The following is a 57,032-nucleotide window of genomic DNA, read 5'->3' as shown; positions in this document are numbered from 1 at the left end:
GCAGGCGGCCCGCGCTCCGCCGGGGTACGGGGGCCAGCGGCCGACGGGCCGCCCGCCGCCTCCGACGGAAACGCGACGACGGGCCGGTCCCCTGGTGTGGGGGCCGGCCCGTCGTGGTGTGTGGGTGGGTGTGGGTCAGGCGGAGTAGCCGCGGGTGGCGGTCCAGTCGGCGAGGGCTTCGGTGGTGATCCAGTAGGAGGACTGGTCGGGGTTGGCGGAGTCGGCGATCTTGACGGTGTTGCCGTTGTCGCGGTAGCCGACGACGCTGATGTAGTGGCCGCCTTCGAAGGCGTGGGGGGTGCCGTCGGTGTCGGTGGCGGTGCCGGCGATGTTGGCGACGATGGCGCGGCTGTTGTCGATGGCGGTGACGACGTCGCGGCGCATCTGGTCGGTCTGCTTGTCGTCGGCCGTCGGGGTGGAGACCTCGGTGGTGCGGTAGGCGTCCTTGCCCAGCTTGGCGTTGAGGGCCTTGGTGATCAGGTGGGCGGAGTCGGTGCCGTTCTCGGTGGTGCCCATCTCGCGGGCGAGGTCGTCCTGGGACAGGTCGCGGTCCATGGTGGACAGGGCGTTGCGGGCTGCGGCGGGGCCGCAGTAGTAGAAGTTGGGCTGTGCCTGGTAGCGGACGCGCAGTTCCCGTTCGCTGCGGCCGTTGCCCCGGTTGCTGCGCTCGTCGCGACGGTCGTCACGGTCGCTGCGGCGGTCGTCGCGGTTGTCGCGGTTGTCGCGGCGGTCGTTGTCGCGGTCGGTGGTGACGGAGATGGCCGTCGTGGGTGTGGCTGCCGAGGCGGGGTCGGCGAAGGCGGTGGCGGGGGCGGCGAGGGCGCCTGCGGTGAGGGTGGCGCCGGCGATGGTCAGGGCGGCCTTACGGATCAGCGTGGTCATGGGGGTGTCCTGCCTTTCCGTTGCGGGGGCGCGTGGCGTGGGGGACGGCCACGGCGGGGGAGGTTTTTCGAGCGCGTGGGGTGCGGGGGTCCGTCGCGTGGCACGGGGGTGGCACGGGCGGGAAGTGTGGGGGGCGGACCCGGGGCTCGGCCCTTGTGGGTGCGCCAGCCATGTACAACGCCACCGACCTGGCTCGCATTCCGGATCCGGTGGGTCCGGCCCGGGGGTGCGGGGCGGTGGTGCTCGGGGGGTGAGCCATGTCCAACGCCCCCGACCCGGCCCGCATTCCAGGCTGTCGGGCACCTCGTCGCGAGGCGATCGGTGGTACTCGGGGGTGAGCCGGGTCCAACGCCACCAACCCCCAAACCGATTCCCGGCGGCAGGCCGCACCGGCAGAGCGCACGCGGGCAGGCCGCACCGGACGCCACGGGCCGATGCCCGCGCGGGCATCCGGACGCCGGGGATGCCTAGGGCGAAACCGGACAGGCGTCGCTGCCGGCGTCGCTGCCGGCGTCGCTGCGGGCGGCGCGGACGGACCGGTCGCATGCCCGCTCGCCGTCGCTCGGCGGGTTTCCCCCGACCCACGCGCCGAGGTCGGATTCCGGCCGCTATCCTAGGGGTCCTAGCATTCAGCCGATATGTCGAAGGATTGCCGTGCCACGACAGGGTTTGACGACCGAACGCGTCGCGGCGGCCGCAGCCGACCTGGCCGACTCGCTGGGGTTGGAGCGGCTCACGGTCGCGGCCGTCGCCCGCCACTTCGGGGTCGCCGACGCCAGCATCTACGGACACGTCCGCAGCCGGGAGGCGTTGCTGCACCAGGTCGCGGTGCGGGCCGCGGCGACGTTCGCCGACCGTCTCGGGCTCGCGGTGGCCGGCTGCTCCGGACGCCGGGCACTGATCGGCTTCGCCGACGCATACCGGGCGTTCGCGGTGACCCACCCCGGGCAGTACGCCGCGACCCAGCTCCAACTCCCGCCCGACGTGGGCAGGAACTCGGCCGGGCACCTGCGCCTGATCGAGCTGAGCTGCGCGACGCTGCGTGGGTACGGGCTCGACGAGCCCGTCCTGACCGATGCGATCCGGTTCGTGCGGAGCACGCTCCACGGGTTCGCGACGCTCGAGACGGCCGAGGGGTTCGGGCATCCCCGCGACCTCGACGCGTCCTGGCGCTGCGTCATCGACGCCGTCCACACGGCACTCGACAACTGGCCCACGACCGAGGGGAAGCAACCATGAACAGCAACGACCAGGAGATCCGGTCGGCGGACGGCACCCGGCTGGTGGTCCGGCGGACGGGCGTGGGCGACCCCGTCGTCCTTCTGCACGGCTCGGGCGGCGGCCTGCACTCCTGGGCTCCGGTCGCCGAGCGGCTCGCGGGGGCGTACGAGCTGTGGATGCCGGCCCGGCGCGGGTACGGCCCCAGCGATGTCTCGCCCGGCCGTAAGTCGTTCAAGGACGACGTCGCCGACCTGATCGCCGTGATCGAGGCGGTGGGGCAGCCGGTGCACCTGGTCGGCGGCTCCTACGGCGCGACGCTGGCGCTGCACACCGCGGCAGCCGAGCCGGGCCGGCTGCGCTCGTTGGCCGTCTTCGAGCCGCCGCTCTACGCGGCCGGGGAGTCGATCGGGCCGCTGCTCGACCGCTACCGGGCGGCCTTCGAGCGGGACGACGCGGGCGAGATGTTCGCCGTGCTCAACGAGGTCACCCGGGTGCCACCCTCGATCGTCGCGGCGTTCGTGGCCGCGGCGGGCGACCGACGGCCCGACCCGGCCGAGGCCCGGCGCTCGGCGATCGGCTGGCTGCACGACCTGGAGGCGCTGGCCGACGACGGCACCGACCCGGCCCGCTGGTCGTCGATCACCGTCCCGACGCTGCTGATGCAGGGCGCCGACACCTGGGAGCCGATGCCGACCACGATGGATGCCCTGGCCGCGGCTCTTCCCGCCGTCCGCCGGGTCATCTGGCCGGGCCAGTCGCACTTCGCGACGACCAGTGCCCCCGACCTGGCGGCCGACGCGCTGCGCGCGTTCTTCGCCGAGGTGCGCCCCGGTCGGCGAGGTGGCTGAGGGGCCGGTGGCGAGTGCGTGCGGGCGTACCGCCGAAGCAGGGCGGTCGCATGTCACCATTCCGGGCATGGAGATGTGGCACAACCCGTCCTGCTCGAAGTGCGCCGGTGCGCGCCAGAGTCTGGACGCCGCCCGGGTGCCCTACCGGCTGCGGGCGTACCTGGAGCAGCCGCCGAGCGCGGAGGAGTTGGCCGAGGTGCTGCGCCGGCTGGACGCCCGGCCGTGGGACGTCTGCCGGCTCGGCGAGCGCGCCGCCGTCGAGCGGGGCATGGCCGACTGGCCGCGCGACGAGGCGTCCGTACCGCGCTGGATCGAGGCGATGGTGGCCGCGCCGGAGCTGATCCAGCGTCCGATCCTGCTGCTCGACGACGGTGGGGCGGTGGTCGGCCGTACCCCGGAGGCGCTGACCGAGGCGGTCCGGCGCGCCGCCACGACGGACTGACGGACCCGGACCGGCGGACAGCCGGCCGGGGCCCGCCTCAGCTCTCCGCGTCGGTCGGCGGGGTCGTGGCCGCCTCCGCGTGCCGGTCACGCAGCCGGGCCCGGATCTCCTCCGGGGTGTACGCCCGGCGTCGCCGTTCCGCGCGGGCGACGACCACCCCGGTCGCCGCGACCCCCACCACACCGGCCAGCCCGAGGAGCTTCCACCACTGCATCCGTTGCCGCATGGGCCTAGGGTAGTGCCACATGAGCATCAGCCTGGACGAGGCGGTCGAGCTGACCCGCACCGGCGACGTGTGGGTGTTCCGGGGACGCAGCGTGCCGGACCGGGCCATCCAACTCACCACCAACAGTCCGGTCAACCACGTCGGCATGGCGGTGGTGCTGGACGACCTGCCGCCGCTGATGTGGCACGCGGAGCTGGGGCGCTCCCTGCCGGACCTGTGGACCGGCACCCACCAGCGGGGCGTGCAGCTGCACGACCTGCGGGACGCGGTCTGCGTCTGGGCCAACCGGTACGGCCAGCGGGGCTGGCTGCGGCAGCTCGAACCACCCGTCGACGCGGCGATGGAGGACGCCGTGCTGCGCACCGTCGCCCGGCTCGACGGCACGCCCTTCCCGTCCACCGCGCAGCTGGCCTGGCGTTGGCTGCGCGGCCGGGTGCCGGCGATCCCCCGCCCGGCGCTGCCCGGCCGGCGTGGTCCCGCGCCCGTGCCCGCCGGCCCACCGGACCCGCCTCTGGGCGTCACGGACCGGTCCCTGGAGACCGCGTACTGCGCGGAGGTGGTCGCCGTGACCTACGAGGCGATGGGGCTGCTCCCGCCGGGGCGGCGGCCGAACTGGTACGACCCGGGCCGGTTCTGGAGCGGCGACGACCTCGGCCTCGAGGCCGGTGCCACGCTCGGCGCCGAGATCGAGGTGCGGATCCCGCCCCGCTGAGGTTTGCTCGGACATCCGGGCGGCAACTCCTGACGCCGTGACAGCCTCCACCGACCTCGGCACGCTCACCGACTTCTTCGACCGGTACGGCGTGGCGCTGACCACCGGCGACGTCTCCGCCATCGCCGGTTGCTACGCCCTGCCCGGCCTGGTGGTGGCCGACACCTACAGCTTCTCGTTCAGCTCGCCGGCCGCGGTGGCACTGTCCTTCGTGGGCGCCGCCCCCGACTACCGGGAGCGTGAGCTGGTCGCCGCGAACGCGGTGATCCTCCAGGTGGAACCGGTCTCCCCGCTGTTGACCCTGGTGGCGGTGCAGTGGGAGTTCCTGGACAGCCTGGGGCGGGCGGTACCCGGCGAGCGGTACCGCTACCTGCTCCGCGCCACCGATGACGGACTGGTGATCTGCACGGTCGTCCGGGCCGGTTGACCCGTCGGCGGCCGGACCGGTCGGACGGCCCAACCGTCGGACCGGGTGACCCCGGCCGGGAGCGGCGGCCGACCGCGCTGGTTAGGCTTCCCGGTCGGGAACCGACGAGCGGGGACGGTCGGGAACCGACGAGGGAGGACCATGGCCGGCAGGCGTCGTGCGCGTAACGGGTCCACTGCGGGCCTGCTCTCGCCCTGGGCCGTGGTCTCGGTCGGTGTGCTGGTGATGGTCGTCCTGCTGGGTGTGGCCCTCGGGACGGTCGTCAGCAGCCGGCCGTCGGCCGCCCCCGGGCCGCCCCCGGAGCCCGGGCCGCTGCCGGCGCTCTCCGCGTCCTCCTTCGCCGCGTCGCGCAGCGCGGCCCCGACGGCAAGCCGGACGGTGCGTCCCTCCCGGACCCCGTCGGCGAGCCCGAGCCGCACGGTGTCCCCGACCCCGTCGCGCAGCCCGAGCCCGACCGCCGCGTCGAGCGGCCCGGCGGTGAACCAGCAGCCCTCGCCGGCGCAGGTGACCGGGACCTACCGGCCGGTGGAGACCTACGACGGGGCGTTCATCGGCGAGGTGCGGTTGACCAACCTCTCCACCGCGCCGCGATCCTGGACGGTGCGGGTGGAGGTGCCCGGTGCCCGCCTGGTGTCGGCCTGGACGGAGGGGACGGCGCAGGCCGGGAGCAGTGGCTCCCGGGGCACGTTCACCTTCACCAGTGGGGCGGACCTGGCCCCCGGCGCCTCCGCGTCGCTGCGGTTCCACCTCAGGGACACCGGTACCGCCACGCGTCCCACGAGCTGCACGGTGGACGGCGCTCCCTGCGGTCGCTGACCCTCCCGCGACGCGGGGTCTCCCGCTCCGTGGGCCCGTCGGTCCGCCCCTTCTCCGGCTCCGGTCCGAGCCCGCGCGGTCAGCCGCTGGACCGCTGTGTCGGCCGTGGACGGGCGTGGCTCTGCAAGGTGTCCGCAATATTTCGACTTGGTTTGCAAGGTATTGCAGAACGTTTCGGCAAGGACTAGCGTGCGGGCCAATCTACGACCACGGAAAGGCCGTCGATGAAACCCCCGCCAACATCCCGCAAGGCCCGGTTCGGCCTGCTCTCCCTGCTCGCCCTGGCTCTCGTCGGCACCCCCGTCGTCGTCGACCAGCTCGGGGCCGACGCCACCGCGCGTCCCGACCCCCTCGCCGCGGCCGGCGCGCCACAGTGGCGCAGCGAGCCCTCCGCCGAGGCGATGCTCCGCGCCGGTGCCGACGAGGCCCGCGCCGAGCAGTTCTACTTCGTCCTGCCGGACCGGTTCGCCAACGGCGATCCGCGCAACGACCGTGGCGGCCTGACCGGGGACCGGCTGAACACCGGCCTCGACCCGGCCGACAAGGGCTTCTACCACGGCGGCGACCTCAAGGGCCTGATCGACAAGCTTGAGTACGTCCAGGGGCTCGGCACCACCGCCATCTGGCTGGCCCCGATCTTCAAGAACCGTCCCGTGCAGGGCACCGGCGACGACGTCTCCGCCGGCTACCACGGCTACTGGATCACCGACTTCACCCAGGTCGACCCACACTTCGGCACCAACGAGGAGCTGCGGAGGCTGGTCCGTCTCGCCCACCAGCGGGGAATCCGGGTCTACCTGGACATCATCGTGAACCACACCGCCGACGTCATCAAGTACGCCGAGGACAAGTACGCGTACGTCGACAAGAAGACCAGCCCGTACACGGACGCGCGGGGGCGTGCCTTCGAGGACCGCAACTACGCCGACGGGACCCGTGACTTCCCGACGGTGAACGCGGACGCGGGCCCGTACACCCCGACCTTCGCCAGCGGGGCGGACCGGACCGTCAAGGTCCCGGCCTGGCTGAACGACGTGACCATGTACCACAACCGGGGCGACTCCACCTTCGCCGGCGAGAACAGCGAGTACGGTGACTTCTACGGCCTCGACGACCTGTGGACCGAGCGTCCCGAGGTGGTGCGCGGGCTGACCAAGGTCTACGGCGACTGGATCGCCGGCACCGGGGTGGACGGGTTCCGGCTGGACACCGTCAAGCACGTCAACCTCGACTTCTGGCCGCAGTTCAGCCGGGGCGTGGAGAGCGCCGCCGAGCAGGCCGGCAAGAAGGACTTCTTCATGTTCGGTGAGGTCTACAGCGCCGACCCGGAGATCACCTCCGGCTACGTCCGGCAGGGCGGCCTGCCGGCCACCCTGGACTTCGCCTTCCAGGAGGCGGCCCGGGGCTACACCGCCGGCAACGGCTCGGCGAAGGCCCTCGCCGACGTGTACGCCCGCGACGACCTCTACTCCTCCCGGGACACCGACGCCGACCGGCTGCCCACCTTTCTCGGCAACCACGACATGGGCCGGATCGGCTCGTTCATCGCGAGCGGCGGCACCGACCCGAGCACGCACCTGCGCCGCGACCAGCTCGCCCACCAGCTGATGTTCCTCACCCGGGGACAGCCGGTGGTCTACTCCGGTGACGAGCAGGGCTTCACCGGCCCCGGCGGCGACAAGGACGCCCGGCAGGACATGTTCGCCTCGAAGACCCCCGACTACCTCGACGACGACCTGCTCGGCACCGACCGCACGCACGCCGCCGACCAGTACGACCGCGACCACCCGCTCTACCGCACCATCGCGGAGCTGGGCGCGCTGCGGAAGGCGCACCCGGCACTGCGCGACGGCATCCAGGTCACCCGGCACGCCGCCGACGGCCCGGGGGTCTTCGCGTTCTCCCGGATCGACCCGAAGCAGCGCGTCGAGTACGTCGTCGCGGTCAACAACGCGGCCACCGCGCAGACCGTCACCGTGGACACCTGGTCGGCGAACGCCACCTTCACCGGCGTCCACGGTGCCACCGGCACCACCACCGCCACCGGGGACGGCAAGCTGACCCTCACCGTGCCGCCGCTGTCGGCGGTGGTGCACCGGGCCGGCACGCCGATCCCGCAGCCGGCCGCCGCCCCGGGCATCACCATCACCGCACCGGCCGACGACGCCCCCGTGGTCACCCGCGCCGCGGTCACCGCCGAGGTCACCGGGGACCCGCTCGCCACCGTCGCGGTGGCCGCCCGGGTCGACGGCGGGAAGTGGACGCTGCTGGGCACCGCCGAGCAGGCCCCGTACACGCTGCACCACGACCTGACCGGGCTGCCCGGCGGCACGCGGATCGAGTACAAGGCCGTGGTCCGCGACGGCAGGGGCCGTACCGCGAGCACCCGCTCCACCGCCACCGTGGGCACCCCCGACCAGGGCGCCTCCCGGGACTGGGCGATCGTGCACTACCAGCGCCCCGACGGTGACTACGCCGACTGGGGGCTCTACGCCTGGGGCGACATCGACCCGGCGTACGTCACCGAGTGGCCCAAAGGGCAGCCGTTCGCCGGGCAGGACGCCTACGGCCGGTTCGCCTGGGTGAAGCTCAAGCCGGGCGCGAAGTCCGTCGGCTTCCTGGTGGTCGACTCCGACGGGAACAAGGACGTCGCCCAGGACCGGACCATCGACGTCACCCGGACCGGGGAGATCTGGATCAAACAGGGCGACCCCACCGTGCACTCCAGCTACTCCGACGCCACCGGGCAGCCCGCCCCGCCGGTCGAGGAGGGCGTCGCGGTCCTCCACTACCGTCGCGCCGACGGCAGGTACGACGGTTGGGGCCTGCACCTCTGGGACGGCGCGGCCAACCCGACCGACTGGGCGTCGCCGCTCGCCCCGACGAAGGTCGACGCGTTCGGCGCGGTGTTCCGGGTGCCCCTGGCGGCCGGGGCCACCGGGCTGAGCTACATCATCCACTCCGGAGACGAGAAGGACCTCCCGCAGGACCAGCGGCTCGACTTCGCCAGCGCCGGACGGGAGGTGTGGCTGCTCGCCGCCACCCCGGGCCGGCTGCTCCCGGCGACCACCAGCGGCACCGCGAAGGACGTCGACATCACGAAGCAGAAGGCGCACTGGATCGACCGGTCCACCGTCGCCTGGTCGACCGGCCCGACCGACGGGAAGACGTACGCCCTGGTCACCGCTGCGGCCGGCGGCGTGACCGTGGTCGACGGTGAGCTGTCCGGGACGTACACCTCGCTGCCGCTGACCGCGGCGCGCAACGGGCTCACCGAGGCCCAGCGGGCGAAGTTCCCGCACCTGTGGGCCCACCGGGCGTTCACCCTCGCCGACCGTGACCTCGCGAAGGTGCCGGCCGCGCTGCGCGGCCAGCTCCTGGTGACCGAACGGGACCACGAGGGCACCCTGCTCGGCGCGACCGGCGTGCAGATCCCCGGCGTCCTCGACGACGTCTACGCCCGCGCCACGGGGGCGTTGCTCGGCCCGACCTTCGACGGCACCCGCCCGTCCCTGGCGGTCTGGGCACCCACCGCCCACACCGTCGCGCTCGAACTGTTCGACTCGCCGACCGCGCAGCCCACCACGGTGGCGATGCGTCGGGACGACCGCACCGGCGTCTGGTCGGTGCGCGGGGTGCGGGAGTGGACCGGGAAGTACTACCGCTACCAGGTCCGGACCTGGCAGCCGGCGGCACAGAAACTGGTCACCGCGTCGGTCACCGACCCGTACTCGGTGGCGCTGGCGCCGAACTCCACGCACAGCCAGATCGTCGACCTGACCGACCCGGCGCTCGCCCCGGCCGGGTGGGCGAAGCTGCGCAAGCCGGCGGCGGTGCCGTCGTCGAGGGTGCAGATCACCGAACTGTCGGTGCGGGACTTCTCGATCGCCGACACCACCGTGCCGGCCGAGCGGCGCGGCACCTTCCTCGCCTTCACCGATCCGGCCACCGCCGGCATGACCCACCTGCGCCGACTCGGTGCCGCCGGGGTCACCCACCTGCACCTGCTCCCCGCGTTCGACTTCGCCACCATCCCCGAACGGCGCGGCGAGCAGAAGCAGCCCGCCTGCGACCTGGCGAAGCTGCCGCCGGACTCCGACCAGCAGCAGAAGTGCGTCGCGGCGGTCGCCGACACCGACGGCTACAACTGGGGGTACGACCCGCTGCACTACACCGTCCCGGAGGGCGGGTACGCCGTCGACCCGACCGGGGCGAAGCGGACCACCGAGTTCCGGCAGATGGTCGCCGGGGCCAACGCCGCCGGCCTGCGGGTGGTGATGGACGTGGTCTACAACCACACCTCGGCCGCCGGCACCGACCCGAAGTCGGTGCTCGACCAGGTGGTGCCCGGCTACTACCACCGGCTGCTGGACGACGGCACGGTCGCCAACTCCACCTGCTGCGCCAACACCGCCCCCGAGCACGCCATGATGGGCAGGCTCGTGGTCGACTCCGTGGTCACCTGGGCGAGGGCCTACAAGGTGGACGGCTTCCGTTTCGACCTGATGGGTCACCACCCGAAGGCGAACATGCTCGCCGTCCGGGCGGCGCTGGACAAGCTGACCGTCGCCCGGGACGGGGTGGACGGGAAGTCGATCCTGCTCTACGGCGAGGGCTGGAACTTCGGCGAGGTGGCGAACGACGCCCGGTTCGTCCAGGCGACCCAGGCCAACATGGCCGGCACCGGCATCGGCACCTTCAACGACCGGCTCCGCGACGCGGTGCGCGGCGGTGGCCCGTTCGACGCCAATCCGCGCGTGCAGGGCTTCGCCTCCGGACTGTTCACCGACCCGAACGGCGACCCGGTCAACGGCACCGCCGAGCAGCAGCGCGCCCGGCTGCTGCACGCCCACGACCAGATCAAGGTCGGCCTGGTCGGCAACCTCGCCGGCTACCGGTTCACCGACACGCAGGGCCGGACGGTGACCGGCGCGCAGGTCGACTACAACGGCTCGCCCGCCGGCTACACCGCCGCGCCGGGGGAGGCGGTCACCTACGTCGACGCGCACGACAACGAGATCCTGTACGACGCGCTGGCGTACAAGCTGCCGCAGGACACCGGCATGACGGACCGGGCCCGGATGCAGGTGCTCGCCCTCTCCACCGTGGTCCTCGGGCAGGGGAGCGGCTTCGTCACCACCGGCACCGAGCGGCTGCGGTCGAAGTCGCTGGACCGCAACTCGTACAACTCCGGTGACTGGTTCAACCAGATCCGGTGGGACTGCGCCCAGGGCAACGGGTTCGGCGCCGGCCTGCCCCCGGCGCAGGACAACCAGGACAAGTGGTCGTACGCCAAGCCGCTGCTGGCGGACGCGACGCTGGTGCCGGACTGCGCGGCGGTGAACCTGACCGACGCCCGGTACGCCGAGCTGCTGCGGGTGCGGGCCTCCTCGCCGGTGTTCGGGCTGACCGACGCCAGTGAGGTGCAGAAGCGGGTCGCCTTCCCGCTCTCCGGCCCACGGGAGACCCCCGGTGTGCTCACCATGACGCTGGACGGTCGCGGCCTGGACCGGCAGTGGACGTCGGTGACGGTGGTCTTCAACACCACCCCGGAGGCGGCGAAGCAGCAGGTCACCGGTCTGCGTGGGGCGGACGTGTCGCTGCACCCGGTGCTGCGGACCTCGGCGGATCCGGTGCTGCGCACCGCGGCGTTCGACCCGGCCGACGGGACGTTCACCGTCCCGGCCCGCAGTGTGGCGGTCTTCGTCGAGAAGTGAGACGACGTGAACCGGCCCCCTCCCGCGTCTCGCGGAAGGGGGCCGGTTCCGGTTTCGCCCCGTCGTGCCGCCGGTGCCGGCCGTACGGCGGGACCGCCTCAGCCGAAGCAGTTCGGCACGGGAGAGCCCGCGCAGTTGTTCGGACGGTTGGCGGTGATCGCCGACTCCTCGTCCACCTCCACGCCGTTCGGGAAGGTGAAGATCCCGCCGCCGGTGAGCCGGGCGAAGTTGTGGGTGACCTTCGACGAGTCCAGCGTCACCCGGCCGAAGATGTTGAAGATGCCGCCGCCGACACCGAACGGCCCGACGGCCTCGTTGCCGGTGATGTGGCTGTGCCGGATGGTGACGACGCTCAGCGTGTTGAAGATGCCGCCGCCGAAGAACCCGGCCTTGTTCTCCTTGACCGCGACGTTGTCCAGCGTGACCGCGCTGTCGAACGCCACGGCCAGGCCGCCGCCGACACCGGCGGTGCTGTTCTTGTCGACCGTGGTGTGGCTCAGGGTCACCTGGGCGTCGATCGCGGCCACGCCGCCACCGGCCAGCAGCGCCGAGTTGCCGCCGAACTGCGTGTAGTGGGCGTTGGTGGTGCCCCCGATGTCGAGCAGGCCGCCGCCGAAGCCGAGCGTCTCGTTCTCAGTGATCTTGGTCTTCTCGAGCAGGATGGTCCCGGCGTCGATGTCCTCGTCGAAGATGCGCGGTGCGCCGTTGGCGATGCCGGCACCGCCGATGATCGCGCTGTTGTCCGTGACCTTCGAGTCGGTGACCTTCAGCAGGCCGGCGTTGAGGATGCCGCCGCCGAAGAAGAAGGCGCTGTTGTGGGCGACGGTGCTGTGGCTGAGCTTCGTGGTCCCGAAGTTGGCCAGGCCACCACCGTTGCCACCCGAGTGGTTGTGGACGATCGCGGTGTCCACGATGTCGGCGCTGCCGCCCGGCTGCACCAGGATGCCGGCGCCGTCGGCGACGCCCGGCTCCTCCACCAGCGGCCGGGCCACACCGGCGCGCGGGGTGGCCTTGACCACGGCCTTCTTCGTGGTCCTGACCTTGTCCGCGCCGACGGCCGCCTTCTCGACCGGCTTCCCGGCGGCGGCCGCCCTGGTCATCTCGACCGAGTTCGAGTACAGCGACCAGACCGCCTCGGGTGTCGGAGCGGTCAGGTACTGCGAGGTCTGCCCACCCTTGATGGTCAGGCCCTTCAGGGTGAGGTGACCGCCGGCGCCGACGTTGAGGATCCGGAAGTAGTCGGCCGTGGCCTCGCGGCTGATCGTGGTGTGGTCACCCTTGAGGGTGATGTCCTCCGTGATCACCGGCAGACCGTTGCCGTCCTCGTTGCGGGACAGGTCGTAGGTGCACCCCTTGGCGAGCTTCAGCACCCCACCGTCGCTGCTGTTGGCGTAGACGATCGCCTGGATCAGCTTGTCGGTGTCGCAGGGCACCTCCTTCCCGCGTTCGTGGTCCCGCCCGGACTCCTTCTTGTCGCCCTTGCCCTTCTTGTCGTCCTTGCCGTTCCCGCCCTCCGGGCTCTCCTTGCCGCCCTTGCCGGGCTGGCCCTGGTCGCCCCCGGTGATGGCCTGCTGCGCGGCGGACCAGCTCAGCCCACCCGCTCCGACCGCCCCGGCGGTGGCGGCGACGCCCACCGCGGCGATGCTGACCACACCCGTCAACCCCGCCACACCACTGGCGAGCCAGAGCCGGCGGCGGCGCCGGGCCACCGACGCCCGGTCGGAGGCTTCGTTGTTCGATAGGTAGTTGGACATCGGAGCTCTCTGCCCTCTCCTCGTACCAGACAAGGTCGCTCCGCCATGCGAGGCGCCCTTCGCTACAAATCGGTTGTAGCTGCTGAACCACACCGTATGAGAAGTTTCCTCGCTCTGAGACGAAATCCGAAACTTGCCCGTATTAGCGTGGTTATCGGTGGGGAGGGGGACGTCCGACCCAACCGGCGCGAAACGGCCGGAGCGACGGACGGCCCCTCCCCGCCGATCGGGGAAGGGCCGTCGCCATCTATGTGGATCAGCCGGTCAGCCGGCGGAGGACCCGCGCGGACGCGCCGACACGGGGATGGACCGGGGCGGTCGGGACGCCTCGCGGGCGAAGCCTCCGGACCGCCACGAAGGGGAAGAAGTTTCCGAACAAACCGTAGGAGAAGGATCCCCCCAGCAGGCCGCTTTTCCGAGGAAAGTCCACAGGACGGGGAGTTCCGGACAGACGAACGGGCAGGGCGCGCGGGGCGGTCAGCCCGGCAGGCGGGGACCCGCCTCCCGCTGCTCGGCCAGCCAGGTCTCCACCTCGTCCGCCTGCCGGGGCAGGCCCGCGGAGAGGTTCACCGCGCCGGTGGCGGTCACCAGGACGTCGTCCTCGATCCGGATGCCGATGCCGCGCAGCTCCTCCGGGACCAGGTCGTCCTCGGGCTGGAAGTAGAGCCCCGGCTCGACGGTGAGCACGTACCCCTCGCCGAGGGTGCCGTCCCGGTACATCTCCTTGCGGGCGTTGGCGCAGTCGTGCACGTCGATGCCGAGCATGTGCCCGAACCCGTGCAGCGTCCAGCGCCGGTAGACCGTCGACTTCTCGTCCATCGCCTCGTCCACGCTCACCGGCAACAGGCCCAGGTCGGCCAGCCCTTCGGCGAGGACCCGCATGCAGGTCCGGTGGACGTCCTTGAACTTCACGCCCGGCCGGATGGCGTCGATGCCCGCCTGCTGGGAGGCGTACACGACGTCGTAGACCTGACGCTGGAGGGCGCTGAACCGGCCGCCCACCGGCAGGACCCGGGTGACGTCGGCGGTGTAGAGGTGGCGGTTCTCCACCCCCATGTCCATCAGCAGCAGCTCACCCGGCCGGGTGGTGCCGTGGTTGTGCACCCAGTGCAGGATCGTGGCGTGCTCGCCGGCCCCGACGATCGAGCCGTACCCCACGTCGTTGCCGTCGTGGCGGGCCCGCAGCGCGAAGATCCCCTCCAGCAGCCGCTCGGACACGCCCCGGTCGCCTGGGAGCGCCCGGGCGACGTCCTCGAAGCCCCGCACGGTGGCGTCGACCGCGTCCTGGAGCTGCGCGATCTCCCACTCGTCCTTGACCAGCTTCAGCTCCGAGATGGCGATGGCCAGCTCCCGGTCCCGCGCCGGCTGCCCCTCGGCGCGTGCGCCGTCCCACGGCCGGACCGCCGCGTCCACCCGGGCGTCGAAGCCCCGTAGCACCCGGGTACGCCCCGGCGCGAGGTCGGCCAGCACCGCGTCCAGTTCGGTCAGGTCGGCGGTGGGCAGGCCGAGTTCGGTCGACTTCTCGGTCAGGGTGTGCCGCCGGCCCACCCACAGCTCGCCGTGCCGGCTGCGGAAGAACTCGTCGTTCTCCCGCGAGGAGCGGGGCCGCATGTAGAGGACGGCGTCGTGGCCGGACCCGTTCGGCCGCAGCACCAGCACACTGTCCGGGTCGTGGTCGCCGGTCAGGTAGGCGAAGTCACTGCCGGCCCGGAAGCGGTACTCAGTGTCGTTGGCGCGTACCTTCTCCCCACCGGTCGGGATGACCAGCGTCTCGCCGGCGAAGGCCGCGGAGAGCGCGGCCCGCCGCTTGGCGTAGTTGGGCACCTCGGGGCGCGGACCCACCGGCAGGGTGGTGTCCCGCCAGCCCTGGCGCATGAAGGCCAGGAAGGCCTCCGGGAAATCCGGGTCGTGCGATTCGGTGCCGTCCGTCGGCTTCGTGTCGGTCTGCTTCTCAGCCATGATCCGCTCCCTCCGGTGGCGTCGCTGGTGCAGACGGTACCGCGCGGGGGTGGCGTGGCGAGAGCCCGTGGTGCCGCGACGGAGCGTTCGGGCGCGTGGAAAGATGGCCAACATGTGCGGACTCCTGGCCTTTTTCAGCGCGCGCGGCGACGCCGGCGCGCACCGCGATGCCATCGCCGGAGCGTTGGAATGCCTGCACCACCGCGGGCCGGACGAGACCGGTGTCGAGCTGGTCGGTGACGCCACCGGCCGGTACGCGGACGGGGTGTTCGCCCACAAGCGGCTCGCCATCATCGACGTGGCCTCCAGCCACGAGCCGCTGCCGTACGCGGGCGGCCGGTACCTGCTCACCTTCAACGGCGAGATCTACAACTACATCGAGCTGCGCGAGGAGCTGATCCGCAACTTCGGTGCCCAGTTCGCCACCGCCGGTGACGGTGAGGTGATCGTCGCCGGCTACCACTACTGGGGCGAGCAGGTGCTCACCCGGCTGCGCGGCATGTTCGCCTTCGTCATCTGGGACCGGCAGGAGCGGCGGGCCTTCGGCGCGCGCGACCACTTCGGCATCAAGCCGCTGCACTACCTGGAGACCATGGACGGCCTCTACCTGGCCTCCGAGAAGAAGGCGCTGCTGCCCTTCGCGCAGTCCGCGTACGCCGGGGACGCCGGGGTGGACACCGCCAACCTCTCGCACTACCTGACGTTGCAGTACGTGCCGGAGCCCGGCACCCTGCACCAGGGCATCAGCCGGATCGGCTCCGGTGAGTACCTCACCTGGACCCCGGGCGGCCGGATCGACGTGCGTCGGTGGTACCGGCCGGTGTTCCGGCCCGCCCCGGTCTCCGACGAGCAGCGCCTCTACCACCAGATCCGGGAGACGCTGCGGGAGAGCGTCCGGATGCACATGCGGTCGGACGTGCCGGTCGGCTCCTTCCTGTCCAGCGGCATCGACTCCACCGCCGTGGTGGCCCTGGCCCGCGAGTTCAACCCGAACATCCTGACCTTCACCGTCGGGTACGACGTTCCCGGCTACTCGGAGATCGACGTCGCCCAGGAGTCGGCCCGGCACCTCGGGGTGACCACCATCCCGACCAAGATCGGGCCGCAGGACATGATCGAGGCGCTGCCGAAGATCGTCTGGCACCTGGACGACCCGGTCGCCGACCCGGCGCTGGTGCCGCTCTACTTCGTCGCCAAGAAGGCCGCCGAGCACGTCACCGTGGTCCTCTCCGGCGAGGGGGCCGACGAGTTCTTCGGTGGGTACACCATCTACCGCGAGCCGCTGTCGCTGAGCAGCGTCAACGGGCTGCCGGACGGGGTGCAGAAGGGGCTGCGGGCGGTCTCCAAGGCCATCCCGCAGGGCGTCAAGGGCAAGAGCTTCCTGGAGCGCGGCACCACCCCGATCGAGCAGCGTTACTACGGAAACGCCCGGATGTTCACCGAGGAGGAGAAGCAGCACCTGCTGCGCCGGTACGACCCCTCGGTGCGCTACACCGACGTCACCGCGCCGATCTACGCCGAGTGCACCGAGCTGGACGACGTCACCAAGATGCAGTACGTCGACCTCTACACCTGGCTGCGCGGCGACATCCTGGTCAAGGCGGACCGGATCTCGATGGCGCACTCGCTGGAGGTCCGGGTGCCCTTCCTGGACCGCGACGTCTTCGAGGTGGCCGCCGGCATCCCGGTCGACCTGAAGCTGCCACCCCGCTCGGACGCCACCAAGTACGCCATGCGCCAGGCGTTGCAGGGCGTGGTGCCCCCGGCCATCGTCAACCGGCGCAAGCTCGGCTTCCCGACGCCGACCCGGGTCTGGCTGCGCGGCGAGATGTACGAGTGGGCCCGCTGGGTGCTCTCCACCTCCGGTGCCGGTGAGCTGCTCGACCTGTCGTACGCGATGCGGCTGCTGGAGGAGCACAAGCGCGAGGAGGCGGACCACTCCCGCAAGGTGTGGACGGTGCTGATCTTCTGCATCTGGCATGCCATCTTCGTCGCCAAGACCCTCGACCCGGGCATCCAGCGCAACCAGTCGGCGCTGCTGACCAAGCCCGTGGTCGGTTCCATGGTGCGCTGACCACGGTCGCGCACCTCCCGACGTTGCGGAGAGGGATGAGGGGGCGATGGGGTACGCGGTGGTGCTCGGTGAGGCGTTGGTCGACCTGCTCGACTCCGAGTGTGCCGGCGAGCCGGTCTTCCGGCAGGCGATCGGCGGCGGGCCGCTCAACGTCGCGGTCGGGGTGGCCCGCCTCGGCGGGGACGCCCGGTTCGTCGGCTCCCTCGGCGACGACGTGCTCGCCGACCGGATCCGGGAGTTCCTCACCGCGGCCGGGGTCGACGTCAGGGGAACGGTCACCGTGCCCGCGCCGACCGCGCTCGCCGTGGCCACCTTCGCCGGGGCGGAACCGGACTTCCGCTTCTACGGCGAACCGCCCTCCTACGGGCAGCTCACCGCCGACGACCTCGACGTCGCGCTGGTCGAGGGCGCGGACGTGCTCTACTGCGGGTCGATCGTGCTGCTCTGCCCGGCGACCCTCGCCGCCGCCCGCCGGGCCTGGCGCCTGGCTACCGGCGTGCGGGTGTTCGACCCGAACATCCGTCCCCGGCTGCTGTCCGGGCCGGACGCGCTCGACACGGTCCGTCACACGACCGCCGAGTTCGCCGCCACCGCGCACCTGGTCAAGCTCAGTGCCGCCGACGCCGACGTGCTCTACCCCGGCGAACCGGTCGAGCGGGTCGCCGCCCAGTTGCGCGAGCTGGGTGCCGGCACCGTCGTGGTCACCCTCGGCCCGCGCGGTGCGCTGGTCGCGGCCGGTGCCGAGCCGGTACGCGTACCCGCTCCCACCATCCGCGCGGTCGACGCCACCGGTGCCGGTGACTCGGTGATGGCCGCCCTCGTCGCCGGCCTGCTGGTCGACGGCCCGCCCACCGAACCGGCCGGCTGGACCGACCGGGCCGCCTTCGCGCTCCAGGTGGCCGGTCTGGTCTGCGAGTCGTCCGGCGGTGCGGTCGCCATGCCCACCCGGGACGAGGTCGCCCGCCGTTTTTCCGCCTGACGGGCTCCTGCCCCTGGCGGCGCTGCCGCCCGGCCGGCCTGGTCGACCTGCTCCGCTCTCCGTGCGGTGGGTCCGTCCTTCGCGTGGCTGGTCCGTCCTCCGCGTGGCTGGTCCGTTCTCCGCGCGGCTGGTCCGTTCTCCGCGCGGCTGGTCCGCCGCTCCGCTGACGCGGACAGGCGGCCGGTGGGTGTCGCTACTCGGACGCTGTAGAGCTGCCCCGTCTGTGCTACCGGCGCGGGCGCTGCTGCGCGCACCCGAACCGGCCCGCCCGAGCCTGCGCACCCGAACCGGCCCGCCCGAGCCTGCGCACCCGAGCCGGGCACGCCTGAGCCGGCACGTTCGGGCCTGCGCTCCCGCGCCGGGACGTCGGAAGCGGGGCACGCCGGTGCCTGCCCCGTCTGTGCGGGCAGCTTCAAAGGACCGGAGTAGGAAGGTTCCGGGACCGGCGTCCCAGGGTTCGCGCCGACGGTCCGGCGGCGGCGCGGCGGACCAGCCGCGCCGCGAACTAACCGCGCGGTGGCAGCCCGGTGGCAGCCGGGTGGCGGCGGCAGGGCGGGGCATGGCGGCCCGGTTGCGGTGGGAGGGCGGCCGGGCGGCCGGTGGTGGTGGGAGGGCGGCGCGGGGCGGCCCGGTGACGCAGGCCGCTGCGAGCCAGGACGCGACCGGCGCGGTCGCGGGCCTGTCGGTCCGCCGGGTCAGGCGGTGCCGTCGAGTTCGGCGTACCCACGCCGGGTGGCGACCAGCGCGGCGCGGGCTCCGAACGGCGCCTCGGCGGCGACCCGCTCCGGGGGCGCACCGCCGGTGTGCCCGGCCCGGATCAGCCACGCCAGGTCGGCGAGCTGCCCGTGCTGGGCCCGGACGAACGCGACGTCCACCGGGTCGCCGTGGCCGGGCACGATCGTCGTGGCCGGCGTGGTGAGGCGCAGCAGGGCCGCCACCGCCTCCGGCCACTGCAACGGGTACGACTCCTCGAAGGCCGGCGGACCGCTCTGCTCCACCAGGTCTCCGGCGACCAGGACGTCGGCGTCCGGCACGTGCACCACCAGGTCACCGGCGGTGTGTCCCCGGCCGGGGTGGTGCAGCAGCACCCGGCGACCGCCCACGTCCAGCGTCGTCTCGGTGTGCACGGTGTGGGTCGGTGCCAGCAGCGGCGTCCGGGCCAACTCGGCGGCGAGGGCCGGCTGCTCCGCGCGCATCTCCTCGTACGCGAGGTGGCGCAGCTCGTCGGGACGGTCGCGGAGCCACCCGGCGGTCAGCTCGTGCGCGTAGACCGGGCGGGGCGGGTCGTCGGCGAGCGTGGCGTTGCCGAAGCAGTGGTCGAAGTGGTGGTGGGTGTTCACCAGGGTCCACGGGTGCGGGGTGACCGCACGGACGGCGGCGGCCAGCGCGGTGGCCTGCGCCGCCGTGGAGAGCGTGTCCACCAGCAGTGCCGCCCCGTCGCCGACGACCAGCGTGACGTTGACGTCGAGCAGCGGCTCGCGCAGCACGTGCACGCCCGTGCCGATCTCGACGAATCGACTGGTCATGACGCCCCTGAGGCGCGTTCCACGAAGCGCTGCCGGTCCAGCAGGACCCGTTCGACGCGCCCCTGGGCGACCGTCTCGGCACCGTCGGTGACGGTGACGGTGAAGAGCAGCCGCCGGCCGTCCACCTCGTCCAGCCGTGCCTCGGCGGCGACGGTCCGGCCGACCGGGGTGGGTGCCCGGTGCTCCAGCTCCACCCGGACGCCGACGGTGGTCGACCCCGGCGGCAGGTGCCGTGCGGTGGCCGCGACGGTGGCCGCCTCGGCCAGCGCGAGGACCCGGGGCGTGCCCAGCACCGGCACGTCACCGGAGCCGACCGCCTGGGCGGTGTCGGCGTCGGTCACGGTGAGTTCGACCCGGGCCTTGAGCCCGGGCGTGACAGTCTGCTCCGGCATGGCGACAGCCTACGCCGACCACCGGAGCGCCGGTCGGCGTTCGTCGATGCGCTGGCCGCCGTTAACCTGAACGGTGATGGCCGTTGTCACTGACCCCCAGCCCCCCGCCCCGTCCGGTCCGCCGGTGTCGTCGCCCGAGGGCGGACGTCCCCGCGTGGTCGCCATGTCGATCTGGAGCGCCCTGTTCGTCGCCGGTTGGTTGACGATCGGCCTGCCGACAGACCCGGCGTACGCCTTCGTCTGGATCTGGTCCGCCGTCATCGCCTGGAACTGGGGTCGCCCGTGGCGCAGCCACCTGGGCTTCGCCCGGGACTGGCTGCCGGTGGTGCTGCTCCTCGCCGCCTACAACCTCTCCCGGGGCTTCGCCGACAACGGCGCGGTCCCGTACTCCTACGACCTGATCGTCGCCGACCGGTTCCTGGTCGGCTGGGCGACCGGGGGCGAGGTCCCCACCATCTGGTTGCAGGAGCGCCTCTACCGGCCGCAGGTGCAGTGGTGGGACGTGCTGGCGGCGTGGGTCTACTTCTCGCACTTCGTGGTGACGCTGGCGGCGGCGGTGGTGCTCTGGATGCGTGACCGCGCCCGCTGGGGGGCCTACATGCGGCGGTGGGGTTTCCTCTGCGCCGCGGGCCTGGCCACCTACTTCCTCTACCCGGCCGCCCCGCCGTGGTGGGCGGCACAGAACGGGCTGCTCGGCGAGGTCGCCCGGATCTCCACCCGGGGGTGGAAGGAGTTCGGCATGCACGGCGCGGGCAACATGCTCAACGCCGGGCAGATCGCCTCGAACCCGGTGGCCGCGATGCCCTCCCTGCACACCGCCTGGGCGCTGTTCGTGGTGCTGTTCTTCCTCACCTCGACCCGCCGCCGTTGGTGGCCGCTGCTGCTGTCGTACCCGCTGGCGATGACCTTCACCCTGGTCTACTCCGGCGAGCACTACATCATCGACGTGCTGGTCGGCTGGGCGTACGTGGGGATGACCTTCCTGGTGGTCGGCCTGGCCGAGCGGTGGTGGGCGGCCCGGCGGGCCCGTCGCGCCCCGACCGTCCCGACCGGGTCGGTGCCCGCCGGCTCCGGGACCGGGGCGGACGCCGGGGTGGCCGGGACCACCGGGCCGTCCCCGACCGAGGAGCCGACGGCTCCGGTCAGCCGCTGAGCCGGGCGGCGCGGGCCCGCGCGGTCAGCTCGCCGGCGAGAGCCCATGCCTCGGCCAGGTCCCGGTGCACCGCCGCCGCGCCGGCACCGCCCGCGGTGTCGGCGTGCACGGTGGCCAGACCCAGCCGCCGTTGCAGCGGCCCCTGGACCACCCGGACACTCTGGATCCGGGCGTACGGCACGATGGCGAGCTGTCGGGTGACCAGGCCGGAGCGGACCACGAAGACCCGCTCGGCCAGGCCGGCGCCGAGGACCCGCCGACTCAGCGGCCGCAGCCAGCGGGCCTGCGGCGGCGGTGCGGTCAGCGGCAGCGCGGAGACGACCACGCCGGGCAGCACCTCCGCGGTGATCATCTCGCCGGTCACCAGGTCACCCACGGGCAGGAGCCGGTCCGGGCGGTTGCGGTCGTCCGGCTCGGCCGCCGAGTAGCCGGCGACCTCCAGCCGCAGCCGCAGCCAGCCCTTGGCCCGCCACAGCAGCGGCCAGGTCACCCCGACCGCCTGCACCCGGTTGAGCGGGACGGTCTGCGCCCGGGTCTCCAGCAGTCCGTTGCCGATCCGCAGCCGGTCGCCGTCCCGGTCGAGCCGGAAGTTCCAGTCGTCGAGTACCCGCCGGATCGGTTGCAGCAGCACGCCGGCCATCGCGGTGATCGTGCTCGCCACCGCGATGAACGACCAGGAACCCTCGGAGAGGAACTGTGCCACCACGAACGCCACGCCCACCGGCAGCATGAACGCCTGTGGGGTGAGCAGCTGGCTGACCAGCAGGTCGCGGTTGCCGACGGTGTGCAGTGGCCGGCCGGGCGGCACCGGTGGCGCGGCCGTCGCGGTTTCCGGCGCGGGCACGTCACGCGGGGCGTGGCCGGCCAGGTCGAGCAGGCGGGTCCGCAGGACCGTCGCGTCGGCCACGCTCAGGAACGCCAGCGGCGCCTCGGTCTTGCCGCCGCCGACCACCTCCAGCCGTAGTTCGGCCAGACCGGTGAGCTGGGCGAGCAGCGGACGGACCACCTCCACGGCCTGCAACCGCTCCAGTGGGATGGCCCGGGTGCGCCGCCACAGCAGGCCCTCGTGGACCCGCAGCTCGCGACCGACCACGTGGTAGCCGGTGTTGTACCAGCTGACCACCGAGAGCACCGTCGCGCCGAGGGCGAGCACCGCGACCATCGCCGCGAAGGTGCCGAAACCGACCCGGGACAGGGTCGACCAGGAGAGCCCGGCGATCACCACCACCAGGGACTTCGCCCCGTGCAGGACGGGGCTCAGCGGGTGCAGGCGCTGCCGGGGCTCGACGTGTTCCGGCACCGGGGTGGCCGGGACGGGCCAGGGGTGCGCTGCGTCCGGCCCGGACTCCTCGGCCGGGCCGCCGGTCACAGCCCCTCCGCGCGGTCTTCGCCCAGCGCGGTGAGCCGGTCGCGCAGTCGGGACGCCTCCGCCGGATGCAGCCCGGGCACCCGGGCGTCACTCGCGGCGGCGGCGGTGTGCAACTGCACGGTGGCCAGCCCGAAGGCCCGCTCCAGCGGGCCGGCGGTGACGTCGACGAACTGCATCCGGGCGTACGGCACGATCGACAGCCGGCGTACCAGCAGCCCGTGCCGGACCAGCAGGTCGTCGTCGCGTTCGGCGTACCCCCAGGCGTGGACGGCCCGGACGATCGCCACCGACCGCCAGAGGCTCAGCAGTACGACCAGCGCCAGTCCGGCCCCGAACAGCCAGTGTCCGCTCAAGCCCCAGGCCACCGCGAGCCCGACCACCACGACGAGGACGCCGATGCCCAGCCGGACCAGTTCCACCCGGATCAGGTCGGTGGAGACCCGCTGCCAGGCGACTGTCTCCGGCCACGGTTCGAGCGGGTCGGCCGGGGTGGGGACGGGCCCGTCGGCGTTCTCCGTGTTCACCGCTCTGCCCCGCTGCGATCACTCACCCGTCGAGCGTAACGATCCGGGCAGCGGTTCGACCTCCCGGAGAAAGCTCCGCGCGGTGAGAAAGTCACCGAGGGTGCTCCGGTGCTCGGCGCACGCGAGCCAGGTCTTGCGTCGGTCGGGGTCGTGCAACCGGGGATTGTTCCACCGCAGGGCCCAGGCCGCCGGCGCCCGGCAGCCGCGCGCCGAACAGACGGGCGGGTCGGTGGGAGCGGGGGAGTCGGTCATCGGCGCCAGTCTAGGTGGCGCGCACCGGGAGATTGAGCGCCGGGCGGCCACGGGGGGAGCCGCCCGGCGACGGCGCAATTCTACACGCGGTGGCGGTGTTCGGACACCCCTGGCCGGCGATTCGGTGTCCGGACGCGGCGTGGTGACAATCGGCTTCTCGCCCGGTTGACGTTCAGCCGGGCATGCGAGGCTTGACCCGCACCACGTCGCCCGAGATCACGAGCACGCTGTGGAGGACCGGTGGCCCAGCCGACCACGCCCGAACCGACCGCGACCGACGCCGCCCCGGCGCCACCGAGCACACCCGCCGAGGACGCGACCCTGCTGGAGCGGGCGTTGTTCGAGATCAAGCGGGTCATCGTCGGGCAGGACCGGATGGTCGAGCGGATGTTCGTCGCCCTGCTCGCCCGGGGCCACTGCCTGCTGGAGGGGGTACCCGGGGTGGCGAAGACCCTGGCCGTGGAGACCCTCGCCAAGGTCGTCGGCGGTTCCTTCGCCCGGGTCCAGTTCACCCCCGACCTGGTGCCCGCCGACATCATGGGCACCCGCATCTACCGGCAGTCCAGCGAGAAGTTCGACGTGGAGCTGGGGCCGGTCTTCGTCAACTTCCTGCTCGCCGACGAGATCAACCGCGCCCCGGCGAAGGTGCAGTCGGCGCTGCTGGAGGTGATGAGCGAGCGCCAGGTGTCGATCGGTGGGGAGAGCCACCGGGTGCCGGACCCGTTCCTGGTGATGGCCACCCAGAACCCGATCGAGCAGGAGGGCGTCTACCCGCTGCCCGAGGCGCAACGGGACCGCTTCCTGATGAAGATCGTCGTCGGCTACCCGACGGACGCCGAGGAGCGGGAGATCGTCTACCGGATGGGGGTGGCCCCGCCCGTACCGGCGCCGGTGTTCACCACCACCGACCTGCTCACCCTCCAGCGCAAGGCCGACCAGGTGTTCGTGCACAACGCGCTGGTCGACTACGCGGTCCGGCTGGTGCTGGCCACCCGTACCCCGGCCGAGCACGGGATGCCGGACGTCGCCCAGCTCATCCAGTACGGCGCGAGCCCCCGCGCGTCGCTCGGCCTGGTCCGGGCCACCCGTGCGCTGGCCCTGCTGCGGGGCCGGGACTACGCGCTGCCCCAGGACGTGCAGGACATCGCCCCGGACATCCTCCGCCACCGGCTGGTGCTCAGCTACGACGCCCTCGCCGACGACGTCCCCGCCGACCACATCGTGCACCGGGTGATGTCGACCATCCCGCTGCCGTCGGTGGCGCCCCGGCAGCAGGCCACGCCGCCGGCCGGTCCTCCGCCGGGCGCGCAGTCGCCCGCCGGCCCGGCGCCGGGCGCCGGCTGGCCCGGGCAGCGGCCGTGACCCCACCCGCCCGCCGGTCGACCGGCGCCACCCCCGGACGGAGCGAGGCGGTCCTCTCCCGGCTCCAGCTCCTGGTCACCCGCAAACTCGACGGCCTGCTCCAGGGCGACTACGCCGGGCTCCTGCCCGGCCCCGGCAGCGAGGCGGGGGAGTCCCGCGAGTACCGCCCCGGTGACGACGTCCGTCGGATGGACTGGCCGGTGACCGCGCGGACGACGACGCCGCACGTGCGGCGTACGGTGGCCGACCGGGAGCTGGAGACGTGGCTCGCGGTGGACCTCTCGGCGAGCCTGGACTTCGGTACCGGGCAGTGGCTCAAGCGCGAGGTGGTGATCGCGGCGGTGGCGGCCCTGGCGCACCTGACCGTCCGGGGCGGCAACCGGATCGGCGCGGTGGTCGGCACCGGCGGCGCGCCCTCCGCGCCCCGGCGGTGGGGCCGGACGCCCGACGCGGTCCCGGTCGTGCGGCGGCTGCCGGCCCGCAGCGGGCGGAAGGAGGCCCAGGGCCTGGTACGCGCCGTCGCCGGGATCGAGATCGGGCCGGGCCGCGCCGACCTCGGCGGCCTGGTCGACCTGCTCAACCGGCCGCCCCGGCGGCGGGGCGTGGCGGTGGTGATCTCCGACTTCCTCGCACCGCCGGAGCAGTGGGGACGACCGATCCGTAAGCTGCGGGTCCGGCACGACGTGCTGGCGATCGAGGTGGTCGACCCGCGTGAGCTGGACCTGCCGGACGTGGGGGTGCTACCGGTGGTGGACCCGGAGACCGGGGAGCTGCACGAGGTGCAGACCGCCGATCCTCGGCTGCGCCGCCGGTACGCCGAGGCGGCCGCCGCCCAGCGCGCGGCGATCGCCCGGGAGCTGCGGGCGGCTGGCGCCGCCCACCTGCGTCTGCGTACCGACACCGACTGGCTGCTGGACATGGTGCGTTTCGTGGCCGCGCAGCGGCACGCCCGCACCCGGGGGACGACTCGATGATCCGTTTGTTGCAACCGTGGTGGCTGCTGACCCTGCTGCCCGTGTTCGCGCTCGCCGCGCTGTACGTCTGGCGGCAACGCCACCGCCGGGCGTACGCGATGCGGTTCACCAACGTGGACCTGCTGCGCACCCTCGCCCCCCGAGGGCTGGGCTGGCGGCGGCACGTCGGGGCGGTCGTGCTGCTGCTCTGCCTGCTGACCCTGGCCACCGCCACCGCCCGGCCGGCGATCGACACCCGGGAGCCGCTGGAACGGGCGACCGTCATGCTCGCCATCGACGTGTCGCTGTCCATGCAGGCCGACGACGTGACCCCGAACCGGTTGCAGGCGGCCCAGGAGGCGGCGAAGCAGTTCGTCAGCGAACTGCCCGAGACGTACAACCTGGGGTTGGTCTCGTTCGCCAAGTCGGCGAACGTGCTGGTGCCGCCGACGAAGGACCGGTCGGCGGTGACCGCCGCCATCGACGGGCTGGTGCTGGCCGAGGCGACCGCCACCGGGGAGGCGGTCTTCACCTGCCTGGAGGCGATCCGCTCGGTGCCGGCCGACGGTGCGGCGGGCATCCCGCCGGCCCGGATCGTGCTGCTCTCCGACGGTTTCCGGACCGCCGGCCGGTCGGTGGAGGAGGCCGCGGCGGCGGCGCAGGCGGCGAACGTGCCGGTCTCCACGATCGCCTTCGGCACCGACGCCGGGCAGGTGGACATCGGCGGCCAGGTCCAGCGGGTGCCGGTGGACCGGCTGGCCCTGGCGGACCTGGCGGAGACCACCGAGGGGTACTTCTACGAGGCGGCGTCGGTGACCGAGCTGAAGCAGGTGTACCAGGACATGGGCAGCTCGATCGGCTTCCGGACCGAACCCCGGGAGATCACCCAGTGGTACGCGGGCGTGGCGTTGCTGCTCGCCCTCGCGGCGGCCGGGGCGAGTCTGCTCTGGACCTCCCGCATCCTCTGAACCGGGCCCACGCACGCCGGTGCGGGGCCGTCGTCGACGCGGTGCGCCGACGGCGGTCCCGCCACCGGGCCGCGATCATGCGCCGGTGGCGGGGATTCGGCTGACGGGTTCAGTGACTTCCGCTGGTGAGGACGAAGAGGACAGCGACCCAGACGGCGGCGAGGGTGAAGCCCAGCGGGGCGACGTAGCGGCTCATGGACGCACTCCGGTGGCGGCTCGACGGTCGGCGGCGCGGGGCCGGACCGGGGGAGGGGGACAGGACGCGCACACCAGTCGTGACCGGGGGGCTCTACCCGCGACCGCCCGGGGAAGGGCGGTGCGACCGATGCCATGGCCGGATGGGCCGCAGCGGTGGTGCGGAACGCGGGGAGCGGGAGCGGGTCAGCCCGAACTGAGTCGTGACTCAGTGGAGCCGACGAGGGGCCCGGCCACGACTGGGAGGATCGCTATCTCGCACAGCGATCACCTCCAGCGGTCGACGGGGCCCGGAACGCGGATCATCGTACACCCGCGTCCGGTGTGGTCCCCGCCGGGTCGCGCCACGCGCAGGGCCCCTCCCGAGTTCACGCTTACCTGCCGGTAACCCCTAGTCTCCAACCCGTCTGTGCACTCGTTTTTCGCGCAAGGGGGACTCGTGGCCCGTACCGTGCTGGTGACCGGGGGTAACCGGGGGATCGGCCTGGCCATCGCGCAGGCCTTCGCCAAGCAGGGCGACCGGGTCGCGGTGACCCACCGCTCCGGCGACGCCCCCGAGGGGCTGTTCGGAGTCCGCTGCGACGTCACCGACTCCGCCTCGGTCGACGAGGCGTTCACCGCCGTCGAGGCGGAACTGGGCGGCGTCGAGGTGCTGGTGGCCAACGCCGGCATCACCGACGACACGCTACTCATGCGGATGTCCGAGGAGCAGTTCACCCGGGTGCTGGACACCAACCTGACCGGCGCGTTCCGCTGTGCCCAGCGCGCCTCCCGCAAGATGCTCCGCGCCCGCTGGGGCCGGATGATCTTCGTCTCCTCGGTGGTCGGCCTCTACGGCGGCATGGGCCAGGTCAACTACGCCGCCAGCAAGGCCGGCATGGTCGGCGTGGCCCGGTCGATCACCCGCGAGCTGGGTTCCCGCAACATCACCGCCAACGTCGTCGCACCCGGGTTCGTCGACACCGACATGACCGCGGCGCTGCCGCAGGAGCGGCGCGACCAGTACCTGGGCGCCATTCCGGCCGGCCGGTTCGCCACCGCCGAGGAGGTGGCCGGGGTGGTCACCTGGCTGGCGGGCGACAGCGCGGCCTACGTCTCCGGCGCCGTCATCCCGGTCGACGGCGGCCTGGGCATGGGCCACTGACACCGGCCACCCGCACCGACACAACGACGGAGGAGATCCCCATGTCCGGACTGCTGGCCGGTAAGCGGCTGCTGGTCACCGGCGTCATCACCGACGCCTCGATCGCCTTCTCGGTGGCGAAGCTGGCCCAGGAGAACGGCGCGCAGGTCGTGCTCACCGGGTACGGCCGGCTCTCGCTGGTCGAGCGGATCGCCAAGCGGCTGCCCCAGCCGGCTCCGGTGATCGAACTCGACGTCACCAACGCCGAGCAGCTCGCCGGCCTCCCGGACAAGGTCCGTGAGCACGTCGACGGCCTGGACGGGGTGGTCCACTCGATCGGCTTCGCCCCGCAGAGCTGCCTCGGCGGCGGCTTCCTCGACGCCCCCTGGGAGGACGTGGCCACCGCGCTGCACGTCTCCACGTACTCCTACAAGTCCCTGGCGATGGCGGCGCTGCCGCTGATGTCCCCGGGCGGCGCGGTGGTCGGCCTCACCTTCGACGCCACCAAGGCGTGGCCGGTCTACGACTGGATGGGTGTGGCCAAGGCCGGGCTGGAGTCCGCCTCCCGCTACCTGGCGGCGCACCTCGGCCCGAAGGGCATCCGGAGCAACCTGGTCGCCGCCGGCCCGCTGCGCACCATCGCGGCGAAGTCCATCCCCGGGTTCGAGCAGTTCGAGACGGCGTGGACCGAGCGGGCCCCGCTGGGCTGGAACCTCACCGACCAGGAACCGGCCGCGCGGGCCTGCCTGGCCCTGCTCTCCGACTGGTTCCCGGCCACCACCGGCGAGATCGTCCACGTCGACGGCGGGTACCACGCCGTCGGCGCCTGACCGTTCTCCCGGCAACCCCGCTGTTCTTCCCGGCGCCCCCGCTGTCGACCACGTCACAGCGGGGGCGTCGTCGCGCACGGGGACGAGGGGCGGTCGCGGGGTCGCCCCGGTGCTCGGGGAACAATGGGGCCATGGCGTACGACGCGGTGGTGCTGGTCTCCTTCGGTGGCCCGGAGCGGCCCGAGGACGTGATGCCGTTCCTCCAGAACGTGACCCGGGGCCGGGGGATCCCCCCGGAGCGGCTCGCCGAGGTGGCCGAGCACTACCAGCACTTCGGCGGGGTCTCCCCGATCAACCAGCAGTGCCGTGACCTGCTCGCCGCCGTCCGGGCCGCCTTCGCCGCCCACGGGCTCGACCTGCCCGTGTACTGGGGCAACCGCAACTGGCACCCGATGCTCGCCGACACCGTCGCGCAGATGCGCGACGACGGGGTGCGTCGTGCCTTGGCGTTCGTCACCAGCGCGTACGGCGGCTACTCCTCCTGCCGGCAGTACCAGGAGGACATCGCGGCGGCCCGGGCGGCGGTCGGCCCGGACGCGCCCGTGGTCGACAAGCTCCGCCAGTTCTGGGACCATCCCGGCTTCGTCGAGCCGCACGCCGACGCGGTCACCGCGGCGCTTCACCGGCTCGACCCGGCGAAGCGGGCCACCACCCGGGTGGTCTTCACCGCGCACTCGGTACCCACCTCGATGGCCGCCACCGCCGGCCCGCACGGCGGCCGGTACGAGGCCCAACTGCACGAGACCGCCCGGCTGGTCGCCGCGGCGGCGGCCCCGGACCTGCCGTACGACCTGGTGTGGCAGAGCCGCTCCGGGCCGCCGCAGGTGCCGTGGCTGGAGCCGGACGTCAACGACCACCTGGCCAAACTCGCCGGGGAGGGCGTCACCAGCGTGGTGGTCAGCCCGGTCGGGTTCGTCTCCGACCACCTGGAGGTGGTCTGGGATCTCGACACCGAGGCCCTGGCCACGGCCCGGCAGCTCGGCCTGGACTTCGTCCGGGCCGGCACCCCCGGCACCGACCCCCGGTTCGTGGCCATGGTCCGCGAACTGGTCACCGAGCGGCTCGACCCGGACACCACCGCCCGCCGCCGGCTCGGGGAGGTGCCCTGCTGGGACACCTGCCCGACGGCGTGCTGTGTCCCGGCCCGCCGCCCCCGACCCGCCACCGACGCCAGCCCCGACCAGCCGTGAGGAACCCGATGATCGAGCGGAAGCCGGTGGCCAGTTGGCTCACCGACATGGACGGCGTGCTGGTGCACGAGGGTCAGCCGGTGCCGGGCGCCCCGGAGTTCGTCAACCGGCTGCGCGCCTCCGGCAAGCCGTTCCTGGTGCTGACCAACAACTCCATCTACACGCCCCGCGACCTGTGCGCCCGGCTCAACCGGATGGGCTTCGAGGTGCCGGAGCACGCGATCTGGACGGCGGCCCTGGCCACCGCGCAGTTCCTGGCCGACCAGCGCCCCGGCGGCACCGCGTACGTGATCGGCGAGGCGGGGCTGACCACCGCGCTGCACGCGGTCGGGTACGTGCTCACCGACTTCGAGCCGGACTACGTGGTGCTGGGGGAGACCCGCACCTACAGTTTCGAGGCGATCACCAAGGCGGTCCGGCTGATCAACGGCGGCGCCCGCTTCATCTGCACCAACCCGGACGTGACCGGCCCGTCGGTGGAGGGGGCGCTGCCGGCGGCCGGCTCGGTCGCGGCGATGATCTCCAAGGCGACCGGGGTGGAGCCGTACTTCGTGGGCAAGCCGAACCCGATGATGATGCGGTCGGCGCTGAACACCATCGAGGCGCACTCCGAGAGCACCGCGATGATCGGCGACCGGATGGACACCGACATCCTCTGCGGCCTGGAGGCGGGGCTGGAGACCATCCTCGTGCTCACCGGCATCAGCACCCGGGCCGAGGCGGAGCGGTACCCGTACCGACCGTCGCGGATCGTCGACTCGGTGGTCGACCTGATCGACGAGATCTGAGCCGCCGGCGGCCGGTGGGGCCGTGCGTCCCGGGTCAGGGACGCAGTGGGGCGTTGCAGGCGGCGACCAGGGCGCGCCGGCACGCGGTGGTCAGCGGGCGCAGGGCGGCGTCGCGCTGCTGTGCCTCGTACCCGTTGACCGCTCCGCCCGGTGCGGCGTGTTCGGCCAGCGCGAGCACCCGGTCGAGCACGGCGGCGCGGGCGAACAGTCGCCGCGACCGTGGGTCGAAGCCGGGTGGCAGGTCGGTCGCGCCGTCCGGACGGCGCAGCGCGGCCAGCGCGCCGGCCAGCTCGGGCCGCCACTGGGCGACGTCCAGCCGGGTCAGCGCGGCGGTGGTCTCGGCCAGCGCGGTGGCCAGTTCCGCCTCGGCCTCGGCGGCACAGGGCATCGTCAGCGACGCGGTGGGGGCGTCGGCCGGCAGCGGGTAGAACCGCCACAGCACCGTCTCCCAGGTCATCCCGGAGCCCGAGGTGTGCGTCCGGACCTGGGGGATCAGGCCCAGCCCACCGGCGACCACCGCCTCACCGGCGAGCAGCGCCGCACCGGTGAAGTCGCCCGGACCGGGCAGGCCCCGTGGGTCGCCCGGTGCGGGCAGCACCAGCCGGATCTCGTCCGGGGAGAGCCGGGCCAGGGTGGGCAGCGCGTCGCGCAACGGCACGTCCGTCCAGGTGCCGGGGGCGTCGGCGACGAGGTGTTCCTCGTCGCCGGCGACCGCGTCGGGCACCTCGTCGAACGGGACCAGCCCGGCGCGCCACGCGCGCACCCAGGCCACGAACCGGCTCGACCGGCGCGGAGCGAGAGCGACCGCGCCCGTTGCGGGAGACATGCAGAGAAGGGTACGTCGTGACGGCGGCTCTGTCTCGACCGTCGCGGGGGCCGTACCGCCTGCCCCAGCTTGCCCCGTTCCGACCCGCGGTGACCCGGGCGGTGGGCGGCGTGCCTGCGTCGTTCGAGGCGGGCCGGCGGTTACCGTCACGGCCATGGGGAGGCGATACGGCGAGGACGTGCTGGCGGGGGACTGGCGGCGGCACAGGGCGGTGCCCGAGGTGGACGCCGAACCCGACCTGGTGGTCGAGGACGCCGACTCGGGCTTCTGCGGCGCGGTGGTCGGGTTCGAGGCCGGCGCGGTGGTGCTGGAGGACCGGCACGGCCGACGGCGCAACTTCCCGCTGCTGCCGGCGGCGTTCCGGCTCGACGGCGAACCGGTCACGCTGCGCCGGCCGACCCGCCCGCCGGTGCCCGCCGCCCGCCGCCGCACCGCCTCCGGTTCGATCGCCGTCGAGGGGGTACGCGCCCAGGTGGCGAAGGCCAGCCGGATCTGGGTGGAGGGGGTGCACGACGCCGCCCTGGTGGAGCGGATCTGGGGCGACGACCTGCGCATCGAGGGGGTCGTGGTGGAGCCGCTGGACGGCATCGACGCCCTCGACGCCGAGGTGCGCGCCTTCGCCCCCGGCCCGACCCGACGGCTCGGGGTGCTCGTCGACCACCTGGTGCCCGGCTCGAAGGAGAGCCGGATCGTCGCCCGGGTCGACTCGCCGTACGTGCTGGTGACCGGGCACCCCTACGTCGACGTCTGGCAGGCGGTGAAACCGGCGGCGCTCGGCATCCGGGCCTGGCCGGTGGTGCCGCCGGGGCGTCCCTGGAAGGAGGGGGTCTGCACCGCGCTCGGGGTGGCCGAGCCCGCCGACATGTGGCGGCACATCCTCTCCCGGGTCGACAGCTTCGCCGACGTGGAGACTCCACTGATCAACGCGATGGAACGCCTCATCGACTTCGTCACCGAGCCCGGCTGAGGCGTCGGCTGGCTGGGGGTGGGCTGGGGTGGTAGCAGGGGCCCCTTGTTACCGCTTTTTGTCGTGCAGGGGTCCCCTGCTACCACCAGAACCGGGCGCAGCCGACGATCAGGGCTCCTCGTCCGGGCTGCGGGTGAGGACGAAGGTCGCCACGTCCAGGGCGACCGCCTGTCCGCTGCCGTCGCGCAGCACGGTGAGCAGTTCGCCGTTCTCCTCGGCGGAGCACCCCCGCCAGCGGTCCGGCCCCTCCGGCGCGAACCGGAGCATCCGCTCGCCCCGCCGGTACGCCACCAGGTGACCCGCGCCGCCGTCCCAGGTGACGTCGGTCGGGTGCCCCATCCACCACCAGCGCCCGGTCAGCTCGGCCACCTCCGCTGGCGGTGGTGCGGCGGCGGGCCGCCACGGCGTCGCCGGGGTCGGCTCGGCGTCCAGCACGGTGGTGAGCACCTCCAGGCCGAGCGCGCCGATCCCACCGGCCCGGAAGCCGTACGAGTTGGCGAAGCCGACGATGCCGGTGCGGGACGGGCGGTGCACCGCCAGGGCGGCGACGTACCCGGGCATCGAGCCGCCGTGGCCGACGTACACCCGGTCGCCCTGGCGGCAGAGTTCCAGCCCGAGGCCGTGCCCGCCGCGCCAGGAGTCGAGGTCGCTGAGCACGACCGGCGCGCACATCTCGGTGAGGCTGCTGGCGGCGAGCACCTCCGGTGCCGGGTCGGCGAGGAAGGCCGCCCAGGTGGCCAGGTCGGTGGCGGTCGACCAGAGCTGGCCGGCGGGGGCCATCGCCCCGGTGTCGGTCCGTGGCTCCTCGCGCAGCGTGTCGTGCCAGGGGTGCACCACGTAGCCCCGGGCGAACGGCTCGGTGGCCTGGTACGTGGTGCGACGCATGCCGAGCGGTTCGAGGATCCGTTCCCGCAGCAGGGCGAACCACGGCGTGCCGGTGGTCGCCTCCAGCACGCCGCCGAGCAGCCCGTACGCCAGGTTGGAGTAGTGGTAGCCCAGGTACGGCGGGTACGCCAGCTTCTCCGCCGTCACGCCGGCGAGCAGGGTCGCCAGATCGCTGCCCTCGGCGCGCTCCCACCACTGCCCGTCCGGCTCACGTTGCAGGCCGCTGGCGTGGCCGAGAAGTTGACGCAGGGTCAGGGTGCCGACTCCGGTGCCGGGCAGGTGCCGTTCCAACGGGTCGTCGAGCGCGAGTCGCCCGGCGTCGCGGAGCTGCATGACCAGGACCGCCGTCATGGTCTTGCTGATCGAGCCGATCCGGTACTGGAGGTCGGCGTCGGGGCGGGGATGCTCGCCGGCCACGCTGAGATGGGCCAGTGCCCCGCCCCGTACCACGCCGATCACCAGCGAGGGGGTACGCCCGGTGGACTGGGCCGTGGTGACGAGGGTCTCCACCCGGCGGGCGGTCTCCGGCAGCAAGGACATTTCGCTCCTTTTCGGTGGTGACATGCCGGTCTGACCGGCTGGCCCGAGCTTACTGATCTTCGTCGTTCGTGGTGGGGTGCACGCACGTGGCACGATCGGTGACGTGGACACGTTGCTCTGGATCGTGCTGGGTGCGCTGCTCGCTGTCGCGGAGATTTTCACGACGACGCTCTTCCTGATCATGTTCGCGGCCGGGGCGTTCGCCGCGGCGGGTGCGGCGGCGCTCGGCGCGCCGGTCGGGGTGCAGGCGATCGTCTTCGCGGCGGTCTCCGCACTGACGGTCCTGACGGCCCGTCCCACGATCCAGCGGCACCGCCGCTCGGCGCTCTCCACCGGCGAGCAGCCGTTCGGGGTGGAGGCCCTGGAAGGGGCCAACGCGTTGGTGCTGGAGCAGGTCGACGCCGAGGGCGGCCTGGTGAAGATCGACGGCGAGCTGTGGAGCGCCCGCTCGTACGACGCGACGCACGTCTTCGTGCCCGGCCAGCGCGTCCAGGTGATCCAGGTCCGGGGCGCGACCGCCCTGGTCTGGCAGGACGACATCTCCCCCGGCGAGCTTCCCCGGTCGGGAGGGTGAGGGTATGGACCCGGTGATCGCGGTGCTGCTCGGCGCGGTGGCGCTGGTCGCTCTGGTCAAGGCGGTGCGCATCGTGCCACCGGAACGTCAGGACGTGGTCGAGCGGCTCGGCAAGTACGAGCGCACCCTGAACCCCGGGCTGAACCTGCTGGTCCCGTTCATCGACGCGGTACGTACCAAAGTCGACATGCGGGAGCAGGTGGTCAGCTTTCCGCCGCAGCCGGTGATCACCTCGGACGACCGGGTCGTCTCGATCGGCACGGTGCTCTCCTACCGGGTGGTCGATCCGGCGCGGGCGACCTACGAGGTGTCGAACGTCCTTCAGACGATCGAGCAGCTCACCGTCCTCACTCTGCGCAACGTGGTCGGTTCGTTGGACCTGGAGCGGGCGTTGACCAGCCGGGAGGAGGTCAACCAGCACCTCTCCGGTGTGCTGGACCAGACCACCGGCCGCTGGGGCATCACGGTGACCCGGGTGGAGATCACGGCGATCGAGCCGTCGCCCACGCATCCGGGACGCGGCGGAGAAGCAGATGCGCGCCGACGGTGACGGGCGGGTACGCATCCTCCAGCCCGGTGCGGGGGGCGGCATTCAGGTGACCCGGGCCGCGGGGCGCGACCGCCCTGGCCCGGCAGGACGACATTTCTTCGGGGAACTCTCCCCAGTCGAAAGGGAGAACGTATGGAACTGGTGATCGCGGTGCTGTTCGGCGCCATGGCGCTGATCGCGGTGATCGCTCTGGCCAAGGCGGTGCGCATCGTGCCGCAGCAGCGTCAGGACGTGGTCGAGCGGCTCGGCAAGTACAAGCGCACCCTGAACCCCGGGCTGAACCTGCTGGTCCCGTTCATCGACGCGGTACGTACCAAAGTCGACATGCGGGAGCAGGTGGTCAGCTTTCCGCCGCAGCCGGTGATCACCTCGGACAACCTGGTCGTCTCGATCGACACCGTGCTCTACTTCAAGGTGATCGACTCGGCGCGGGCCACGTACGAGATCTCGAACTTCCTCCAGGCGATCGAGCAGCTCACCGTCACCACGCTGCGGAACGTGATCGGCTCGCTGGACCTGGAGCGGGCGCTGACCAGCCGGGAGGAGATCAACCGGCACCTCTCCGGTGTGCTGGACGAGACCACCGGCCGCTGGGGCATCAAGGTGACCCGGGTGGAGATCAAGGCGATCGAGCCGCCGCCGAGCATCCGTGACTCGATGGAGAAGCAGATGCGCGCCGAGCGGGACCGCCGGGCCGCGATCCTCAACGCCGAGGGGCACAAGCAGTCGCAGATCCTCACCGCCGAGGGTGAGAAGCAGGCGGCGGTGCTGCGGGCCGACGGTGACCGGCAGGCGCGGATCCTCCAGGCCGAGGGGCAGGCGAAGGCGATCCGGACCGTCTTCGACGCGATCCACCAGGCCAACCCGAGCCAGAAGGTGCTCGCCTACCAGTACCTCCAGGCCCTGCCCCAGATCGCCAACGGCACCGCCAACAAGGTCTGGATCGTTCCGGCCGAGCTGACCAAGGCCCTGGAGGGCATGGGCGGCGCGCTCGGCGGGCTGAGCCAGATGGTCGGTGACGCCCCGACGCCGCAGGCCTCGTCCGGGGCGAGCGACGTGGAGCGGGAGGCCGCCGAGGCCGCGCAGGCCGCGGCGGCCGCCGCCCGGCAGATCCACGACGAGGTACGCGTCGCCGAGGCGCAGGCCACCGGCGGCCACGGCCCGCAGGGGCTGCCCGCGCCGGAGCCGGTGTCCCCGAACAGTCTGCTCCAAGACCCGGCCGACCAGCGCGAACGGGGCTGACCAGGGCGAACAGCACCGCCCCCGGCTCCGGGGGCAAAAAGCGAATAACGCTCATACGGCGCTCCGGTGCCTGCCACGATCGGTTCGAGGACCGATGGTGACCAGGTGCCGGGGCGCCGTACGCGTCCCTGGCCACCGGGCCGGTCCACCTCGCCGACCGCATGGTCGGTGGGGCCGCCGGCCCCGGAGCAGTGAGCGAGGTGACGCATGAACGATCCGACGAGACCGGTCCGTTCCCGCGCGGCGGTGCCCGGGGCGCACGACCCGACGGGGCCCATCGGCTCGCGCCGTACCGGCGGTGGGTTCGGGGTGCTGCCCTTCGTCGTCGAGCCGACCCCGGCCGGCCCGGCCACCGACGCCACCTGGGCCTGGTCGATGCGACGGCTCGCCCGCGCGTCGGTGTGGCTGCTGCCGGCGTACGCGATCCTCTACGGCACGGTGGCGCTGGCCAGCGACGGTGGCGCCGGCAACGACCCGTACCCGGCTGACGGCCGGCCGCTCTACCTGGTCGGCTGGGTCGGGGCGGTGTGGATCGGTCTGCTCGCCCTGCTGGCGCTGGCCGGTCTGCTGGTGACCACCCGCAGCCGGCGCAGCGCCGCCGCCGGGCTGCTGGTCAGCCTGGCCGGGACGGTGCTGATGCTGCCGTTCGCCGGGCTCGCCGAGCAGACCCTGGTCTTCGGCACCACCGCGCGGAGCCTGGTCCTGGTCGGGGCGACCTGCTACAGCGCCGGCTGGGCGCTGACCGGATGGGCGGTCGCCCGCTCCGGGGTGTTCAGCATCGGTGACGGGGCGATGCTGGTCATCGCCGCGCCCCTGCTCGGCCTCGGCGGCGCGCTGGTCGGTTCGTTGCAGACCTTCGGTGCGGTGTTCGCGCTGGTCGCCGGGATCGGCGTCGCCTACCGCGCGGGCCGGCTGGTGCCCCGGCAGATCGTCCGGGACGCCGCCGCCGCGAGTCTGGCCACCCCCACGCCCCCGGCCGGCACCCGATGACCGGGGATCCAGGACGAACCGGACACCGTTCCGCACCGCACCCCGGCCGGTGGGGCCGGCACCGGCGGGTCGCCGTGAGTTTCCTGGCAACCCGCGCCAGGGAGTGGGCGATGCTCGCAAAACCGCGTCAACCTGGGGAAATGCGTTCCCGATCGCTGGTGGGCCGGCTGGCCGCCGTGGTGCTCTGCGGTGTCCTCGCCGGGCTCGTCCTGGCCGCTGCCGCCTTCCCCGGCAACCTCTTCCTCGGCCTGACCGTGAAGGCGACCAGCGACGCCTGGGGTGGCCTGCCGCAGGAACTGCGCGCTCCTGCCACCGCCCAGCGCACCGCGGTCTACGCCCGCGACGGACGGACGCTGATCACCAACTTCTACGACGTCGACCGCCGGGACGTGCCGCTGACGGAGATCGCTCCGGTGATGCGCCAGGCGATCGTGGCGGCCGAGGACCGGCGCTTCTACTCCCACGGCGGGGTGGACCTGCGGGGAGTGGCCCGCGCCCTGGTCACCAACGCCAAGGAGGGGACGACGCAGGGCGCCTCCACGCTGACCATGCAGTACGTCCGCAACGTGCTCAAGAGCGACCCGGAGCGCACCGCCGAGGAGCGGCAGAGCGCGACCGAGGTGAGCGTCGGGCGCAAGCTCCAGGAGATCCGGTACGCCGCCGCGCTGGAGCAGACCCTCGACAAGGACGAGATCCTCGCCCGCTACCTCAACATCGCGTACTTCGGTTCCGGGGCGTACGGCATCGCGGCGGCCAGCGAACGGTACTTCAGCGTGACCCCGGCCGAGCTGACCCTCGCCCAGGCCGCCCTGCTGGCCGGTCTGGTGCAGTCGCCGAACGAGTACAGCCCGATCGACGGCGACCGGGACGCGGCCCTGGTGCGCCGCTCGTACGTGCTCGACTCGATGGTGGTCACCGGCGCGATCACCACCGCGCAGGCGGACCGGGCCCGCGCCGAGGACCTGACGCTCGACCCGACCGAGCAGCCCAACGGCTGCACCGCGATTCCCGGCAGCCACGCCGACTGGGGCTTCTTCTGCGACTACCTGCGCAGCTGGTGGCTGGCGCAGCCGGCCTTCGGCGGCACCGTCGCCGAACGCGAACAGGCCCTGCGCCGGGGCGGGTACACCGTCGTCACCTCGCTGGACCCGACGGTGCAGGCGAGCGCGCTACGCCAGTCGCTGGCGGTCTTCGACTCCGACGAACCCCGGGCGCTGCCGATCGCGGCCGTCGAGCCGGGCACCGGCCGGGTGCTGGCGATGGCGGTCAACCGGAACTACAGCCTCGCCGCCAACCCCGCCGGGCAGGACAACCGCCCGAACACGGTCAACCAGCTCGTGGCCGGTGGCGGGGCCATCGACGGCTACCAGGCCGGGTCGACGTTCAAGCTGTTCACCATGCTCGCCGCCCTGGAGTCGGGGCTGCCGCTGGACACCGAGTACTACGCGCCGACCCGGCTGCCCACCCGGTACCCGGCGGAGGGGTCGACGGCGGTCTGCGGTGACCGGTGGTGCCCGGCCAACGCCGACCCGGCCAGCATGAACGGCTACCGGACCATGTGGGACGCCTTCGGCCGATCGGTGAACACGTACTTCGTCCGGCTCTCCGAGCAGGTCGGCCCGGCGAAGGTGGTCGAGATGGCGCAGCGGCTCGGCATCACGTTCCGCTCCGACCTCGACGAGAACCTGGCCCGTACCGACGCCGCCGACTGGGGGGCGTTCACCCTCGGCGTGTCGGCCACCACCCCGCTCGACCTGGCCGCCGCGTACGCCACCGTGGCCGCCGAGGGCACGTACTGCGCCCCGCTGCCGGTGCTCTCGGTCGCCGGCCCGGACGGCACGAAGCTGCCGGCCGGCGACCCGTCCTGCCGGCGGGTGCTCGACGCCGACGTGGCACGGGCGGCCACCGACGCGGCCCGCTGCCCGGTCGGCCAGGATCCGGCGTACGGGCGGTGCACCGGCGGCACCGCCGCCGCTGCGGACCGGATCGTCGACGGCCGCCCGCTGGCCGGCAAGTCGGGCACCTCGGACCAGGACGCCACCAAGTCGTTCGTCGCGTACACCCCGCAGGTCGCCGTCGCCGGAATCGCGGCGAACCCCGACGACCCCACCGACCGGGTGGGCATCGCGGCGCAGTCCGGCGTGGTGGAGGCGGTGGCCCGGGTGATCGTCACCGCCACCGAGGGCAGACCGGAGGCGGACTTCACCCCGCCGAGCCGGGATCTCGCCCTCGGCGACGAACCCGAGCGACGCGCACCGCCCACCCGCTCCGGTGACGACGAGAACGACCTCGACCTCCGCGAGTGGTTCGACCGTCTCCGTACGCCCCGCTGATGCGGGTACCGCGCGTCCGCCGGATCGGCCGTGCCGGGCATGACGGGATCGTGACCGAGGCTGTGCCTACCCGGCCGCCGGACGCAGCCGTACCCGGCGCAGGAGTTGGGCGTTGAGCGCGACGACGATGGTGGAGGCGGACATCAGCACCGCCGCGACGGCGGGGTTGAGCGTGACGCCGGCCCAGGCCAGGACACCCGCGGCCAGGGGCAGGGCGACCACGTTGTAGCCGGCGGCCCAGGCCAGGTTCTGGATCATCTTGCGGTAGGAGGCCCGGGACAGTCGGATCACGCCGGTGACCCCGCGTGGATCGGAGGAGGCCAGGACGACACCGGCGGACTCGATCGCGACGTCCGTACCGGCACCGATGGCGATGCCGACGTCGGCGCGGGCCAGGGCGGGGGCGTCGTTCACGCCGTCGCCCACCATCGCCACCCGTAGACCCCGCTTCTGCAGGTCCGCGACGGCGTCGTCCTTGTCGGCGGGCAGCACCTCGGCGAAGACCTCGTCCTCGCCGGGGCGGAACCCGAGGTCGGCGGCGACCGCCTCGGCGACCGGCCGGGCGTCACCAGTGATCATCACGATCTTGCGGACACCCTGGTCGCGCAACTCGGCGATGGCCTGCCGGGCCTCGGGGCGGACCTGGTCCTCGAGTGCCAGAGCGCCCACGACGGTTGCCCGGTCGCCGTCGAGGCGCAGCAGGTGGAGTACCGCGGCTCCACGCCGCGACCAGTCGTCCTGCTGGCGCTGGAGTTCGTCGGGGGCGGTCGCGTCGAGTTCGCGTAGCAGGGCGGGTCCGCCGACGGCGTAGGTGGTGCCGTCGACGTCGGCGCGCACGCCGCGTCCGCTCAGCGACCGGAAGCCGGTGGCCCGGTGGGGGACGCCCCGGTCGCCGGCCGCGGCGACGATCGCGCGGGCCAGTGGATGTTCGCTGTCCGCCTCCACCGCCGCGGCGATGGTCAGGACCTCGTGGTCGCTGGCGACGGCGGTGGCGGTCACGCCGGTGACGACGTGCTCGCCCCGGGTCAGGGTGCCGGTCTTGTCGAACAGCACCGCGTCGACGGTGCGCATCCGCTCCAGTGCGACCCGGTCCTTGATCAGGATGCCTCCCTTGGCCGCCACCGCGGTGGACAGCGCGATCACCAGCGGGATGGCCAGACCGAGGGCGTGCGGGCACGCGATCACCAGCACCGTGACCGTGCGCACGACGGCCTCGTCGAGGTTGCCGAGCACCGTCCAGGCCAGCACGGTCACCACGGCGGTGGCGGTGGCGACGTAGAACAGCCCGGCGGCGAACCGGTCGGCGAGCACCTGCGCCCGACCGCTGGACTGCTGCGCCTGTGCCACCAGGCGCTGGATGCCGGCCAGGGCGGTGTCCTCGCCGATGGCCGTGACCCGGACCCGGATCGGCGCGTCGGTGGCCACCGTGCCGGCGACCACCCGGTCGCCGGTGGCCCGGGTGACCGGCCGGGACTCCCCGGTGATCATCGACTCGTCCATCTCGGCGCCACCGTCGACGATGGTGCCGTCGGCCGGCACCCGTGCGCCGGGGCGGACGAGGACCACGTCCCCGACTCCCAGCTCGGCCACGGACACCCGCTTCGGCTGGCCCTGCGCGTCGAGGAGTTCGGCGTCGTCGGGCAGCAGCGCGGCCAGGGCCGACAGTGCGCCCCGGGCCTGGCCGATCGCCTTCATCTCCTGCCAGTGCCCCAGCAGCATGATCGTGACCAGGGCGGCCAGCTCCCACCAGAAGTCCAGCTCGAACGCGCCCAGCGCGGTGGCCGACGACGCCACGTACGCCACGGTGATCGCCATCGCGACCAGCAGCATCATCCCGGGCGCCCGGTCCCGGACCTCCCGTACCGCGCCCTGCAGGAACGGCCACCCACCCCAGGCGAACACCACCGTGCCCAGCACCGGCCCCACCCAGTCGACGCCGGGGAGGTCGAGCCGGTAGCCGAACCAGTCCATCACCATGTGACTGGTCGCCACGATCGGTACGGTCAGGACCAGACTCAGCCAGAACCTGCGGCGGAACATCTCCGGGTCGTGCCCGGCGTGCTTGTCGTGCCCCCCGTGCCCGGAGCGGTGGTGGGCCGGATGGCCACGGGGTTCGCCGTGCTGCTCGTGCTGCCGGTCGGTGTCCGGGTGACTGCCCGCCGACATCGGCGTGGCCTGGTGCTCGTGCGACATCGTCAACGCCTCCCTCAGGACACGAGGATACCCCCTGGGGGTATCTGCTCTCCTCCCTCGGGTCGGCTCCGCTCGTGGCTACCCTCTGCGGTCGACTCCATGCGCCAGCGCGCCGGTGCCGCGCGTGGCCGCCCGCCGTACCCCGGGCCGCCCGTGGCGCACGACGATCGGCGTGGCCCGAGGGCGGGTCAGCGGGTGACGGCGGCGACGCTGGTGCGGACGAGGTCCGCGACGCGGGCGAACTCGCCGGCCGCGATGGCCGCGCGGGGAACCATCCAGCTGCCGCCCACCGCGAGAACCGACGGCAGCCGGAGGTAGTCGGCGGCGGAGTCGGCGTCGATGCCGCCGGTCGGGACGAAGGAGACCTGCGGGAACGGCGCGGAGAGCGCGGCGACCGCCGGGGCCCCGCCCGAGGTGCCGGCGGGGAAGAACTTGACCACGTCGACTCCGGCGTCGAGAGCCGTCATGACCTCCGTCGCGGTGCTCGCGCCCGGCAGCACGAAGATCCCGTGCTCCTGGCAGCGGCGGACGACGGCCGCGCTGAACCCGGGCGACACGACGAAGCGTGCGCCGGCCCGGACCGCCTCGTCGACCTGATCGACGGTGGTGACGGTGCCCGCGCCGACGGTGACACCACCGTGGGCGGCCATCCGGGCGATCGCCTCGGCAGCCGCCGGGGTGCGGAAGGTGACCTCGGCGACCGGCAGGCCGCCGGTGGCCAGCGCGTCCGCGAGGGGTTCGGCGTGCGCGGCGTCGTCGAGGACGACGACCGGGACGAGGCGGTACGTGCGCAGCAGCTCAGTCGGGTTCATCGTCTCCCCCTCGGGGTCGGGTGGTGGTCAGGTGCACCGGGACGTCGGCCCGGCCGGTGACGCCGTACTGGGCGAGGACGGCGACGCCGAGGACGGTGGCCTCGGGTTCGTCCACGAACCGGAGCCGGCGGCGGGTGGCGTCCTGACGCAGCCGCCGCCAGGTCGGCCAGCCGGCGGCCACGCCCGCGACGGTGACGTCGGTGATCTCGATGCCGCCGAGCCGACCCAGCCGGGCGGTGGTCGCCTCGGCCTCGACCGCGAGCCCCTTGAGCAGGCTGACCATCGCGTGGGCGCGGGTGACGTCCATCGGCAGGGCGGCGAGGCGGGTGCGCCGCCGTTCCGCCTCGATCGTGGCCGGGCCGACCTGGTCGACGACGCGGGTCAACTCGGCCCACATCGTCGCGTCGTCGACTCCGGGGTAGAGCAGGTCGTGCCAGGCCCGGTAGTACCGGCCGGACGGGGTGGCGCGGTGCACGAACCGCAGGCCGCCGGCCACGAAGACCCCGGTGTCCAGGCCCGGTTCGACCACGTCGGGCAGGGCGTCGACCAGCAGCACCTGCGCCTCCGAGGTGCCGGCCGAGACGTAGACGTCACCGGCGGCGCGGACGCCGGTGCCGAAGGCGCCGCACATGTGGTCGTGGCCGCCGGCCACCACGGGGACACCGGCCGGCAGCACGCCCGCACCCGACGTCCGGCCCACGACGGTGGCGCTGTCGACCAGGTCGGGCAGGGACAGCGTGCCCAGTCCGAGGTCCGGCAGGGCGCCGGTGCGCAGCAGGCCGGCGCGGACGTCGAGCAGCCCGGTGCGCGAGGCGTGCGAGACGTTGAGGAACACCGGGGCCGCGTGGTCGGCGAGCAGGTCCCGGGCGACGAAGTCGGCGAGCGAGGTGAAGGTGCGCGCCGCCGCCAGGCGGTCGGGCAGCTGCTCGGCCAGCCACCGCAGCTTGAACACCGAGAAGGTCTCGTCCGTGTCGGTCCAGGCGTTGTCCCCGCCGAGGGTCGCCTTGGCCTGCTGGCCGTGCCCGGCGAACCAGGCCAGCACCGGCGCGGTGACGGTGCTGTCGGCGGCGAGCAGCACGACCTCCTCGCCGACCGATCCGACCCCGACCCCGGCCAGGTCGGCGGTTCGGACCGCCGGGTCGGCGAGCAGGTCCGCCAGCAGGCCGCCGACGGAGGCGGCGAGCCGGGTGGCGTCCCGGCGGCCGCCCCACGGGTCGGGGTCGACGACGGTGGGCGCGTGCCGGAGCGCGACCAGCCGGCCAGCGTCGGCGTCGTAGCACCCGACCTTCGTCCGGGTGGTGCCGATGTCGACGCCGATGAACTGGCTCATCCCTCGGCGCCCCGCCGGCTCACGGTCACCCGTCCCCGGAGCCGCTCGACCAGCACCGGGTCGACGTCGGGCTCCAGGGACGCGGCGTTGGCAGCCCCCATCGCCGAGGCCAGGACCAGGGCCGACACCGGGTCGTCCTCCCGGCCGAGGGCGACCGCGAGACCGGCCAGGAAGGAGTCACCGGAGCCGGTCGCGTTGACCGTCTCGACCGGCGGCGTGTCCACCGCCAGGTCGTCGGCACCGTCGGTCCAGACCGCCCCGTCGGTGCCGAGGGTCACCACGAAGGTGATACCGGTACGGGCGTGCAGGTCCCGTACGGCGGCCCTGGTCGCGGCCCGGTCCGGCAGTGGCCGGCCCAGGACGCCGGAGAGTTCCTCGGCGTTGGGCTTGACCACCAGCCGGCCGGCGGGCCGGGTGGCCCGCGCGTCGTCGAGCACCCGGGCGAGGGGCCCGCCGTGGGCGTCGACGATGGCCGTCGCCCCCCGCTCCAGGGCCAGCCGGGCGACCCGCGCGTGCAGGTCGGCGGCGCAACCCGGCGGCAGGCTGCCGGTGGCGACCACGACGTCGCCCGGACGCACCGTCTCCACCAGGCCGGCGAGCAACCGTTCCTGGTCGGCTTCGGTGACCTGCGGGCCGCGTTCGTTGAGCACCGTCGACCGGCCGGTGGCCCGGTCGATCACCACCGGGGTCACCCGGGTCTCCCCGGCGATCTCGACGTGCCGGTCGTGCACGCCCAGCTCGGCGCAGCCGTCGCGGATCACCTGACCGGTGGCGCCGCCGACGAAGCCGTGCGCGGTGACCGTGGCACCGAGGCGACGGGCACCCCGGCAGACGATCAGGCCCTTGCCGCCGGGCAGGCTGCGTACCTCCACCACGCGGTTGACCTCGAACGGCCGGAACCGTTCCACCACCTGGAGCCGGTCGACGGCCGGGTTGGGACAGACCACGTGCAGCGTGAACGCCGGCATCGCCACTACTCGGAGTCGATCTGGTAGAGGGCGTACAGCTCCTCGTCGCTCGCGCCGAGCACCTCGGCCTCGCGCTCGCGGAACGTGCGCGCGGTGACGCCGACCAGCTCGTCGAGGCGCTCGGGCTGCGGCGGCAGGTTCATCGCGGCGTACGGGTTGCCCCCGGCACCGAGGGGTTCCGCCGAGCAGTAGTTGTCGCCCCGCTGGTAGCCGATGGCGTACAGGGCCATGATCACCACGTCCAGGTCGAGCAGGCCGTGTCCGAGGGCGCGACGGTTGGTGTCCGCCAGGTGCAGGTTGATCATGCGATGGCCGTGCTCGAGGAGCGTGGCGCCGATGTGCAGCTCCCCGCTGAGCATGTGGTAGAGATCCCCGTTGACGTGCGCGATGGCGGGGTGGTCCACCAGGTCGAGCAGGCGCAGCGCCTCGGCGAAGGTGTGCACCACGCTGGTCTCCTCGGGCCGGATCGGCTCGACCGCACCCCGGATGCCGGCGGCGGCGAAGTCGTCGGCCACCAGGCGCATGGTCCGGGCGGACCGTTCCAGCTCGTAGGAGTCGAACGCGGTGGGCCGGCCGACCGAACCCGCGCCGAAGAGCAGGTACGAGCCCCCCACCGCGGCGGTGAACTCGGCCTGGCGGCGGAAGTACTCGATCGCACGGGCCCGGACGTGCGGCAGGTTGTGGGCGAACTCCTGGTGCGGGGTGACCATGCCGCAGACCCCGGAGACGGTGATGCCGTGGTCGGCGAGCACCCGGAGCGTCTCGTCCGGCCGGTACCCGAGGTCGGGGGAGTAGAGGTTGCCGTGCAGCTCGACGTACCGCACGTCGTTCTTCTCCAGCCGCGCGGCGGTCGCCGCCAGCTCCTCGGTGCCGAAACCCCAGTTGCTCCAGCCGAACCTCAGCCGGGGCTCGTCGGCGGTGTGACCGCGGCGGGCCTCGACGAAGGCGCGGACGACACGCTGGTCGTGCAGGCGGAACGGTTGCGGTTTCATGGTCTCGGGTCCTTTCCCGGGGAGCGGAGGTCACGCCTTCCGGCGGGTGAGCTGCTGACGGAGGGTGCGCGGGTGCAGGTGGCGCAGGTTGCCCTGGCGCCACTGGTCGAAGATCGCCGCCAGGACGATGACCAGACCGATGCTGAGCTGCTGGAGGAAGGGCGAGAGCGCCAGCAGGATGAACGCGTTGCGCAGCACGCCGAGCAGGCAGGCGCCGAGGAAGGCGCCGATGATCGATCCCCGGCCGCCGGAGAGGCTGGCACCGCCGATGACGGCCGCCGCGATGACGTCCAGCTCGTAGCCCAGACCCGCCTGGGCCTCGGCCACGCCGACCTGGGTGGAGAAGACGATCCCGGCGACGCCGGCGAGCGTGCCGATCAGGACGAAGGTGAGCACCCGGGTCCAGGCCACCGGGATACCGCCGGTGCGGGCGGCGGCGTCGTTGTCACCGATGGCGGTCACCCGCAGACCGAAGACGGTACGGGTGAGCAGGAGCTGGCCGAGCAGCACCAGCACCAGGAAGATGATGACGCTCACCGGGATGCCGCCGAAGACCCGGCCCTGACCGATGAAGGACAGCTCGCTCGGCATGGTCTGGGGCAGCCCGCCGGTGATCAGCTGGGTCAGGCCCCGCGCGATGGAGAGCATGCCGAGGGTGACGATGAAGGAGCTGACCCGGCCGAGGACGACGACCGTGCCGACGGCGAAGCCGGAGAGCGCGCCGACCCCGACACCGACGGCCGCGGCCACCCACGGGTTGGCCCCGCTGCCGTAGACCGAGCCGGCGGTGACCGCCGAGAGGGCCAGCACCGAGCCGACCGAGAGGTCGATCTCCTTGGCGATCAGGACGAACGTCTGCCCGACGGCGATGATGCCCACCACGACCACGGTCTGGAGGACGTTGTAGAGGTTGTCCTTGCGGAGGAAGTTCTCGTTCGCCACGCTGACCAGCAGGGCCAGGACGACGATGACGCCGAACAGGCCGGTCTCCTGGCGCTTGACGAGCGACAGGGCGCCCTCCTTCCAGGAGCGCTCCTGCCTCTTGGCGAGAGTGGCACTCATGTTGATCCTTCGGTCGCGCCCATGGCCGCGGCGACGATGGGCTGGGGTCCGGCGTTGTTCAGGGCATCGAGGGTCACGCGTCCACCACGGACGACGACCACGCGGTCGGCCAGCTCGACCACTTCTTCGAGTTCCGACGAGATGAACCACACCGCCAGGCCCTCGTCGTGGGCCAGCGCGCGCAGCGTCGCGTAGATCTCCGCCTTGGTGCCGACGTCGACTCCCCGCGTCGGCTCGTCCAGGATCAGCACCTTCGGTCTGGCCGCGAGGGCCCGCGCGAGCAGCACCTTCTGCTGGTTGCCACCGGAGAGCGAGGTGATGGGCGCCTCGCTGGAGGCGGCCTTCACGCCGAAGCGTTCGGTGAGTTCACGGGCCTTCGCGTTGGTCCGGCGGGGGGAGACCCAGCCGAGCCGGCTCAGGGCCGACAGCACCCGGACGGTCAGGTTGTAGCCGACGCTCTGGGCGTGGAACACCTCCGTCCGGCGTTCCTCCGCGACGTAGGCGAGACCGAGCCGCTGGGCCCGGCCGGGTCCGGAGATCCGTACCGGCCGTCCCGCGACACTGATGCCACCCCGGGTCGGGCGGCGCAGTCCGATCACCGCCTCGGCGATCTCGGTCCGGCCCGCGCCGACCAGCCCGGACATCCCGACGATCTCACCGCGACGCACCGCGAAGCTGACGTCGGTGAAGCCCTCGCCGGTCAGGCCACGCAGTTCCAGCGCCACCTCGGCCTGCTCGATCGCTCCCGCCCGGTCGGCCACGACCTCCGCCACGACCGCCCGCTTCTTCTCGCCGGCCATCAGGGCGACGGCCCGCTTCTGGTCGATCTCGTCGGGCCGGCCGGCGGCGACGAACGTGCCGTCGCGCAGCACCACCACGTTGTCGACGATCGAGTAGACCTCGGCCAGCCGGTGGCTGACCAGGACGACCGCGACACCCTCGTCGCGCAGCCGGGCCATGACCGCGAAGAGCCGCTCGGACTCCTCGTGGGTGAGGCTGGAGTTGGGTTCGTCGAGGAAGAGGACCCGGGGCTGGCGGGAGAGCGCCCGGACGATGTCGACCATCTGCCGGGACGCCGCCGACAGGTCACGGCAGAGTGTGGACGGGTCGGGCAGGTAGCCGGTCATCCCCAGCCGGGCGAGCAGCTCGCGGGCCCGGTGGACGTTGGCTCCCCGGCGGGCGAGCGCGAATCCGGGCCGCTCCCCGAGGTCGTAGAGGAACAGGTTGTCGGCGATGGTCAGTTCGCTGATCAGCAGCGGCTCCTGGTTGACCACGACCACCCCGGCGGCGATCGCCTCCAGCGGGTTGGCGAAGGAGACCTCCCGCCCGTCGAGGGTGAGCCGACCGGCGTCGGGCTGCATCTGGCCGGAGCACAGGCGGATGAGGGTGGACTTGCCGGCACCGTTCTCACCGAGCAGACCGGTGACCTGGCCGGCGGGGAACACCAGCGACACGTCGCGGAGTGCCCTGACGGCGCCGAAGGACTTCGTCAGGCCGGCGGTCGCGAGGGCCGCCGACCTGACGTCGTCCACGAGGGGAGTCGGTTCCATGAGGAGTTGGCCTCTGGTGATCAGGAGGCGCCCGGGGTCCCGAGCGGCAGGGTCGAGGGGTCGTGCTCGGCGAGGTTGTCCTTGGTGACGAAGGGGGCGACGGCCTCCTGCTTCACCTGGGCGGGCTGCTGGCCGGTGACGGCCGCGTTGAACAGTTCGACCGCCACGTTGTAGCCCTGGCCGAAGGCGTCCTGGCCGATCACGCCGTACATCGAGCCGTTCTTGATGGCCTCGATGTTCTCGGTGGTGATGTCGTAGCCGATGACCTTCACGGTCTCCTGCTTGTTGGCGGCGGCAACGGCCTGGGCGGCACCGAACGGGCCACCGGCGGTGGCGTAGATGCCGACGAGGTCGGGGCTGGACTGGAGGAAGTTCTGTGCGGCCGAGAAGGTGTTGGACGCGGAGTCCTTGGCCTCGACGCCCTGGTTGACCGGGGTCAGCTTCGAGCCCTTGAGCCCGTCGATGAAGCCCTGCCGGCGCTGCTCCGAGCCGGGCGCGGTGAACTGGCTGACGATGATGCCGACCTTGCCGGCCTTGTCGCCGGAGGCCTTGATCATTTCCTGGGCCGCGGTCTGGCCGGCCTTGTACTGCTCCTGGGCGTAGTTGATGGTGCCGCCCGAGGTGCCCACGCAGTCGAAGAGCGTGTTGTAGGCGCCCAGCTTGATGCCCTTGGCCGCGAGGGTCTTGATGTCGGCGCAGTTGCCCTCGCCGGCGATGAAGAACCCGACGCCCTTGTAGCCCTGCGCGTCGGCGGCGCGGATCGCGCTGGAGACCGTCTGCACGTCGATGTTGTCGCCGGCGACGATCCAGTCGACCTTGCCCTTCTTGCCGCCCAGCACCCGGTCGGCGTAGTCGGCGCCGGCCTTGACCGACACCCAGTAGGGGTTGTTGGCGAAGCCGATCATGGCGATCTTGACCTCGGAGTCCGGCGCCTGGTCGGTGGGCGCGGGGCGCCCGGCGATCGGGTCGGCCGCCTCGCCGCTGCCGCCAGACTCGTCGCCGCCGCCGCAGGCCGTGACGGCCAGGGTGACGGCCAGCAGGGCGGCGACGCTACGGGCGAGCGTCTTGCCGCGTGTCCGGTTGGACATCTTTCCTCCAGGGGTGGTGGGCCGGGGGCGTCCCCCGTGGGGTTCTCGAATCCGGTGCTCCGCGGACCGTTGCCAGCCGGCGGCGGCGCTTCCTCGGCGGTCGTCGCCGTCCCCGTGTGCGGGGGTGTCCGTGGTCACTCTTTAGGGAGCAACACTACATTCGACGCTTCGGTTGTCAACGGTAGGTTTCCCGAACGTTAGCTCGTTGAGCAGGGAGTTGGTAGCTCTGCTACACGGCCGGATCCCGTTTATATAGAGATATCCGTTATAGCGCCACGGCTCGTTCCGCCGATCGCGCGAAATCGGGACCGTTTCGCTACAAACGGCTCGGTGGTGGGAGGCGGGAGGGTGACATGAGGTTGTAACTTTGCTACAAAGTGAGCCGACAGGCGCGCACCGTACCGGAGTCCGCGCCGACCGGAGCAGGAGGAACACGGTGGTCACACCGCAACAGGGACCCGGCCTGGTCATCACCCCGGAGGGGATGGTCGGGCGCACCGGTCGCTACGAGAAGAGGCTGGCTGACCTCGGCGGGCTGTTCGCCGACGAGGCGGCGTTCACCGCGCGGCTGACCACCGAGGCCGACCGGGTCATCTACCACGTCGACGAGTTCCGTCCCTCGACGGAGGCGGGAGACCTGATCACCGGGATCTCGACCCTGTCGCCCGGCCGGGTCGGCACCGAGTTCCACATGACCCGGGGCCACATCCACGCCCAGCAGGACCGCACCGAGATCTACCACTGCCTGTCCGGCCACGGGCTGATGCTGATGGAGACCCTCGACGGCCGGACCGTCGTCACCGAGATGCGGCCCGGCGTCGTCGCCTACGTGCCACCGGTGCACATCCACCGCAGCGTCAACCTGGGCGACACCGACCTGGTCACGCTCTTCTGCTACCCGGCCGACGCCGGCCAGGACTACGACATCATCGCCCGCTCCAGCGGCATGCGGCACCGGGTCGTCGCCGACGGCGACGACTGGCGTCTGGAGGAGAACGGCTCCTATGTCCCCCGTTGACCTCACCGGCCACGCGCTGGCCCGCATGATCGACATCAGCGCCGTACAGGCCCAGCACGGCCGCGCCGACGTCGAGGAACTGGCCCGGCACGCCCTGACCGGCGACTTCGTCGCCGCGCACGTGCTGCCGTCCTGGGTGCCCGTGCTGCGCCCGCTCCTCGACGGATCGCACACCCGCGCCGGATCCCCGGTCGGCTTCCCGTCCGGCGGAACGGCCACCCCGGTCAAGGTGACCGAGGCCCGCTGGCTCCTCGACGCGGGCGTCCAGGAGATGGACGTGGTGATGAACGTCGGACTGGTCCGCTCCGGTGAGCTGGTCGCGGCCACCCGTGACGTCGCCGCCGTGCTGGCGGCCGTCGACGACCGGGTACCCGTCAAGGTCATCCTGGAGGTCGGCCTGCTCGACGAGGCCCAGCTGCGCGACGCGGCCCGGGTGGCGGTCGACGCCGGTGCCACCTCGCTCAAGACCGGCACCGGCTGGCAGAAGGTGCCCACCACGCCCGAGCACGTCCGCGTGATCCGACAGGTCGCCGGCGGTGACCGGGAGATCAAGGCGTCCGGCGGCATCCGGTCACTGGCGCAGCTGCGCGCCCTGCTCGACGCCGGGGCGACCCGGTTCGGCATCAACACCGCGTACGCCGTCGCGCTGGTCGCGGAGGCGACGCCGTGACCCCCGACGACCTGCGACCGGCCGCCCGGCCCACGATGTACTTCATCGGCGTCAGCACCACGTCGTCGGCGATCCACCGGGTCTTCGCGGTGTGGCGTCCCCTCCTCGGCCTGGAGGCGGTCGACCTCGTCGGCATCGACGTGCCGGTCGGCGCGGAGCCGGCGGTCTACCGGCGGGTCGTCGCGCACCTGCGCGACGACGAACACTCCCGCGGCGCGCTGGTCACCACCCACAAGCTCGACCTCTACGCGGCCAGCCGGGACCTGCTGCGGGAGGTCAACGACGACGCCGCCCGGCTGTGCGAGACCAGCGCACTGGTGGCCCGGGACGGCTGGATCGACGGCCTGGCCCTGGACACCATCACCAGCCAGATGGCCCTGCGGTCCATCGTGCCGGACCTGGCCGGTCGGGACGTGCTGGTCATGGGGGCCGGCGGTGCCGCCCTCGCCCTCTGCGACTACTTCGCCCACCGGGCCGGTGACGACGCACCCGGCCGGGTCGTCGTCACCGACATCGCCGACCATCGGCTCGCGGCCATCACCGCCGACGTCGCCACCGGCGACCCCGCTATCACCTGGCGGACCCACCGCCTCGCCCCCGGCGACGTGCACGACGACCTGCTCGCCGGTCTCGCCCCGGGCGCCCTGGTGGTCAACGCCACCGGCATGGGCAAGGACCGCCCCGGATCCCCGCTCAGCGACGACGCCGTCTTTCCGCACGGCGGGTACGCCTGGGAGTTCAACTACCGGGGGGACCTCGGCTTCCTGCGGCAGGCGCGGGCCCGGGCCGAGGCCGACGCGCTGACCGTCGCCGACGGCTGGCGTTACTTCGTGCACGGCTGGACCCGGGCCATCGACGCCGTCTTCGAACTCGACATCCCCACCGGGGGACCGGACTTCGAGCGGCTCTACGACGCGGCCCAGGAGGTCCGATGACCCTCCGGGCGCGCTGGCTCGGGCAGGCCGGGTTCCGGCTCACCGCCACCGGACCCGACGGTGACGCGCACCTGCTCGTCGACCCGTACCTGTCCGACTCGCTGGCCCGCAAGTACGCCGGCACGACGTTCCCGCACGTCCGGATGCTTCCCGCCCCGGTCGCCCCGACCGGCCTGCCGCCACTGCGGGCGGTGCTCTGCTCGCACGCGCACACCGACCACATGGACCCGGACACCCTCGTACCCCTGATGGCCGCCCAGCCCGACCTCCGGCTGGCCTGCCCCCGCGCGGTCCTCGACGAGGCGCTGCGCCGCTCCCGCGCCCCCCGGGAGCGGATCGACGCCCTCGCCGACGGCGACCGGATCGACTACGGCCCCTTCACGGTCACCGCCGTGCCGGCCGCCCACGAGGAGCGCGTCCGCGACGAGCACGGTGACGACCACTTCCTCGGCTACGTCGTCGAGGCCGGTGGCGTCCGCGTCTACCACTCCGGCGACTGCGCCCCCTGGGACGGACTGGCCGCTCGACTCGCCGCCCTCGGCGTCGACGTGGCGCTGCTGCCGGTCAACGGACGCGACGCCCACCGGCTCGCCCACGGTGTGCCCGGGAACTTCGACTTCGCCGAAGCCGTCGACCTCTGTGTGCGCGCCGGAATCGGCACCCTGGTGCCACATCATTGGGGCATGTTTGCCTTCAACACCGTCGATCCGGCCACGTTCGACCTCGACGCCGCCGCCCGGCGCGGCGTCACGGTCCGCGTCCCCCGCCACGACGGCACCCTCACCCTGGCGGTCGCCCGATGAACGGAACCGTGCTGGAACGCATCAACAAGGGCCTGGAGTCGCTGCGCCGCTCCGAACGCAAGGTCGCCGACGCGGTGCTCGCCGACCCGCACGGGACCGTGCGGATGACCCTGGCCGAACTCGCCGAGACGGTCGGGGTCAGCCAGCCGACCATCGTCCGGTTCACCAACGCGATCGGCTGCGACGGGTTCCACGACTTCCGCATCCAGCTGGCGCAGAGCGTCGCGCTCGGCATCCCCGCCACGCAGTCGGTGATCGAGGCCCAGGACGACACCGCCACCACGGTGAGCAAGGTGTTCGATTTCTCGATCACCTCGCTCGACCACGTACGACGCCACCTCGACCTGAACGCCCTCGACCGGGCGGTGACGGCCATCGCCGCCGCCAGCCGTGTCGTCTTCATCGGGCTCGGCGCCTCGGGCATCGTGGCCATGGACGCGGAACAGAAGTTCCCGCTGCTGGGCGTGCCGTGCTCGGCGCCGATCGACACGCACCAGCAGTTCCTCGCCGCCTCCACCAGCACCCCGTCGACGGTCCTGGTGGCCATCTCGAACACCGGTCGGACCGCGTCGATCCTGGACACCGTGCGCGTCGCCCGGGACCGGGGGGCGACCGTCGTCGGGATCACCGGGGGCCTGTCGCCCCTGGCCGAGCTGAGCGACATCGCCCTGATCGTCGAGTCCCTCGACAACACCGACGTCTACACCCCGACGATCTCGCGACTGGCCCAGCTCGTGGTCGTCGACACCATCGCCACCATGACCCTGCTCCGCCGGGGCGAGTCGGCGCTCGGGGACGTCCGGGCCATGAAGACGATGCTGGCGCAGATGCGCTCCGGACTGCCGTACCAGGGTGCCCCGGAGCGGGGGGAGCTGGCATGAGCGACGTCGTGCTCGCCGTCGACCTGGGCACCGGTGGCTGCAAGGCCGCGCTCGTCGACCCGACCGCGCAGGTCGTCGGCACCACCTTCGCCGCGTACCCCACGACCTACCCGGCACCGGGACGGCACGAACAGCGCCCGGCGGACTGGTGGGCCGCGGTCGTACGCTCGTCGCGGGAACTGCTGGCCGCCGACGCCGGCCGGCACCGCGTCGTCGCGGTCGGGCTCTCCGGCCACAGCCTGGCGATGGTGCCGGTCGACGCGGACGCCACGCCGCTGCTGGACGCGGTGCCGATCTGGTCGGACACGCGGGGAGAGGACGCGGCGGCGGCGTACTTCGCCGACGCCGACGAGACCGACTGGTACGCGCGCACCGGCAACGGCTTCCCGCGCGGCATGTACACCGTCTTCAAGGCCGCCTGGCTACGCGCCGCCCACCCCGACGTCGCCGCCCGGACGAGGCGGATCCTCGGCAGCAAGGACTGGGTCAACGCCCGGCTCACCGGGGCGCAGCGCACCGATCCGAGCTACGCCTCGGGCAGCGGCGCCTACGACCTCGCCGGCCGGCGGATGCTGCCCGACGTGCTGGCCGCCCTCGGGCTGCCGGCCGACTGGTGGCCGCCGGTCGTGCCGTCGGCCGGGGTGGTCGGCCGGCTCACCCCGGACGCGGCGACCGCCACCGGCCTGCCCGCCGGGGTGCCCGTCGTGGCCGGCGGGGTCGACAACGCGTGCATGGCGCTCGGCGCGGGCCTGGACCGACCCGGCGCGGCGTACGTCTCGCTGGGCTCGTCCAACTGGGTCACGGTGGCCGGGCCCGAACCGGTGCTCGACCCGGTGGGCCGGCCGTTCGTCTTCGACCACGTCCTGCCCGGCCTGTACATCTCGGCCCTGTCGACCTTCGGCGGCGGCAGCAGCCTGACCTGGCTGGCCGCCGTGCTCGGCCGGGACGACGACCTCGACGCCCTGCTCGACGAGGCCACCGCCGTGCCGGTGGGCGCGGACGGGCTCACCTGCGTGCCCACCCTGGCCGGCGGCACCGTCGCCGAGGGCGGGCCGGGCGTGCGCGGGGCGTACCTGGGTCTGGACCTCGGGCACACCCACGGCCACCTGGCCCGTGCCCTGGTCGAGGGGATCGGCTTCAGCCTGGCCGACGCCGCGCGGACGATGCTCGCCGGTGCACCGGCCGACCGGGAACTCACCGCCACCGGCGGTGGCGCGCGCGGCCGGCTGATGCTCCAGGTGCTCGCCGATCTCGTCGGCCGGCCGGTCAGCCGTCCGGACGCCGCGCAGCACGGTGCCGCGCTCGGCGCCGCAGCCCTCGCACTGCTCGGCACGGGCACCTGGACGGACACCACACCCCTGCGGTCGGCCCGGCGCGCGGCGCTGCGCGTCACACCGCGACCGGACCTCGTCGCCGCCTACACGTCGCCCCGCGCCCGGTTCGACGCCGCCCGCGCGGCGACCCGTGCGCACGCCGCCGTGACAGCGGTCGACCACCACCGAACACCGACCTAGGAGACGTCACCATGCCCCTCGCCGACCCACGCCCCATCCTCGCCGCCGCCCGCAGCGCGCGACACGGCGTCGGGGCCTTCAACGCGACCCTGCTCGAACACGCCGAGGCCCTGGTCAGTGGCGCGGAGGCGGCCGGCGCGCCGCTGGTGTTGCAGATCAGCGAGAACGCGGTCCGCTACCACGGGAGCCTGCGCCCCCTCGCACTGGCCGCGCGGACGCTCGCCGAGGCGGCGGCGGTCCCCGTCGCGCTGCACCTCGACCACGCGGAGGACGTCGACCTCGTCCACGAGGCGGTGGACCTCGGCTTCACCTCCGTCATGTTCGACGGCTCCCGGCTGCCCGACGACGAGAACCGGGCGGTGACCCGCCAGGTCGTCGCGCACTGCCACACCCACGACGTCGCGGTCGAGGCGGAACTCGGCGAGGTCGGCGGCAAGGACGGCGTACACGCCCCGGGCGTGCGGACCGACCCCGCCGAGGCCCGCCGGTTCTGCGAGGAGACCGGCGTCGACGCGCTCGCGGTCGCGGTCGGCACCTCCCACGCGATGGCCTCCCGCGACGCGGTGGTCGACCTGGACCTGGTCGCCGCGATCGCCGGGCTGGTGCCGGTGCCCCTGGTGCTGCACGGCTCCTCCGGGGTGGACGACGAGACCCTGCGGGCCGTGGTGGCCCAGGGGATGACCAAGGTCAACATCGCCACCCACCTCAACAAGGTGTTCACCGGCGTGGTGCGCGGCCGGCTCGACGCGGATCCGCGACTGCTCGACGCCCGCAAGTACGTCGCCCCGGCCCGGGACGCCATGGCGAAGGAGGTCGAGCGCCTGATCACGCTGCTCGGCCCGGACACACCGGAGGTGCGGTCGTGACCGCGCCCCGGATCCTGGTCACCCCCCGGTCGATGTCCGTGCCGGACTCGCCCGCCGTGCGGCGGCTGCGGTCCGCCGGCTTCACCGTCGTCACCCCCACCCCGGGCCGCCAGCCGACCGGCGCGGACCTCGCTGCCACCGTCCCCGGTGTGGTCGGCTGGATCGCCGGCGTCGAGTCGATCGACGCGGACGTCCTGGCCCGCGCCGACGCCCTCAAGGTGATCAGCCGCAACGGTGCCGGCCGCGACGCCATCGACGCCACCGCCGCCGACGCGGCCGGCGTCCAGGTGCTCACCGCCCGGGGCGCCAACGCCCAGGGCGTCGCCGAACTCGCCCTCGCGCTCACCCTCATGGGCCTGCGCGGACTGCCCGAGGCCAGTGCCGCCCTCCGCGCCGGCCAGTGGCGGCGCGGCACCGGGCGCGAGGCCGCCGGGCGTACCCTCGGGGTGGTCGGGTTTGGGGCGATCGGCCGTCGGCTCGCCGGCCTGGCGCGCGGCCTCGGCATGCGGGTCGTGGCGCACGACCCGTTCGTCACCGACGGCGGCGACGTGCCGCTGCTGCCGCTGGCGGATCTGCTCCGCAGCAGCGAGGTCGTGTCGCTGCACGTCCCGCCGTCCCCGGACGGGCCGCTGCTCGGGTCCGCCGAGCTGGCCCTGCTCCGCGACGACGTCGTCCTGGTCAACACCGCCCGCTCGACCCTCGTCGACGAGGTCGCCCTGCTGGCGGCGCTGGAGTCCGGCCGTATCGCGCTGTACTCGGTC

At 73.1% G+C, this 57,032-nt stretch carries 49 protein-coding genes and 1 pseudogene (1 of these 50 running past the window's edge); 31 read left to right on the top strand and 19 right to left on the bottom strand.

The genetic code is table 11. From position 1 onward, the window contains the following. Positions 1–135: 135 nt before the first annotated feature. The gene (locus tag IGA62_RS02370; RefSeq protein ID WP_145816613.1) at positions 136–882 is read right to left on the bottom strand and encodes a C39 family peptidase; all 747 of its coding nucleotides are present in this window, start codon (positions 880–882) and stop codon (positions 136–138) included. Between the two features lie 654 nt (positions 883–1,536). Here IGA62_RS02370 and IGA62_RS02365 point away from each other — a divergent pair. From IGA62_RS02365 to IGA62_RS02355, 3 genes are all read left to right on the top strand, one after another. Further along, on the top strand, positions 1,537–2,121 hold the full coding sequence (locus IGA62_RS02365) for a TetR/AcrR family transcriptional regulator (protein WP_145816615.1): 585 nt from the start codon (positions 1,537–1,539) through the stop codon (positions 2,119–2,121). Continuing rightward, positions 2,118–2,951, top strand: coding sequence for an alpha/beta fold hydrolase (locus IGA62_RS02360; protein WP_190289248.1), 834 nt, complete (start codon positions 2,118–2,120; stop codon positions 2,949–2,951). The genes IGA62_RS02365 and IGA62_RS02360 overlap by 4 nt, the downstream gene beginning before the upstream one ends. A gap of 67 nt (positions 2,952–3,018) precedes the next feature. After that, positions 3,019–3,393, top strand: coding sequence for an ArsC/Spx/MgsR family protein (locus tag IGA62_RS02355; RefSeq protein WP_145816619.1), 375 nt, complete (start codon positions 3,019–3,021; stop codon positions 3,391–3,393). Positions 3,394–3,430: 37 nt separating this feature from the next. On the opposite strand, the gene IGA62_RS02350 is transcribed toward IGA62_RS02355, so the two are convergent. After that, positions 3,431–3,619 carry a hypothetical protein gene (locus tag IGA62_RS02350; protein ID WP_145816621.1) on the bottom strand — a complete coding sequence of 63 codons (189 nt, stop codon included), beginning with the start codon at positions 3,617–3,619 and terminating at the stop codon, positions 3,431–3,433. A 19-nt stretch (positions 3,620–3,638) separates the two neighbouring features. Here IGA62_RS02350 and IGA62_RS02345 point away from each other — a divergent pair, with 19 nt between their 5' ends. The 4 genes from IGA62_RS02345 (at position 3,639) to pulA (ending at position 11,291) form a co-directional block, all read left to right on the top strand. Further along, positions 3,639–4,331 carry a hypothetical protein gene (locus IGA62_RS02345; RefSeq protein WP_145816623.1) on the top strand — a complete coding sequence of 231 codons (693 nt, stop codon included), beginning with the start codon at positions 3,639–3,641 and terminating at the stop codon, positions 4,329–4,331. A 37-nt stretch (positions 4,332–4,368) separates the two neighbouring features. Beyond that, positions 4,369–4,758: a hypothetical protein gene (locus tag IGA62_RS02340; protein ID WP_145816625.1), complete on the top strand. Its 390-nt coding sequence runs from the start codon at positions 4,369–4,371 to the stop codon at positions 4,756–4,758. 141 nt (positions 4,759–4,899) lie between these two features. Then, complete coding sequence (locus tag IGA62_RS02335) at positions 4,900–5,574, top strand: cellulose binding domain-containing protein (RefSeq protein ID WP_145816627.1); 675 nt, start codon at positions 4,900–4,902, stop codon at positions 5,572–5,574. Between the two features lie 224 nt (positions 5,575–5,798). Then, a complete protein-coding gene (pulA, locus tag IGA62_RS02330; RefSeq protein ID WP_145816629.1) occupies positions 5,799–11,291 on the top strand; it encodes a pullulanase-type alpha-1,6-glucosidase in 5,493 nt (1,830 codons plus the stop codon). 98 nt (positions 11,292–11,389) lie between these two features. Here the strand turns inward: pulA and IGA62_RS02325 are convergent, their stop codons facing one another. Continuing rightward, entirely contained in the window at positions 11,390–13,045 is a 1,656-nt protein-coding gene (locus IGA62_RS02325; protein ID WP_145816631.1) for a right-handed parallel beta-helix repeat-containing protein, read from the bottom strand. Positions 13,046–13,522: 477 nt separating this feature from the next. Then, positions 13,523–15,004, bottom strand: a complete 1,482-nt coding sequence (locus IGA62_RS02320) for an aminopeptidase P family protein (protein ID WP_145816633.1) — start codon at positions 15,002–15,004, stop codon at positions 13,523–13,525. Between the two features lie 112 nt (positions 15,005–15,116). On the opposite strand from IGA62_RS02320, the gene asnB reads away from it, so the two are divergent. Together asnB and IGA62_RS02310 are read left to right on the top strand one after the other, a co-directional pair. Next, the gene (gene asnB / locus IGA62_RS02315; RefSeq protein WP_145816635.1) at positions 15,117–17,078 is read left to right on the top strand and encodes an asparagine synthase (glutamine-hydrolyzing); all 1,962 of its coding nucleotides are present in this window, start codon (positions 15,117–15,119) and stop codon (positions 17,076–17,078) included. Between the two features lie 46 nt (positions 17,079–17,124). Further along, positions 17,125–18,057: a carbohydrate kinase family protein gene (locus tag IGA62_RS02310; RefSeq protein WP_145816637.1), complete on the top strand. Its 933-nt coding sequence runs from the start codon at positions 17,125–17,127 to the stop codon at positions 18,055–18,057. A gap of 695 nt (positions 18,058–18,752) precedes the next feature. Here the strand turns inward: IGA62_RS02310 and IGA62_RS02305 are convergent. Together IGA62_RS02305 and IGA62_RS02300 are read right to left on the bottom strand one after the other, a co-directional pair. Beyond that, complete coding sequence (locus tag IGA62_RS02305; RefSeq protein WP_145816639.1) at positions 18,753–19,583, bottom strand: MBL fold metallo-hydrolase; 831 nt, start codon at positions 19,581–19,583, stop codon at positions 18,753–18,755. After that, the gene (locus tag IGA62_RS02300; protein WP_145816640.1) at positions 19,580–19,975 is read right to left on the bottom strand and encodes a thioesterase family protein; all 396 of its coding nucleotides are present in this window, start codon (positions 19,973–19,975) and stop codon (positions 19,580–19,582) included. Before IGA62_RS02300 ends, IGA62_RS02305 begins: the two co-directional genes overlap by 4 nt. A gap of 76 nt (positions 19,976–20,051) precedes the next feature. Here IGA62_RS02300 and IGA62_RS02295 point away from each other — a divergent pair, with 76 nt between their 5' ends. After that, positions 20,052–21,128, top strand: a complete 1,077-nt coding sequence (locus IGA62_RS02295) for a phosphatase PAP2 family protein (RefSeq protein ID WP_145816642.1) — start codon at positions 20,052–20,054, stop codon at positions 21,126–21,128. On the opposite strand, the gene IGA62_RS02290 is transcribed toward IGA62_RS02295, so the two are convergent. The 3 genes from IGA62_RS02290 to IGA62_RS02280 are packed head-to-tail and all read right to left on the bottom strand — an operon-like array spanning position 21,118 to position 23,273. Beyond that, complete coding sequence (locus IGA62_RS02290; RefSeq protein WP_377465222.1) at positions 21,118–22,497, bottom strand: PH domain-containing protein; 1,380 nt, start codon at positions 22,495–22,497, stop codon at positions 21,118–21,120. The two genes, IGA62_RS02295 and IGA62_RS02290, sit on opposite strands and share 11 nt — an antisense overlap. Further along, positions 22,494–23,021 carry a PH domain-containing protein gene (locus IGA62_RS02285; RefSeq protein ID WP_145816644.1) on the bottom strand — a complete coding sequence of 176 codons (528 nt, stop codon included), beginning with the start codon at positions 23,019–23,021 and terminating at the stop codon, positions 22,494–22,496. The genes IGA62_RS02290 and IGA62_RS02285 overlap by 4 nt, the downstream gene beginning before the upstream one ends. Positions 23,022–23,039: 18 nt before the next feature. Next, complete coding sequence (locus tag IGA62_RS02280) at positions 23,040–23,273, bottom strand: HAD family hydrolase (RefSeq protein ID WP_145816646.1); 234 nt, start codon at positions 23,271–23,273, stop codon at positions 23,040–23,042. A 240-nt stretch (positions 23,274–23,513) separates the two neighbouring features. Between IGA62_RS02280 and IGA62_RS02275 the strand changes: the two genes are divergently transcribed. The 7 genes from IGA62_RS02275 (at position 23,514) to IGA62_RS02245 (ending at position 30,682) form a co-directional block, all read left to right on the top strand. Further along, complete coding sequence (locus tag IGA62_RS02275) at positions 23,514–24,635, top strand: AAA family ATPase (RefSeq protein WP_091460345.1); 1,122 nt, start codon at positions 23,514–23,516, stop codon at positions 24,633–24,635. Further along, entirely contained in the window at positions 24,614–25,609 is a 996-nt protein-coding gene (locus IGA62_RS02270; protein ID WP_145821850.1) for a DUF58 domain-containing protein, read from the top strand. The genes IGA62_RS02275 and IGA62_RS02270 overlap by 22 nt, the downstream gene beginning before the upstream one ends. Further along, positions 25,606–26,556: a VWA domain-containing protein gene (locus IGA62_RS02265; protein ID WP_145816648.1), complete on the top strand. Its 951-nt coding sequence runs from the start codon at positions 25,606–25,608 to the stop codon at positions 26,554–26,556. Before IGA62_RS02270 ends, IGA62_RS02265 begins: the two co-directional genes overlap by 4 nt. A gap of 634 nt (positions 26,557–27,190) precedes the next feature. Further along, entirely contained in the window at positions 27,191–27,895 is a 705-nt protein-coding gene (fabG, locus tag IGA62_RS02260; RefSeq protein ID WP_145816650.1) for a beta-ketoacyl-ACP reductase, read from the top strand. A gap of 41 nt (positions 27,896–27,936) precedes the next feature. Then, on the top strand, positions 27,937–28,704 hold the full coding sequence (gene fabI / locus IGA62_RS02255) for an enoyl-ACP reductase FabI (RefSeq protein WP_145816652.1): 768 nt from the start codon (positions 27,937–27,939) through the stop codon (positions 28,702–28,704). Between the two features lie 131 nt (positions 28,705–28,835). Then, a complete protein-coding gene (locus IGA62_RS02250) occupies positions 28,836–29,894 on the top strand; it encodes a ferrochelatase (RefSeq protein WP_145816654.1) in 1,059 nt (352 codons plus the stop codon). Next, positions 29,813–30,682 carry an HAD-IIA family hydrolase gene (locus IGA62_RS02245; protein ID WP_186500218.1) on the top strand — a complete coding sequence of 290 codons (870 nt, stop codon included), beginning with the start codon at positions 29,813–29,815 and terminating at the stop codon, positions 30,680–30,682. The genes IGA62_RS02250 and IGA62_RS02245 overlap by 82 nt, the downstream gene beginning before the upstream one ends. A gap of 34 nt (positions 30,683–30,716) precedes the next feature. On the opposite strand, the gene IGA62_RS02240 is transcribed toward IGA62_RS02245, so the two are convergent. Then, positions 30,717–31,508, bottom strand: coding sequence for a hypothetical protein (locus IGA62_RS02240; RefSeq protein WP_145816658.1), 792 nt, complete (start codon positions 31,506–31,508; stop codon positions 30,717–30,719). Positions 31,509–31,662: 154 nt separating this feature from the next. On the opposite strand from IGA62_RS02240, the gene IGA62_RS02235 reads away from it, so the two are divergent. After that, positions 31,663–32,475 (top strand): DUF3097 domain-containing protein, encoded by an 813-nt coding sequence (locus tag IGA62_RS02235; protein ID WP_145816660.1) that lies wholly within the window; start codon positions 31,663–31,665, stop codon positions 32,473–32,475. Positions 32,476–32,583: 108 nt separating this feature from the next. Here the strand turns inward: IGA62_RS02235 and IGA62_RS02230 are convergent, their stop codons facing one another. Beyond that, a complete protein-coding gene (locus IGA62_RS02230; protein WP_145816662.1) occupies positions 32,584–33,900 on the bottom strand; it encodes a serine hydrolase domain-containing protein in 1,317 nt (438 codons plus the stop codon). A 103-nt stretch (positions 33,901–34,003) separates the two neighbouring features. On the opposite strand from IGA62_RS02230, the gene IGA62_RS02225 reads away from it, so the two are divergent. The 5 genes and pseudogenes from IGA62_RS02225 to IGA62_RS02205 all read left to right on the top strand — a co-directional run bounded on the left by IGA62_RS02225 (position 34,004) and on the right by IGA62_RS02205 (position 39,589). Beyond that, complete coding sequence (locus IGA62_RS02225; protein WP_145816664.1) at positions 34,004–34,474, top strand: NfeD family protein; 471 nt, start codon at positions 34,004–34,006, stop codon at positions 34,472–34,474. A gap of 4 nt (positions 34,475–34,478) precedes the next feature. Further along, positions 34,479–35,088 (top strand): annotated as a pseudogene (locus tag IGA62_RS02220) (SPFH domain-containing protein); the annotation flags it as partial. 68 nt (positions 35,089–35,156) lie between these two features. Continuing rightward, positions 35,157–36,266 carry an SPFH domain-containing protein gene (locus IGA62_RS02215; RefSeq protein ID WP_145816666.1) on the top strand — a complete coding sequence of 370 codons (1,110 nt, stop codon included), beginning with the start codon at positions 35,157–35,159 and terminating at the stop codon, positions 36,264–36,266. 207 nt (positions 36,267–36,473) lie between these two features. Further along, a complete protein-coding gene (locus IGA62_RS02210; protein WP_145816668.1) occupies positions 36,474–37,256 on the top strand; it encodes a hypothetical protein in 783 nt (260 codons plus the stop codon). Positions 37,257–37,366: 110 nt separating this feature from the next. After that, entirely contained in the window at positions 37,367–39,589 is a 2,223-nt protein-coding gene (locus tag IGA62_RS02205; protein WP_377465228.1) for a transglycosylase domain-containing protein, read from the top strand. Between the two features lie 66 nt (positions 39,590–39,655). Here IGA62_RS02205 and IGA62_RS02200 read toward each other — a convergent pair whose 3' ends face one another. The 8 genes from IGA62_RS02200 to IGA62_RS02165 all read right to left on the bottom strand — a co-directional run bounded on the left by IGA62_RS02200 (position 39,656) and on the right by IGA62_RS02165 (position 49,584). After that, on the bottom strand, positions 39,656–41,782 hold the full coding sequence (locus IGA62_RS02200; protein ID WP_244948700.1) for a heavy metal translocating P-type ATPase: 2,127 nt from the start codon (positions 41,780–41,782) through the stop codon (positions 39,656–39,658). A 188-nt stretch (positions 41,783–41,970) separates the two neighbouring features. Further along, positions 41,971–42,594, bottom strand: a complete 624-nt coding sequence (gene eda, locus IGA62_RS02195; RefSeq protein WP_145816672.1) for a bifunctional 4-hydroxy-2-oxoglutarate aldolase/2-dehydro-3-deoxy-phosphogluconate aldolase — start codon at positions 42,592–42,594, stop codon at positions 41,971–41,973. Then, complete coding sequence (locus IGA62_RS02190) at positions 42,581–43,924, bottom strand: FGGY-family carbohydrate kinase (RefSeq protein WP_145816674.1); 1,344 nt, start codon at positions 43,922–43,924, stop codon at positions 42,581–42,583. Before IGA62_RS02190 ends, eda begins: the two co-directional genes overlap by 14 nt. Further along, entirely contained in the window at positions 43,921–44,892 is a 972-nt protein-coding gene (locus tag IGA62_RS02185; protein WP_145816676.1) for a 1-phosphofructokinase family hexose kinase, read from the bottom strand. The genes IGA62_RS02190 and IGA62_RS02185 overlap by 4 nt, the downstream gene beginning before the upstream one ends. A 5-nt stretch (positions 44,893–44,897) precedes the next feature. Next, on the bottom strand, positions 44,898–45,884 hold the full coding sequence (locus IGA62_RS02180) for a sugar phosphate isomerase/epimerase family protein (RefSeq protein ID WP_145816678.1): 987 nt from the start codon (positions 45,882–45,884) through the stop codon (positions 44,898–44,900). Between the two features lie 30 nt (positions 45,885–45,914). Then, a complete protein-coding gene (locus IGA62_RS02175) occupies positions 45,915–46,946 on the bottom strand; it encodes an ABC transporter permease (RefSeq protein WP_145816681.1) in 1,032 nt (343 codons plus the stop codon). Beyond that, on the bottom strand, positions 46,943–48,478 hold the full coding sequence (locus tag IGA62_RS02170; protein WP_186499766.1) for a sugar ABC transporter ATP-binding protein: 1,536 nt from the start codon (positions 48,476–48,478) through the stop codon (positions 46,943–46,945). The genes IGA62_RS02175 and IGA62_RS02170 overlap by 4 nt, the downstream gene beginning before the upstream one ends. Before the next feature lie 38 nt (positions 48,479–48,516). Beyond that, positions 48,517–49,584, bottom strand: a complete 1,068-nt coding sequence (locus IGA62_RS02165; protein WP_145816685.1) for a sugar ABC transporter substrate-binding protein — start codon at positions 49,582–49,584, stop codon at positions 48,517–48,519. A 436-nt stretch (positions 49,585–50,020) separates the two neighbouring features. Between IGA62_RS02165 and IGA62_RS02160 the strand changes: the two genes are divergently transcribed. The 8 genes in view from IGA62_RS02160 to IGA62_RS02125 are tightly spaced (at most 11 nt apart) and all read left to right on the top strand, a layout consistent with a single transcriptional unit that may run on beyond the window. After that, a complete protein-coding gene (locus IGA62_RS02160) occupies positions 50,021–50,602 on the top strand; it encodes a glucose-6-phosphate isomerase family protein (protein WP_198501194.1) in 582 nt (193 codons plus the stop codon). After that, entirely contained in the window at positions 50,589–51,272 is a 684-nt protein-coding gene (gene deoC / locus IGA62_RS02155) for a deoxyribose-phosphate aldolase (RefSeq protein ID WP_145816687.1), read from the top strand. The genes IGA62_RS02160 and deoC overlap by 14 nt, the downstream gene beginning before the upstream one ends. Then, a complete protein-coding gene (locus IGA62_RS02150; RefSeq protein WP_186499767.1) occupies positions 51,269–52,207 on the top strand; it encodes a shikimate dehydrogenase in 939 nt (312 codons plus the stop codon). Before deoC ends, IGA62_RS02150 begins: the two co-directional genes overlap by 4 nt. Next, positions 52,204–53,010 (top strand): MBL fold metallo-hydrolase, encoded by an 807-nt coding sequence (locus IGA62_RS02145; RefSeq protein WP_145816689.1) that lies wholly within the window; start codon positions 52,204–52,206, stop codon positions 53,008–53,010. Before IGA62_RS02150 ends, IGA62_RS02145 begins: the two co-directional genes overlap by 4 nt. Then, entirely contained in the window at positions 53,007–53,891 is an 885-nt protein-coding gene (locus IGA62_RS02140) for a MurR/RpiR family transcriptional regulator (RefSeq protein WP_145816691.1), read from the top strand. The genes IGA62_RS02145 and IGA62_RS02140 overlap by 4 nt, the downstream gene beginning before the upstream one ends. Next, entirely contained in the window at positions 53,888–55,405 is a 1,518-nt protein-coding gene (locus tag IGA62_RS02135) for a xylulokinase (RefSeq protein WP_145816694.1), read from the top strand. The genes IGA62_RS02140 and IGA62_RS02135 overlap by 4 nt, the downstream gene beginning before the upstream one ends. A gap of 11 nt (positions 55,406–55,416) precedes the next feature. Beyond that, complete coding sequence (locus tag IGA62_RS02130) at positions 55,417–56,271, top strand: class II fructose-bisphosphate aldolase (RefSeq protein WP_145816696.1); 855 nt, start codon at positions 55,417–55,419, stop codon at positions 56,269–56,271. Further along, positions 56,268–57,032: the 5' portion of an NAD(P)-dependent oxidoreductase gene (locus IGA62_RS02125; protein WP_198501193.1), read on the top strand. It continues 171 nt past the right edge of the window; the window shows 765 of its 936 coding nt (coding positions 1–765); it begins with the start codon at positions 56,268–56,270; the stop codon falls past the right edge of the window. The genes IGA62_RS02130 and IGA62_RS02125 overlap by 4 nt, the downstream gene beginning before the upstream one ends.

The sequence above is a fragment of the Micromonospora sagamiensis genome, assembly GCF_014680085.1.
Lineage (GTDB): Bacteria > Actinomycetota > Actinomycetes > Mycobacteriales > Micromonosporaceae > Micromonospora > Micromonospora inyonensis.
This window is presented reverse-complemented; position numbering and strand designations above follow the sequence as displayed.

Bases quoted from the DNA above. Each gene is read 5' to 3' on its own strand.
- IGA62_RS02280 (WP_145816646.1), bottom strand. From the start codon at position 23,273: ATGACCGACTCCCCCGCTCCCACCGACCCGCCCGTCTGTTCGGCGCGC.
- fabI (WP_145816652.1), top strand. From the start codon at position 27,937: ATGTCCGGACTGCTGGCCGGTAAGCGGCTGCTGGTCACCGGCGTCATC.
- IGA62_RS02325 (WP_145816631.1), bottom strand. From the start codon at position 13,045: ATGTCCAACTACCTATCGAACAACGAAGCCTCCGACCGGGCGTCGGTG.
- IGA62_RS02295 (WP_145816642.1), top strand. From the start codon at position 20,052: ATGGCCGTTGTCACTGACCCCCAGCCCCCCGCCCCGTCCGGTCCGCCG.
- IGA62_RS02350 (WP_145816621.1), bottom strand. From the start codon at position 3,619: ATGCGGCAACGGATGCAGTGGTGGAAGCTCCTCGGGCTGGCCGGTGTG.
- IGA62_RS02240 (WP_145816658.1), bottom strand. From the start codon at position 31,508: ATGTCTCCCGCAACGGGCGCGGTCGCTCTCGCTCCGCGCCGGTCGAGC.
- IGA62_RS02175 (WP_145816681.1), bottom strand. From the start codon at position 46,946: ATGAGTGCCACTCTCGCCAAGAGGCAGGAGCGCTCCTGGAAGGAGGGC.
- IGA62_RS02310 (WP_145816637.1), top strand. From the start codon at position 17,125: ATGGGGTACGCGGTGGTGCTCGGTGAGGCGTTGGTCGACCTGCTCGAC.
- IGA62_RS02360 (WP_190289248.1), top strand. From the start codon at position 2,118: ATGAACAGCAACGACCAGGAGATCCGGTCGGCGGACGGCACCCGGCTG.
- IGA62_RS02230 (WP_145816662.1), bottom strand. From the start codon at position 33,900: ATGTCCTTGCTGCCGGAGACCGCCCGCCGGGTGGAGACCCTCGTCACC.
- IGA62_RS02235 (WP_145816660.1), top strand. From the start codon at position 31,663: ATGGGGAGGCGATACGGCGAGGACGTGCTGGCGGGGGACTGGCGGCGG.
- pulA (WP_145816629.1), top strand. From the start codon at position 5,799: ATGAAACCCCCGCCAACATCCCGCAAGGCCCGGTTCGGCCTGCTCTCC.
- IGA62_RS02345 (WP_145816623.1), top strand. From the start codon at position 3,639: ATGAGCATCAGCCTGGACGAGGCGGTCGAGCTGACCCGCACCGGCGAC.
- IGA62_RS02200 (WP_244948700.1), bottom strand. From the start codon at position 41,782: ATGTCGCACGAGCACCAGGCCACGCCGATGTCGGCGGGCAGTCACCCG.
- IGA62_RS02215 (WP_145816666.1), top strand. From the start codon at position 35,157: ATGGAACTGGTGATCGCGGTGCTGTTCGGCGCCATGGCGCTGATCGCG.
- IGA62_RS02355 (WP_145816619.1), top strand. From the start codon at position 3,019: ATGGAGATGTGGCACAACCCGTCCTGCTCGAAGTGCGCCGGTGCGCGC.
- IGA62_RS02190 (WP_145816674.1), bottom strand. From the start codon at position 43,924: ATGAGCCAGTTCATCGGCGTCGACATCGGCACCACCCGGACGAAGGTC.
- deoC (WP_145816687.1), top strand. From the start codon at position 50,589: ATGTCCCCCGTTGACCTCACCGGCCACGCGCTGGCCCGCATGATCGAC.
- IGA62_RS02335 (WP_145816627.1), top strand. From the start codon at position 4,900: ATGGCCGGCAGGCGTCGTGCGCGTAACGGGTCCACTGCGGGCCTGCTC.
- asnB (WP_145816635.1), top strand. From the start codon at position 15,117: ATGTGCGGACTCCTGGCCTTTTTCAGCGCGCGCGGCGACGCCGGCGCG.
- IGA62_RS02320 (WP_145816633.1), bottom strand. From the start codon at position 15,004: ATGGCTGAGAAGCAGACCGACACGAAGCCGACGGACGGCACCGAATCG.
- eda (WP_145816672.1), bottom strand. From the start codon at position 42,594: ATGAACCCGACTGAGCTGCTGCGCACGTACCGCCTCGTCCCGGTCGTC.
- IGA62_RS02185 (WP_145816676.1), bottom strand. From the start codon at position 44,892: ATGCCGGCGTTCACGCTGCACGTGGTCTGTCCCAACCCGGCCGTCGAC.
- IGA62_RS02135 (WP_145816694.1), top strand. From the start codon at position 53,888: ATGAGCGACGTCGTGCTCGCCGTCGACCTGGGCACCGGTGGCTGCAAG.
- IGA62_RS02205 (WP_377465228.1), top strand. From the start codon at position 37,367: ATGCTCGCAAAACCGCGTCAACCTGGGGAAATGCGTTCCCGATCGCTG.
- IGA62_RS02250 (WP_145816654.1), top strand. From the start codon at position 28,836: ATGGCGTACGACGCGGTGGTGCTGGTCTCCTTCGGTGGCCCGGAGCGG.
- IGA62_RS02165 (WP_145816685.1), bottom strand. From the start codon at position 49,584: ATGTCCAACCGGACACGCGGCAAGACGCTCGCCCGTAGCGTCGCCGCC.
- IGA62_RS02210 (WP_145816668.1), top strand. From the start codon at position 36,474: ATGAACGATCCGACGAGACCGGTCCGTTCCCGCGCGGCGGTGCCCGGG.
- IGA62_RS02305 (WP_145816639.1), bottom strand. From the start codon at position 19,583: ATGACCAGTCGATTCGTCGAGATCGGCACGGGCGTGCACGTGCTGCGC.
- IGA62_RS02300 (WP_145816640.1), bottom strand. From the start codon at position 19,975: ATGCCGGAGCAGACTGTCACGCCCGGGCTCAAGGCCCGGGTCGAACTC.
- IGA62_RS02370 (WP_145816613.1), bottom strand. From the start codon at position 882: ATGACCACGCTGATCCGTAAGGCCGCCCTGACCATCGCCGGCGCCACC.
- IGA62_RS02130 (WP_145816696.1), top strand. From the start codon at position 55,417: ATGCCCCTCGCCGACCCACGCCCCATCCTCGCCGCCGCCCGCAGCGCG.
- IGA62_RS02140 (WP_145816691.1), top strand. From the start codon at position 53,007: ATGAACGGAACCGTGCTGGAACGCATCAACAAGGGCCTGGAGTCGCTG.
- IGA62_RS02265 (WP_145816648.1), top strand. From the start codon at position 25,606: ATGATCCGTTTGTTGCAACCGTGGTGGCTGCTGACCCTGCTGCCCGTG.
- IGA62_RS02180 (WP_145816678.1), bottom strand. From the start codon at position 45,884: ATGAAACCGCAACCGTTCCGCCTGCACGACCAGCGTGTCGTCCGCGCC.
- IGA62_RS02145 (WP_145816689.1), top strand. From the start codon at position 52,204: ATGACCCTCCGGGCGCGCTGGCTCGGGCAGGCCGGGTTCCGGCTCACC.